General features: G+C 50.1%; 58 protein-coding genes (2 of these 58 cut by a window edge). 22 read left to right on the plus strand and 36 right to left on the minus strand.

Annotated features, from left to right (window positions below; all coding sequences use genetic code 11):
* The 5 genes from SYK_RS10380 to SYK_RS10400 form a co-directional block, all read left to right on the plus strand.
* Positions 1–1,055, plus strand: partial view of a diguanylate cyclase gene (locus SYK_RS10380; RefSeq protein ID WP_281760193.1) — the 3' portion only. It extends 253 nt beyond the left edge of the window; the window shows 1,055 of its 1,308 coding nt (coding positions 254–1,308); its start codon lies beyond the left edge, outside the window; the stop codon is at positions 1,053–1,055.
* A gap of 58 nt (positions 1,056–1,113) precedes the next feature.
* Complete coding sequence (gene panB / locus SYK_RS10385) at positions 1,114–2,007, plus strand: 3-methyl-2-oxobutanoate hydroxymethyltransferase (protein WP_281760194.1); 894 nt, start codon at positions 1,114–1,116, stop codon at positions 2,005–2,007.
* Positions 2,008–2,979: a hypothetical protein gene (locus tag SYK_RS10390; RefSeq protein ID WP_281760195.1), complete on the plus strand. Its 972-nt coding sequence runs from the start codon at positions 2,008–2,010 to the stop codon at positions 2,977–2,979.
* A gap of 239 nt (positions 2,980–3,218) precedes the next feature.
* Positions 3,219–3,410, plus strand: a complete 192-nt coding sequence (locus SYK_RS10395; protein ID WP_281760196.1) for a hypothetical protein — start codon at positions 3,219–3,221, stop codon at positions 3,408–3,410.
* A 212-nt stretch (positions 3,411–3,622) separates the two neighbouring features.
* Complete coding sequence (locus SYK_RS10400) at positions 3,623–5,023, plus strand: sensor histidine kinase (RefSeq protein ID WP_281760197.1); 1,401 nt, start codon at positions 3,623–3,625, stop codon at positions 5,021–5,023.
* Positions 5,024–5,198: 175 nt separating this feature from the next.
* Here the strand turns inward: SYK_RS10400 and SYK_RS10405 are convergent, their stop codons facing one another.
* The 5 genes from SYK_RS10405 to SYK_RS10425 all read right to left on the minus strand — a co-directional run bounded on the left by SYK_RS10405 (position 5,199) and on the right by SYK_RS10425 (position 8,587).
* Positions 5,199–6,296, minus strand: a complete 1,098-nt coding sequence (locus SYK_RS10405) for an AI-2E family transporter (protein WP_281760198.1) — start codon at positions 6,294–6,296, stop codon at positions 5,199–5,201.
* Between the two features lie 87 nt (positions 6,297–6,383).
* Positions 6,384–7,598, minus strand: a complete 1,215-nt coding sequence (gene serB, locus SYK_RS10410) for a phosphoserine phosphatase SerB (protein WP_281763266.1) — start codon at positions 7,596–7,598, stop codon at positions 6,384–6,386.
* Positions 7,599–7,802: 204 nt separating this feature from the next.
* Positions 7,803–7,958 (minus strand): hypothetical protein, encoded by a 156-nt coding sequence (locus tag SYK_RS10415; RefSeq protein ID WP_281760199.1) that lies wholly within the window; start codon positions 7,956–7,958, stop codon positions 7,803–7,805.
* A 12-nt stretch (positions 7,959–7,970) separates the two neighbouring features.
* Positions 7,971–8,444 carry a bactofilin family protein gene (locus tag SYK_RS10420; RefSeq protein WP_281760200.1) on the minus strand — a complete coding sequence of 158 codons (474 nt, stop codon included), beginning with the start codon at positions 8,442–8,444 and terminating at the stop codon, positions 7,971–7,973.
* A gap of 2 nt (positions 8,445–8,446) precedes the next feature.
* The gene (locus SYK_RS10425) at positions 8,447–8,587 is read right to left on the minus strand and encodes a hypothetical protein (RefSeq protein WP_281760201.1); all 141 of its coding nucleotides are present in this window, start codon (positions 8,585–8,587) and stop codon (positions 8,447–8,449) included.
* A gap of 52 nt (positions 8,588–8,639) precedes the next feature.
* On the opposite strand from SYK_RS10425, the gene SYK_RS10430 reads away from it, so the two are divergent.
* A complete protein-coding gene (locus tag SYK_RS10430; protein WP_281760202.1) occupies positions 8,640–9,311 on the plus strand; it encodes a D-lyxose/D-mannose family sugar isomerase in 672 nt (223 codons plus the stop codon).
* Between the two features lie 49 nt (positions 9,312–9,360).
* On the opposite strand, the gene SYK_RS10435 is transcribed toward SYK_RS10430, so the two are convergent.
* The 15 genes from SYK_RS10435 to SYK_RS10505 all read right to left on the minus strand — a co-directional run bounded on the left by SYK_RS10435 (position 9,361) and on the right by SYK_RS10505 (position 26,890).
* Positions 9,361–10,023, minus strand: coding sequence for an ABC transporter ATP-binding protein (locus tag SYK_RS10435; RefSeq protein ID WP_281760203.1), 663 nt, complete (start codon positions 10,021–10,023; stop codon positions 9,361–9,363).
* A 12-nt stretch (positions 10,024–10,035) separates the two neighbouring features.
* Entirely contained in the window at positions 10,036–11,199 is a 1,164-nt protein-coding gene (locus tag SYK_RS10440; protein WP_281760204.1) for an ABC transporter permease, read from the minus strand.
* Complete coding sequence (locus SYK_RS10445) at positions 11,200–11,649, minus strand: DUF2318 domain-containing protein (RefSeq protein WP_281760205.1); 450 nt, start codon at positions 11,647–11,649, stop codon at positions 11,200–11,202.
* 330 nt (positions 11,650–11,979) lie between these two features.
* Positions 11,980–13,605: an FmdE family protein gene (locus tag SYK_RS10450; RefSeq protein ID WP_281760206.1), complete on the minus strand. Its 1,626-nt coding sequence runs from the start codon at positions 13,603–13,605 to the stop codon at positions 11,980–11,982.
* Between the two features lie 271 nt (positions 13,606–13,876).
* Positions 13,877–14,134: a hypothetical protein gene (locus SYK_RS10455; RefSeq protein WP_281760207.1), complete on the minus strand. Its 258-nt coding sequence runs from the start codon at positions 14,132–14,134 to the stop codon at positions 13,877–13,879.
* Between the two features lies 1 nt (position 14,135).
* Positions 14,136–15,008 (minus strand): VOC family protein, encoded by an 873-nt coding sequence (locus SYK_RS10460; protein WP_281760208.1) that lies wholly within the window; start codon positions 15,006–15,008, stop codon positions 14,136–14,138.
* Between the two features lie 188 nt (positions 15,009–15,196).
* Positions 15,197–16,435, minus strand: a complete 1,239-nt coding sequence (gene dsrP, locus SYK_RS10465; RefSeq protein ID WP_281760209.1) for a sulfate reduction electron transfer complex DsrMKJOP subunit DsrP — start codon at positions 16,433–16,435, stop codon at positions 15,197–15,199.
* 9 nt (positions 16,436–16,444) lie between these two features.
* Entirely contained in the window at positions 16,445–17,215 is a 771-nt protein-coding gene (dsrO, locus tag SYK_RS10470) for a sulfate reduction electron transfer complex DsrMKJOP subunit DsrO (RefSeq protein ID WP_281760210.1), read from the minus strand.
* Entirely contained in the window at positions 17,215–17,598 is a 384-nt protein-coding gene (gene dsrJ, locus SYK_RS10475) for a sulfate reduction electron transfer complex DsrMKJOP subunit DsrJ (protein WP_431194133.1), read from the minus strand. The genes dsrO and dsrJ overlap by 1 nt, the downstream gene beginning before the upstream one ends.
* Positions 17,599–17,604: 6 nt before the next feature.
* Positions 17,605–19,275 carry a sulfate reduction electron transfer complex DsrMKJOP subunit DsrK gene (gene dsrK / locus SYK_RS10480; RefSeq protein ID WP_281760212.1) on the minus strand — a complete coding sequence of 557 codons (1,671 nt, stop codon included), beginning with the start codon at positions 19,273–19,275 and terminating at the stop codon, positions 17,605–17,607.
* A gap of 51 nt (positions 19,276–19,326) precedes the next feature.
* Entirely contained in the window at positions 19,327–20,367 is a 1,041-nt protein-coding gene (gene dsrM, locus SYK_RS10485; RefSeq protein WP_281760213.1) for a sulfate reduction electron transfer complex DsrMKJOP subunit DsrM, read from the minus strand.
* 196 nt (positions 20,368–20,563) lie between these two features.
* Entirely contained in the window at positions 20,564–21,091 is a 528-nt protein-coding gene (locus SYK_RS10490; protein ID WP_281760214.1) for an RsbRD N-terminal domain-containing protein, read from the minus strand.
* 224 nt (positions 21,092–21,315) lie between these two features.
* Positions 21,316–23,871, minus strand: coding sequence for a sensor domain-containing diguanylate cyclase (locus SYK_RS10495; RefSeq protein ID WP_281760215.1), 2,556 nt, complete (start codon positions 23,869–23,871; stop codon positions 21,316–21,318).
* 240 nt (positions 23,872–24,111) lie between these two features.
* The gene (locus SYK_RS10500) at positions 24,112–24,963 is read right to left on the minus strand and encodes a tRNA (adenine-N1)-methyltransferase (RefSeq protein ID WP_281760216.1); all 852 of its coding nucleotides are present in this window, start codon (positions 24,961–24,963) and stop codon (positions 24,112–24,114) included.
* A gap of 73 nt (positions 24,964–25,036) precedes the next feature.
* Positions 25,037–26,890, minus strand: coding sequence for a PAS domain-containing sensor histidine kinase (locus SYK_RS10505; protein WP_281760217.1), 1,854 nt, complete (start codon positions 26,888–26,890; stop codon positions 25,037–25,039).
* Between the two features lie 208 nt (positions 26,891–27,098).
* Between SYK_RS10505 and SYK_RS10510 the strand changes: the two genes are divergently transcribed.
* Positions 27,099–28,064: a radical SAM protein gene (locus tag SYK_RS10510; RefSeq protein WP_281760218.1), complete on the plus strand. Its 966-nt coding sequence runs from the start codon at positions 27,099–27,101 to the stop codon at positions 28,062–28,064.
* Positions 28,065–28,097: 33 nt separating this feature from the next.
* A complete protein-coding gene (locus SYK_RS10515) occupies positions 28,098–29,567 on the plus strand; it encodes an Rne/Rng family ribonuclease (protein ID WP_281760219.1) in 1,470 nt (489 codons plus the stop codon).
* A gap of 139 nt (positions 29,568–29,706) precedes the next feature.
* On the opposite strand, the gene SYK_RS10520 is transcribed toward SYK_RS10515, so the two are convergent.
* Complete coding sequence (locus tag SYK_RS10520; RefSeq protein WP_281760220.1) at positions 29,707–31,632, minus strand: sensor histidine kinase; 1,926 nt, start codon at positions 31,630–31,632, stop codon at positions 29,707–29,709.
* Positions 31,633–31,980: 348 nt separating this feature from the next.
* Here SYK_RS10520 and SYK_RS10525 point away from each other — a divergent pair, with 348 nt between their 5' ends.
* The 4 genes from SYK_RS10525 to SYK_RS10540 all read left to right on the plus strand — a co-directional run bounded on the left by SYK_RS10525 (position 31,981) and on the right by SYK_RS10540 (position 35,675).
* On the plus strand, positions 31,981–33,420 hold the full coding sequence (locus SYK_RS10525; protein ID WP_281760221.1) for a HoxN/HupN/NixA family nickel/cobalt transporter: 1,440 nt from the start codon (positions 31,981–31,983) through the stop codon (positions 33,418–33,420).
* 147 nt (positions 33,421–33,567) lie between these two features.
* A complete protein-coding gene (locus SYK_RS10530; protein ID WP_281760222.1) occupies positions 33,568–34,050 on the plus strand; it encodes an Lrp/AsnC family transcriptional regulator in 483 nt (160 codons plus the stop codon).
* A gap of 52 nt (positions 34,051–34,102) precedes the next feature.
* Positions 34,103–35,212 carry an alanine dehydrogenase gene (gene ald, locus SYK_RS10535; protein WP_281760223.1) on the plus strand — a complete coding sequence of 370 codons (1,110 nt, stop codon included), beginning with the start codon at positions 34,103–34,105 and terminating at the stop codon, positions 35,210–35,212.
* 196 nt (positions 35,213–35,408) lie between these two features.
* Complete coding sequence (locus tag SYK_RS10540) at positions 35,409–35,675, plus strand: DUF3088 family protein (RefSeq protein WP_285892316.1); 267 nt, start codon at positions 35,409–35,411, stop codon at positions 35,673–35,675.
* Positions 35,676–35,721: 46 nt separating this feature from the next.
* On the opposite strand, the gene SYK_RS10545 is transcribed toward SYK_RS10540, so the two are convergent.
* From SYK_RS10545 to SYK_RS10560, 4 genes are all read right to left on the minus strand, one after another.
* A complete protein-coding gene (locus tag SYK_RS10545) occupies positions 35,722–36,834 on the minus strand; it encodes a lytic transglycosylase domain-containing protein (protein WP_281760224.1) in 1,113 nt (370 codons plus the stop codon).
* A 54-nt stretch (positions 36,835–36,888) separates the two neighbouring features.
* Positions 36,889–38,079, minus strand: coding sequence for a PhoH family protein (locus tag SYK_RS10550; protein WP_281760225.1), 1,191 nt, complete (start codon positions 38,077–38,079; stop codon positions 36,889–36,891).
* Positions 38,080–38,329: 250 nt separating this feature from the next.
* Complete coding sequence (locus SYK_RS10555; RefSeq protein ID WP_281760226.1) at positions 38,330–40,009, minus strand: glycosyltransferase family protein; 1,680 nt, start codon at positions 40,007–40,009, stop codon at positions 38,330–38,332.
* A 144-nt stretch (positions 40,010–40,153) separates the two neighbouring features.
* The gene (locus SYK_RS10560; RefSeq protein WP_281760227.1) at positions 40,154–40,324 is read right to left on the minus strand and encodes a hypothetical protein; all 171 of its coding nucleotides are present in this window, start codon (positions 40,322–40,324) and stop codon (positions 40,154–40,156) included.
* 35 nt (positions 40,325–40,359) lie between these two features.
* Here SYK_RS10560 and SYK_RS10565 point away from each other — a divergent pair, with 35 nt between their 5' ends.
* On the plus strand, positions 40,360–40,587 hold the full coding sequence (locus SYK_RS10565; protein WP_281760228.1) for a flagellar biosynthesis anti-sigma factor FlgM: 228 nt from the start codon (positions 40,360–40,362) through the stop codon (positions 40,585–40,587).
* A gap of 158 nt (positions 40,588–40,745) precedes the next feature.
* Here SYK_RS10565 and htpG read toward each other — a convergent pair whose 3' ends face one another.
* Together htpG and SYK_RS10575 are read right to left on the minus strand one after the other, a co-directional pair.
* Complete coding sequence (gene htpG / locus SYK_RS10570) at positions 40,746–42,635, minus strand: molecular chaperone HtpG (RefSeq protein WP_281760229.1); 1,890 nt, start codon at positions 42,633–42,635, stop codon at positions 40,746–40,748.
* A gap of 113 nt (positions 42,636–42,748) precedes the next feature.
* Positions 42,749–43,357 (minus strand): MerR family transcriptional regulator, encoded by a 609-nt coding sequence (locus SYK_RS10575; RefSeq protein ID WP_281760230.1) that lies wholly within the window; start codon positions 43,355–43,357, stop codon positions 42,749–42,751.
* Positions 43,358–43,655: 298 nt separating this feature from the next.
* Between SYK_RS10575 and SYK_RS10580 the strand changes: the two genes are divergently transcribed.
* Positions 43,656–44,132, plus strand: a complete 477-nt coding sequence (locus SYK_RS10580) for a DoxX family protein (protein ID WP_281760231.1) — start codon at positions 43,656–43,658, stop codon at positions 44,130–44,132.
* A 36-nt stretch (positions 44,133–44,168) separates the two neighbouring features.
* Here SYK_RS10580 and SYK_RS10585 read toward each other — a convergent pair whose 3' ends face one another.
* Entirely contained in the window at positions 44,169–44,621 is a 453-nt protein-coding gene (locus tag SYK_RS10585) for a YMGG-like glycine zipper-containing protein (protein WP_281760232.1), read from the minus strand.
* Positions 44,622–45,371: 750 nt separating this feature from the next.
* On the opposite strand from SYK_RS10585, the gene SYK_RS10590 reads away from it, so the two are divergent.
* On the plus strand, positions 45,372–45,695 hold the full coding sequence (locus SYK_RS10590) for a hypothetical protein (protein WP_281760233.1): 324 nt from the start codon (positions 45,372–45,374) through the stop codon (positions 45,693–45,695).
* Here SYK_RS10590 and SYK_RS10595 read toward each other — a convergent pair.
* The 3 genes from SYK_RS10595 to SYK_RS10605 all read right to left on the minus strand — a co-directional run bounded on the left by SYK_RS10595 (position 45,683) and on the right by SYK_RS10605 (position 49,683).
* Positions 45,683–46,558, minus strand: coding sequence for a carbohydrate kinase family protein (locus tag SYK_RS10595; RefSeq protein WP_281760234.1), 876 nt, complete (start codon positions 46,556–46,558; stop codon positions 45,683–45,685). The two genes, SYK_RS10590 and SYK_RS10595, sit on opposite strands and share 13 nt — an antisense overlap.
* A 2-nt stretch (positions 46,559–46,560) precedes the next feature.
* A complete protein-coding gene (locus tag SYK_RS10600; RefSeq protein ID WP_281760235.1) occupies positions 46,561–47,913 on the minus strand; it encodes a tetratricopeptide repeat protein in 1,353 nt (450 codons plus the stop codon).
* Between the two features lie 153 nt (positions 47,914–48,066).
* Positions 48,067–49,683 (minus strand): flagellar hook protein FlgE, encoded by a 1,617-nt coding sequence (locus SYK_RS10605; RefSeq protein WP_281760236.1) that lies wholly within the window; start codon positions 49,681–49,683, stop codon positions 48,067–48,069.
* 315 nt (positions 49,684–49,998) lie between these two features.
* Here SYK_RS10605 and SYK_RS10610 point away from each other — a divergent pair, with 315 nt between their 5' ends.
* A complete protein-coding gene (locus tag SYK_RS10610; RefSeq protein ID WP_281760237.1) occupies positions 49,999–50,553 on the plus strand; it encodes an OmpH family outer membrane protein in 555 nt (184 codons plus the stop codon).
* Positions 50,554–50,627: 74 nt separating this feature from the next.
* Here SYK_RS10610 and SYK_RS10615 read toward each other — a convergent pair whose 3' ends face one another.
* Positions 50,628–50,975 (minus strand): Hpt domain-containing protein, encoded by a 348-nt coding sequence (locus SYK_RS10615; RefSeq protein ID WP_281760238.1) that lies wholly within the window; start codon positions 50,973–50,975, stop codon positions 50,628–50,630.
* A 120-nt stretch (positions 50,976–51,095) separates the two neighbouring features.
* On the minus strand, positions 51,096–52,277 hold the full coding sequence (locus tag SYK_RS10620; RefSeq protein ID WP_281760239.1) for a hypothetical protein: 1,182 nt from the start codon (positions 52,275–52,277) through the stop codon (positions 51,096–51,098).
* Between the two features lie 379 nt (positions 52,278–52,656).
* Between SYK_RS10620 and SYK_RS10625 the strand changes: the two genes are divergently transcribed.
* The 3 genes from SYK_RS10625 (at position 52,657) to SYK_RS10635 (ending at position 54,047) form a co-directional block, all read left to right on the plus strand.
* Positions 52,657–53,151: a 3D domain-containing protein gene (locus SYK_RS10625; RefSeq protein ID WP_281760240.1), complete on the plus strand. Its 495-nt coding sequence runs from the start codon at positions 52,657–52,659 to the stop codon at positions 53,149–53,151.
* 184 nt (positions 53,152–53,335) lie between these two features.
* Positions 53,336–53,680 carry a hypothetical protein gene (locus tag SYK_RS10630; RefSeq protein ID WP_281760241.1) on the plus strand — a complete coding sequence of 115 codons (345 nt, stop codon included), beginning with the start codon at positions 53,336–53,338 and terminating at the stop codon, positions 53,678–53,680.
* 25 nt (positions 53,681–53,705) lie between these two features.
* Complete coding sequence (locus SYK_RS10635; RefSeq protein WP_281760242.1) at positions 53,706–54,047, plus strand: DsrE family protein; 342 nt, start codon at positions 53,706–53,708, stop codon at positions 54,045–54,047.
* A 58-nt stretch (positions 54,048–54,105) separates the two neighbouring features.
* Here the strand turns inward: SYK_RS10635 and SYK_RS10640 are convergent, their stop codons facing one another.
* From SYK_RS10640 to SYK_RS10650, 3 genes are read right to left on the minus strand one after another with little or no spacing between them, the layout of a single operon-like run.
* On the minus strand, positions 54,106–54,909 hold the full coding sequence (locus SYK_RS10640; protein WP_281760243.1) for a nitroreductase family protein: 804 nt from the start codon (positions 54,907–54,909) through the stop codon (positions 54,106–54,108).
* A 30-nt stretch (positions 54,910–54,939) separates the two neighbouring features.
* Positions 54,940–55,506 (minus strand): hypothetical protein, encoded by a 567-nt coding sequence (locus SYK_RS10645; protein WP_281760244.1) that lies wholly within the window; start codon positions 55,504–55,506, stop codon positions 54,940–54,942.
* 13 nt (positions 55,507–55,519) lie between these two features.
* The gene (locus tag SYK_RS10650) at positions 55,520–55,942 is read right to left on the minus strand and encodes a hypothetical protein (RefSeq protein ID WP_281760245.1); all 423 of its coding nucleotides are present in this window, start codon (positions 55,940–55,942) and stop codon (positions 55,520–55,522) included.
* A 180-nt stretch (positions 55,943–56,122) separates the two neighbouring features.
* On the opposite strand from SYK_RS10650, the gene SYK_RS10655 reads away from it, so the two are divergent.
* The 3 genes from SYK_RS10655 to SYK_RS10665 all read left to right on the plus strand — a co-directional run.
* The gene (locus tag SYK_RS10655) at positions 56,123–56,581 is read left to right on the plus strand and encodes a hypothetical protein (protein ID WP_281760246.1); all 459 of its coding nucleotides are present in this window, start codon (positions 56,123–56,125) and stop codon (positions 56,579–56,581) included.
* A gap of 21 nt (positions 56,582–56,602) precedes the next feature.
* Positions 56,603–57,394 carry a GGDEF domain-containing protein gene (locus SYK_RS10660; RefSeq protein ID WP_281760247.1) on the plus strand — a complete coding sequence of 264 codons (792 nt, stop codon included), beginning with the start codon at positions 56,603–56,605 and terminating at the stop codon, positions 57,392–57,394.
* Positions 57,395–57,530: 136 nt separating this feature from the next.
* Positions 57,531–57,671, plus strand: the 5' end (the start) of a protein-coding gene (locus tag SYK_RS10665; protein ID WP_281760248.1) for an EAL domain-containing protein. The gene runs 2,349 nt beyond the window's last position; the window shows 141 of its 2,490 coding nt (coding positions 1–141); it begins with the start codon at positions 57,531–57,533; the stop codon falls past the right edge of the window.

A 57,671-nucleotide genomic window follows, 5' to 3' on the forward strand; every position in this document is an offset into this window, starting at 1 on the left:
AACGGGGCATCCCCGGCATTATCTTCACAGCCGGAATCGACAGTGACTTTCGTTCCAACATGCTCACATGGAGTGTCGTGGACTATATCCTCAAGGATTCCGAATCCTGCGTGGACAATCTGATCGACGTCATCCGACGTATCCACAAGAACAGCGACATCAAAGTAATGGTCGTGGATGACTCCTTGCCCATGCGCAACGCTATAATCCGGTTACTCGAAACACAACGTTTTCAGGTGGTCGCTGCGGCCAATGGCGTCGAAGCATTGGAAGTTCTGGCCGAAAATCCGGATATAAAACTCATTGTCACCGATTATGACATGCCAGAAATGGATGGCTTTGAACTCATCGCCAAAGTGCGAAAAGTTCATTCAAAAAACAATCTGGCCATCATCGGCATGTCCGCCAGCGGAGACCCGTTGCTCTCGGCAAAGCTTATCAAAAGCGGTGCGAACGACTTTGTTCCCAAGCCTTTTCAAGTGGAAGAATTTCATTGCCGCGTCGGGCACTCCATTGAAATGCTCGAAAACATAGCCCTTATCCGGGACCTTTCCTACAAGGATTCGCTTACCCGACTGCACAATCGTCGCTATTTCTTTGAAAATGCGGATACATTTGTTGAAAGCGCACAAACCCGAGGCCAGACAGTGTCCGTAGCCATGCTCGACATCGACTTCTTCAAAAAAGTCAACGACACATACGGCCATGACGGCGGCGATGTGGTACTGCGAAAAATATCGGCATTAATCCGTACAACCTTCTCGGAAGACGCCATTACCTGCCGTTTTGGCGGCGAAGAATTCTGTGTTCTGCTTGCTCATGAAGCTGGAACGGATGCCCTTGCCCGGTTCGATGAACTCAGGCAGTCCATTGAGGACACCGTTATTCAAGTTGATACCCAGACCACCCAGGTCACTATCTCCACCGGTATTTGTTCCGAACCCGATACCGTGGAAGCCATGCTCAAACTCGCGGACAGTCGTCTGTACACAGCCAAGGAAACCGGACGCAATCGAGTCGTCGGAAAACCACCGACTTCAAACGTGCGCGATTAACGATTCTTTAACAGACATCCACTTGACTCATCGGTTCGGCGACCATACTGTCCAGACCATGAGTTATACCAAAAAGAAAACCACCACGAATAAGGCCGCTCCCATATCCGCCCCTGTCATTCAGGCCATGAAGGGAGACAGCAAAATATGCTGTATGACCGCTTACGACTATTCGTCCGGCATAATTGCGGACGCCGCTGGCATGGACCTTGTGCTCGTCGGTGACTCTTTGGCCATGGTCGTCCTCGGACATGAAGACACTCTGTCGGTAACCGTGGATGAAATGATCCATCATATCCGGGCCACCAGCCGTGGCGTAAAGCACGCTCTGGTTGTTGGAGACATGCCGTTCATGTCTTACTGCACCGTGGAACGCGCCCTTGAAACCGGCGGACGATTCATTGGTGAAGGACATGCCAAGGCCGTAAAGCTGGAAGGTGGAGCAAGCGTGTGCCCACAGATCAAGGCACTGACTGAGGCTGGCATTCCGGTTATGGCCCACGTGGGACTGACCCCGCAACACGTTGCCAAATTCGGTGGATTCAAAGCACAAGGCAAATCAGCAGAGGCCACCAAAACACTCATCGAAGATGCTCAAGCAGTGGAAGCGGCCGGAGCCTTCTGTGTGGTGTTGGAAGCCATCCCCGTAGAAGCCGCAGAACTCATCACTGCAGCCGTTGACATCCCGACCATCGGTATCGGCGCAGGCAACGTCACTGACGGCCAGATTCTGGTATACCACGACACTCTAGGCCTCTTTGATCGCTTCACTCCCAAATTCGTTCGCCGTTTCGCAGAATTGGGTGAAGAATCACGCACCGCCCTTGCTCGCTACTGCGATGATGTCCGCCGAGGCACTTTCCCCGGTGACAAGAACACATTCTACATGCCTGAAGACCAACTGTCTCAGGTTCGCAAAATCAAAATCAAAAGCAAGCACAAGAAGAAATAAATGGAATTCGATCTCTCTTGGCCCGTTCTCTGGAACGGGCTTTTCTGGCCGCTCATCCGACTGACCTTCTTCATCTCTGTAGGGTTACTCGTGGGCAATCTCATTGAGTCCCTCCAATGGACAAGATATGCAGCCAAACTCGCGGATCCACTCGCTCGACGGGCAAGACTGGGAGACATCTCCGCAGCCAGTTTTACCATGGCCTTTTTCTCCGGCATCACAGCCAACACCATGCTTTCAGAAGCCCACGAGAAAGGTGAAATATCTGATCGAGAACTCATTCTATCCAACCTTTTTAACTCGTTGCCTACCTACTTTTTGCACCTTCCAACCATCTTTTTTATTGCCGCCCCGTTTATTGGCTCAGCTGCCGCTGTATATGTAGGATTAACTGCGTTTGCAGCCATTATTCGCACCATGGCAATCGTCTTTTCCGGCAAATTTCTGCTCCCCCCCATTAAAGAAGGGTGCTTGCCATGCAGGCTGGATGAAATGGAAAAGAAAAGGGATACAAAATCCGCTCTGCAAAAGACCTGGGCAAGATTCAAAAAAAGACTACCTAAAGTCCTATACCTAACCTGCCCCATTTATACGTTATTTTTTGTCTTCAAACAAATCGGCATGTTCGCATGGCTTCAGGGCTTCATGTCGGGAAGCGCCTCATTCTTCACATTCCTACCGCCAGAAGCCCTCGGCATAGTGGTCTTTCACATGGCCGCCGAATTCACCGCCGGACTGGCTGCGGCCGGTGCCATGATCTCTGATACCAGTCTGACGCAGACACAAGTCATACTCGCCCTCATGCTTGGCAACGTGCTTTCATCGCCCATGAGAGCCTTCCGCCACCAATTCCCATACTATGCGGGCATCTTCAGACCACGCATGGCATTCAAGCTCATCCTCTACAATCAGGTGACCCGAGGCCTAACCATCGCCCTCGTCGGCACGGCTTACGCCCTGTTGATGACGTAGAAATCTTTTCCCCTTACACTCTTCACGGCCCGACAGCATGACGCTGCCGGGCCGTTTCTTTCACCTTACGCTCACAAGCGCGGAAAGACCAAATGCACTGTGTGCACAATGTGCAAATATGTACACTCGACTTGTGCAATTCGCATCACTTTGCACAAGTGTTGAGCATGCAACTTTTTCCAACATACTGATTTTACAGGTATTCTAAGTTTGGCACGGCACATGCTTTAAGAAATTCCATGATTGATGCAATCACTGTCACTCTCATCATCCTGACTGTCGCGTTGTTGCGGCGGTCCCTCCTCACCGACCCGGACGCCGACGAAGGCGTCTGGGAAGAGGAAGGAGACAAATACGGCATAAAGGCTCTTGTCCCGGTTCCCGTCAAAGCGAATAGCCCCCATCTCGCCAAACGGATACGGACCAGATAACAGGCCATTAAGCATATACCATACCTCCTTGAAACTTTGTTTCAAACCTCAGACCCCTCCTCAAAAAAAGACCTCTAACCCCCCGGAAAGGGCCGCGAAAGCGGCCCTTTCTCGTTACGCAATATCGTGTTTTTGACTCCACCTTGTCATGAAGGCATCAGGTAGGTATGGTGAAACCAGTATTCACTTTCCTCTCGCTGTAAGGAGTGAGCATGACCGATCCTGACTGGACACAGCCAGACATGGAGCCCAACTTCCGCGATCAGGACGATACTGAACGCATCGAATATATGGTGAAACGTATTGAAGCAAAACTTCGTGATTACGAGGTCTACGATTTTCCCATGCACCAGGTACGCGCCCTGAACATCTTTTTCGACCTCTCGCAAGAGGTTCGACGGAGAGAGATGTTCTACGCGATCTGTATGGCCCTCCCCCGCATTCTGCTCGGGTTGGAATCAAACATATATATCCTTGAAGACGAAGACACCTTTGTTTTGGCGGGGTGTTCCACTGGACGCTGTGGCCGAACCACCACCAGAACGTGGGATCACGAATTTTCTCATAGCTCAGTACTTTCAGGCGAGCACTTATTTATCCCTATCCAGAGCAACCCCGAATACAATGACATGCTCCCCTTTATACCGCCGCACAACATCCTTGGAGTATTCGAAATACACCCTTGTGGTTCACTCCCGAAGCACAAGCGTCTTTTTCTGGAAAAATTTATCAACAGAATCGGATTCCAACTTCACCACCGGATCATTCGCGCGCGAAACCGTGAGCATATCAGCTTCATTAAATCACTTGTTCAGGACATCGGACACAATGTCATCGTGCCCAACATGTACTTCAAGCTCTATTTCAACAGGCTTAAACGCCAGATTGAACAGCTCCATCTCACGACATCTGACATACTCACCCTCATGGCAGAATGTGGCACGCAGGAATGCGCGGCAGACGGCAATCGACTCGCCCGGATCACCGCGGGTATTGAAGCTCAATATCAGGAAATTTACAGCCACTACGAAACAACATCAATGTTCCTTGAAACGCTGCTTCGACGTCGGCATTTTGAAGAAGGTCGTTATGTGTTGGACAAACGGGAAGTAAACCTCTCCCAAACCGTCATGACTCCGCTGATTGAACGATTCCGGCAACGATTCGAAGAACGTGGCATTGAAATCAACTATTCCCTCGGAGGAGCACCCGATCAGGTCATCAGATTGATCATGGACCGGGGACTTATCTCACAGGTCTTTGACAACCTCTTTTCCAATGCGCTTAAATACACTGAAAATGCTACGCTCCCGGATGGACGAAGAGGCAAATTCATTTCCTACGGATGGCAGATTCTCAAGGATTACTTTGCACCGGATATGCCCGGAATTCGTATGTGGGTGTCTTCTACCGGCAATCCATTGGAACTCAAAAATTCCATGGAAGTGTTCAAACCCGGGTTCCGTGCCGACAACGTGGCTCACAAAAGCGGCACTGGTCGAGGGCTGTACTTCGTGCGTCAGGTTGTGGAGCTTCACGGTGGTCAAGTCGGCTACTCACATACCGACAGCAGTAACGAATTCTATTTCATCCTGCCTTTTGAGCAGGCATAGGGAGCCCCCAGCCCCCCATCCTATCTTTTCCCTAAATTTTTTGGCGCCGCTTCGCGGAAATGATAAACGAAAACAAGTCCCTGATATATAAGTTAAACATATCAAGAGCGTGATTTAAGACCCCTAAAAAATTTGGGAGAGTCCAGGACAACATCCTGGTCCCGCTGAAAGTATCTTACTCTCGTTGAGCGAGCATTCGACGATAATAGGACAGACACAGGCAGGTCATGGGGAGAGCGATAAGCAGACCGAGGAACCCGAGGAGCTTGCCCCAAATGGAAAGAGACAACAGGATAAGCCAAGGAGACAGACCGAGGCTCTCGCCCTGAATCTTCGGAACAAGAAAGCCGTCCTGAATAACCTGAACAACCGCCATGACAAGTACAACAAGACCTATACCCATCCAAACAGACTCTCCGGCTTCAAGGGAATTGAGAGCCGCCAGAAGGATCGCAGGGACCGCACCGGCGGCACCTAAATATGGGGCAATATTCAGCAGACCGATGAGCATGCCAAGCACGAGACCAAGAGGCAGACCGATAAGCGTAAAACCGATTGACATGAGAACGCCCACGATAAGACAAACCGTAATCTGACCACGAAAATACAATCCCATAGTCTTTTCAAATTCACCAAGAAAACCGGTGATTCCCTCACGATATTTTTTTGGCAAATAATTCTGCCAAGATTCCTTGATCTTGCCGAAATCCGCTAAAAGGAAAATCAAATAAAGCAGGATCACAAACAGCCCGATGAGTCCGGCCACGGCATTAAGTGCTCCCACGGCCACACCTTTGATACCGGGAACCACGGTCTGTAGCGCACCCTTGGCAACCTTTGAGGCCCCTGCTGACGAAAACAGATCTTTTACTTCGGGCGACTGAACGGTATCACGCACCCAGTTCCAGATGTCCGGCGGCAAATAGCTCGCCACCTTGTCTGAAAACTCGGCATCAGAGACCAATTGCGACAGCACAGTCCCCATGTGTGAAAATTCATCAACCATCATGGGGACAACCAACACAAAAATCCCCACGGTTACGCCGATCAGAGTAAGCATGGTCAACAGAACGGCAACACCGCGATTCTTTACGTATTTTTCAAAAGAACAGGCAAGGGGATTTAACAGATAGGCCATGAGGAGGGCAGCCACGAATGGCACGAGAGCACTGGAAAGAAACCCGAGCAACCAGATCAGGCCGATAAAAAAACCGACGCCGAGAACCATGCGGACAACACTGTCCAAAGTATAGGGCTTATCCGAATCGAACATGCGGGTGCCTCCTGAAAACGTTGGAAGAATTACCGTTCATTACCAGTCACACACGCTTTATTCAACGCCCACGGCGCAAAAAAGAAGTTATCCCTTGAGAACTTCGCGATCCCGGACACCAATGAGATACAGAATAGTGTCCAGTCCAAGGGTCGAAATAGACTGGCGTGCCCCTTTTTTAACCTTTGGTTTGGCGTGGAAAGCGATGCCCAAACCGGCCAGATTGAGCATGGGCAAATCGTTGGCACCGTCACCCACGGCAATAACCTGTTGCAGGGAAATACCCTCGAGGTCTGCAATAGATTGCAACAATTTTGCTTTCTTGTCCGCATCCACGATTTCGCCAACAGCCTTGCCAGTCAGTTTGCCATTCTTGATTTCAAGTTCATTGGCGTACACATAATCAATACCAAAGCGTTGCTGAAGAATGTCCCCAAAATAGGTAAATCCACCGGAAAGAATGGCAATTTTATAGCCAACGTTCTTCAGGTTGGTGATAAGCTTTTCCGCGCCCTCGGTCATAGGCAAACGAGCCGCAACTTTCTGAAGCACGGACTCGTCAAGACCTTCGAGCAACGACAACCGTTTTCTGAGGCTCTGCTTAAAATCAAGCTCGCCACGCATGGCGGATTCCGTGATGGCCGCGACTTCTTCGCCCACACCGGCCTCTTTGGCCAACTCATCGATGACCTCGGCCTGAATGAGCGTGGAGTCCATGTCGAAACACACCAGTCGACGATTGCGACGGAAGATGTTGTCTTCCTGAAAAGCGATGTCCACCATAAGCTCTGAAGAAATTTCAAGGAAACGAGAACGAATGGCCCCGATGTCGTGTGGCGTACCACGCACAGTAAATTCAACGCACCCGCGAGAACATTCATAATCGTTACAGTCGAGCGGCACACGCCCGGAAAGTCGATGGATGGTGTCGATATTCAGACCGGATTCGTGAACAACCTGAGTAATAGCCACAATCTGTTCCGCAGACACGGAACGGGCCAGCAAGGTAATAATGTGCCGCGCCTTGTCAGCTTCACTCACCCAGCCGGAATAATCGCCTTCGGATTGAGGGTGTAACTTCATGGTCACGCCCAATTCATGGGCCTTAAACAACAAATCCTTGAGCACAGGCTGAGAATTGGCTGGAAGCCGAATCAGAATACCAAGCGTCAGGAAATTATGAATGACGACCTGACCAATGTCTAGGACGTCAACATCATAGCCTGCCAGAACTTCAGACAACTCAGAAGTCAAGCCGGGCCGGTCACTACCAGTCACATGAATCAAAATGATCTTTTCCATCATAAACCTCGCACCGCGGACCTTGTCACAAAACGCTTTTGCAGTAAATAACTCGAACAACAGGAACACACGGCCGTCCCTGATTTCTTCCAGCATAAACGCATAAAAAAAGACAAAACGACGAACCATGCATCAAAGCATGGATCGCCGTTAGAATCACATAACTAAAGTGCCAAATACATTCAGCACAAGCATCGAACGATGCTATTTTTTTGCTTCTTCCTTGACTTCGCGCACGATAGCCAAACCAGAAGCCAAAGAACGGATATGACGCTGAGCAACCACTTCCACTTCTCTTTTCTTTTCTGCGGAAAAGGCCACGGTTTCTTCACCGTTGTAGTCTATTACCAATTCATACATTTGTTTGCTCCGTTATGCTTTGGAATCATCCGAGCCGGTCTTGTCGACAGCAGGTTCAGACTCGGACTCTGCATCTCTGGAAGAGTTGCCACCGAAATCCCCGGCCACGACCTTGGGCTTGGAAGTTGTTACAGAATCCGTACTCATGACGATGGAACCTTCGAGAACGGCACCCTTTTCCACGACCAATACAGGGGTAGACAAACTGCCGTTAAGCACTGACGTCTTTTCCAGCACGGTACGCTCTCGCACGATCACATCGCCTGTAATCTGTCCGCAGGATGTCAATTGGCCAACCCGCACGACACCAGTCACAGAGGCCTTCCGGCCAAGAACCAGATCACCGTCTGTAGAAATTTCACCGTCAAAACGACCGTCGATGCGGACCGTTCCCACGAAATCGAGTTTGCCTCTGTATTCGGTTCCTACGCCAAGAAAGGCGTTCAATTCGGAATGGCTTTTCTTATCACTTGAAAAAAGACCCATAATTAAAACTCCGTATACGAAAGCTGACGACATGCGCCGCCTTCGGTAGCCTTGAAAACAGCTGAGCAGACACTCCCTATACCCTTGGCTTTCACCAAATGCCACTTTTTTTTCACAGTCGAAACTTCTCTCAGTAAAAGCACGCCAAAGCTCTCCTCTCTTGACGCGTTAGCCACCCTCCCCTAAAACAGGGATATGAAACGTAGCGAAATAAATGCACTGATTACTGATGCCAAGGCATTTTTCGAATCCTTCCAATTCATGTTGCCGCCATGGGCCTTCTGGAGTCCTGCCGATTGGAAAGGTAAAGGTCTTAGCGATGTTGTCAAAAACCAACTCGGCTGGGACCTGACGGATTACGGAGCAGATGATTTCGAGAAACGTGGGCTGATTCTGTTCACCATCCGCAATGGCAATCTTGAGACCGGACATTCCAAGAAATACGCGGAAAAAATCATGATAGTTCGCGAGAATCAGATCTGCCCCATGCATTTTCACTGGTCCAAGACCGAGGATATCATCAACCGGGGCGGCGGTAATCTTGTCATTGAACTGTATGGTTCCACTCCAGAAGAAGAACTGGCCTCAGAACCTCTGACCGTTTCTGTTGACGGTTTTGATAAACTAGTGGAACCGGGGGGCGCTGTCGTCCTCGCTCCGGGTGAATCCATCTTTCTTGAACAAGGTATGTACCACCGTTTCTACGGAGAAGCAGGCAAAGGCAACGTCCTTGTTGGTGAAGTTTCATCCGTCAACGATGACAACACAGACAATCGCTTCCACCAACCCCAGGCTCGTTTCCCTGAGATTGAAGAAGATGCCCCCCCCGTGCACCTCCTGTGCACAGACTACCCCGACTATATCTAAAGAAAGGCCACCTGAATCTTCAGGTGGTCTTTCTTTATGGAACAGAAAACTAAACGACCTTACCATCCGCCATGGACACCAACCGATCCGCCATGGCTGCATATTCGTTGTCATGTGTCACCATAACGATGGACAGCCCTTCATTTTTTAAATCGGCCAAAAGATTCATAATCGATTCACCCGTTCCTTTATCCAGATTACCTGTGGGTTCATCCGCAAAAAGCACAGATGATTCCTTCACCAAAGCACGAGCAATGGCCACTCGTTGCTGTTCACCGCCGGAAAGATGTCCTGGCAATTTTGCTCCCTTGTCAGCCAGCCCCACACGTTCGAGGCATTGTTCAGCGCGCAGGCGGGCCTCTTTGGAAACCGGCGCGACCCCTTTCATATAAGGAAGCAGAACATTCTCCAGCGCAGAAAGATATGGGAGCAAATAATGGAACTGAAAAACAACAGCAAAATCCTTCTGTCGCAATTCATTCAGACGCGACGCGGTCATGGAGGTCACGTCCTCGCCTTTGTAGAGAATTTCGCCAGAATCCGGGAGCAGGAGCGTTGACAGAACATTGAGAAAAGTCGTCTTGCCAGAACCTGACCGGCCTACAATGGACACAAACTCGCCAGATTCCACCGCCAGATCAACACCAGTCAACGCATATGTATCAAGACCCTCGCTATGGAATGTCTTGGTAATATTCTTTGCTTCAAGCATATTTTCAACCTCCTACAAGGCGATAAGCGCTTCAGACGGCTCGACTGCCGAAGCTTTCCATGCCGGAAAAAAAGCAGACAGGACAGATACGATCACAATCAGCAGACCGGTCAGAGCCATGTGCCCGACATTAAAGACGGGTGATGCCCCCTGCGCCATATCGAGCATACTCAAAATCTTGAGACTCAACGCATACCCACCGATATATCCCATGATACCCGCAGCAAAACCGATAAGCATGGCTTCAAAACAGAATATGGAAAAAAGGGATGCACGCCCGAATCCCAATGACCGCATGAGGCCGATTTCCTTGATCCGCTCGTTGACAGAAGAAAGCATAGTCACGCCAACCATACAGCAGGCAATAAACAGAATAATCAGACTGACGGTCAAAATCAGTTGCTTGACGAAATTGACCGAATACATGCGCTGTTTGACGATGGATTGTAATGCCTGAATGTCCGTGCCGGGAAGTGCGGCCTGAATCTGTGCCACAATGTCTTCAATAGGACATCCCGCGCATAGGGCGGCAACTTCCACAAAATTCACACGATCCATCTTTCCGAAATGAGATTGCGCAAAGCTCATGGACGCGAACACCACGGAATCGTCGTCGCTGCCCGTAGGCATAAGAACGCCGGAAACCGTGACCGGAATTTCATTCAATGTCAGACTCGACCCCGGCGACACGCCAAGGGAAGAAGCGGCTTTCGCTCCGACAACGACACCGCTCTCCGTCGCAGGAAACTCGCCATTCACAGCCCAGTAGCCCTTGAGTACCTGTTCCTTGTCCCAACGCACGCCCACGACTCCCACAACGGTATCGCCAACCGAGGCCATGGAAACGAGCTTTGGCGCAACCACAGCAATCCGCTCCTTGAGCTCGATGCCCCCGACCATATTCACCACTTTGGATTCGCTCAGGTCATTGGCACCCAGGACCATGTCACCCATGGAAAAGCCGCCGTAACTGACGGTCAGCTTCTCACTTTTAGGCATAATCAAAATATTGGCCCCATACGCGGTAAGCTTCTTTTCCAAGGACTCGCCCACAACGCTGGATACGGAATTCAACGACACTATGGATGTCACCCCAAGGGTGAACACGACCAGCAGAAGCAGTGTTTTGACCCACTTCCGCCGAGTATTTCTGAACGGTATTGTCAGAATGTTCATCTAGAAGTACCCGCTTCCAGCCGCAATATCACTCGCCTGAATGGTAACATTGTCTGCATCATAGGTACGAGTCAAAGGCGAAGGGTTGCACCCACCCTGAACTTCGTTGATACGCGAGGAATGAAAACGCATACCGCAATTGTTGCAAACCATGAACTCGCCATCCTGCGAATACCCTTTCTTTTCAAGATAACAGACATCACAAGCATCAAAAGCCGCACGGATCACCCCATCTGAACTCTTAAGCAAAAAAAACTTTACTTCTTTTCCTTGATCAAACGAAAAATAATGAGCCTCTCCATCGGAAACATCCGCGACTGGAATGGTGACAACACCATTCTCCGCAGCCACACTCTTATATTTACCAAATCCAAAAAACGCCTTGCTTTCCACAGCCCAAGCCATGACAAACAGCATTACCAATACAGCTATATATTTTACTATTTTCAAAGGATTCTCCTATGCTACACACTATTTCGGACTTTATTGGTATAGAATTAATAGACACCTTTCTGCTCACACCAACAAAACAAGAATATTGCATCAATTATACCAAAAAATAATATAAGTATTCCCTACCAGTTGTCCAATTTGTCGATTCCAAAACCGTGCAAAAAGTGACCATAACTGCACAAAACGTGTGCAATATGACGCACATTTCACCCGACAACCCACTCTTATTTTCATAAAAAAAGAGCCGCCATAAGGCGGCTCTTCACTCTTTTCCAAATCAAAACAATTGGAAGTTACCCCGAGGAACAACTCCTAAAAAACGATGATCTATTTACCAAACGGACACTTGGGGAATGAACAGGTCTTGCATCCCATGCAGAAACCACCTTCACCAAGTCGGGCAAGATCTTTTCTTGTAATCGCCTGTCCTGAAAGGACTCGCGGCAACAGGATATCAAAAGCCGTGGTCTGATAAAACAGCGCACAAGCCGGGACACCCATAATGGAAGCGTTCCGCAACTTGCCAACCAGCGACATGGTGCCGGGCAGGACTGGAACACCGTAGAGGTCATTTTTCAAGCCCGCATCAACAAGACCGGCGCGGGTAACATCATCCGGGTCTACAGACATGCCTGCGGTGGTTATGATAAGATTACACCCGGCATCCAGCATCCCCGTTGCAGCCGCAGTAATGGCCTCTCGCTCATCAGGCGCGATGGCTGTTTTAACCACTTCGCAACCAAGCTTGATGACCTTGGAAGAAATGATCGGAATAAACTTATCTTCAATCAATCCCTGAAAAACCTCGGTGCCAGTCACCAAAATGCCAACCTTGGCGGCCTTGAGAGGGTGAACCTCAAGCACAGGACCTTCACCCAAAGCAGTCAGGGCACGGCTAAACCTATCACGGGCAATGTACAACGGGATGGCACGAGTGCCGCCCACGCCCTTGCCCTTGGGCATGACCGACCCGTCGTGGCGAGTAGCAAGCATGACGTCTGGCGAAAGGTTAAAGCGAGAAAGCGCGTCTAAATCGATGGACAGCATGCCGGGCTCTTCGGCAAAGAAATTAATCTTCCCTTCTTCCGGGTTTGCATCATACGTAATGCCCTTTCCGGCCATACGTTTGGCAAAAGCCTTGACCGCGTCGTTCTCATGAACCCATTCGTCTCCGGGCAGGTTCTCTTCGAGATAAACGTTGTACTTGCCAATGCGTTGGAGACGACAGACATCACCTATATCCAGAGTCTCTCCGGCTTTGGTGATCGGTCCCTTGGACTCACCCGGCACAATTCCGGTCATATCGTGAGCGGCTTTCTTACCCACAGCTTCTTCCACAGGGACAGCATGCAGATCAGGCGCTTCGTCGATACAGGTGGCGTCTCCCATAGTCTCGTACGGGGCTTCGCCCTGGCAACCACGACAGATGGAACCATCAGAACCGGGGTAGGCTTCGCCACAGACCGGACAGACGTCAATGGTCGACATGTGACCATGCCCAATATATTTCTTAGCGATAGTAATAGGCTGAATGGAACAGATAGTGTCGCCTGCCTGCTCAATTTCGGAAAAAAGCTTGTCTGTATCCTGTTCGGCCTTGGGCTTTTCTTTCATGAACCAGCCACGAATCTCCGGCCATTTGTCGAGCTTTTTCTGATCAACGGCGACGCGCACACCCTCACCGGTAAACTTGTCATACAGAGACACAGCATACCGACCAAGCAACGTAATCTTCATCCAATTGTTTCCGGTACTGCATGGAGTCTGCATCTGCACAGCGTCAGGGAGACATTTGCCGGTTTCAACCATGGCTTCATACAATGTTCCCTCAGGGATACGCGCTTTGGCAGCCTCGACCATGTACCCACCAATAAGCAGTCCCGGAGCCGGGTAACCGTGAAATTGTTTGGCTTTTTTCTTGAAATCTTCAAAGGTGTATTCACCGATATTCATATATTCCTCGATTGTCTTTTCAGCCCCCGTGAAGGGAAAATTGAACACGCCATGCCCTCTACGCCTGTTTCCGGGCGAAAGGACTATGCCATTATGATGAGATGGAAGCAATCCTCAGGGTGAAACTGTTCGCAAAGCGTCTTCATCCATTATGAGCAATGGACCTTACAAGCGTTCCATTTCCACCATCTTCTCATGAAGATCGCCACCGGGTTCTCCTACATGTTACACATCACAAAAAAACCCGCTTATTTGAATAGCGGGCTTCTTTTTAACGACGTCTTGTAGGGCGGGTTGCAGGTCTATCAGGACGCGATGGCAATGGCTTTGGCTTTGGCTTCACTGCTGGCGGTCGCTCCGGCTTATAATTCGGCGGAGGTCTGTGATGATGGTATCTGTAGTCATCATCATAATGTCTCCAACTGGTCCCGTAGGAGTAGTTCATGCCATACCCCACGGTGCAGGCTGATAAAGCCGCCATGGAAAGACACAATGCCACGGCTATCAAAAAAAATTTAAGCATATGCATATCAATCCTCCTCCGGCTCCATTTCCTGAATACCGAGAACGGCACCTGTCGGGTCAGCAAAGAGGGCCACCCGCCCGGACCTCACATCCATCTGCGGTTCAATTAGAATACGCCCACCATTAGCCCGAATCAATTCCACAGTGGCCTTGATATTTTCGACCGCCACATAGGGGACCCACTGGGGATCAACATCTTTCCACGGAATTGAAACCACGCCAGCCCGAGGCCGATCGTCCGTCAACAACAGTTTATATTGTACCTTGTCATGGACCGCGACATCTTCAGAGGTATATCCACCAAGTCGAGTATAAAACGCGACAGCTTCATCCACCTCATTCGTCCACAGCTCTGCCCCAATCCAGCCGTTAGCACGAGGTTTTGCATCCGGCGGATCACCAACAGGAGAATGTAGCAAAGCAACAGGAGCTTTCTGAGGGTCAATAACCACCGCTATGCGGCCTCTGTTCGGCATCTCCTTGGGCGGTGTATAGCCGGTCGCTCCCGCACTCAAAGCAGCATCAAAGGCATGATCTGTATCCGCCACAGACATATAAGAAAGCCATTGAGAATCACCAGACGTTGAATTACGCCCTATCATATTCCCGACAAACTGCCCTTGATGCATGATGTTCTTCACTTGCGCGTTGCCTTCATTGGCCCGTTCAAAATCCCAATCAAAGACGCGATCATAAAAATTCTGCGCGGTAGTCATATCTGTGGTGAACAAATCAAACCACACGAACTTTCCGTTCAGTTGCAACTTTGCGGCATCCATGGTGACTGGCGGAACAATCACCTTGGTTGAACACGCGGTCAGTCCGGTTAACAATAGCAGTGTCAAAGTGAGTGATGCGCAACGCATAAAGTTGTTCATGCGGCTATCCTATGTGTAAAAGATTTTTGCTTACAGCCTGTTGCGGCGTGCGCAAGTGTAACACACCCTGCGAATAAAAGTGAACTGCAATAAAAAAGGGCCGCTCCAACCTTGGAGCGGCCCTTGTTCGAGCCTTTGAACCTAACGAGGTGACGTTACGTGGCTAGGCTTTCTAGCGATTACCAATTTTACGCCTCAGCAGGGGTTTCTTCCTCGGCCGAAGTGCAATTGCACGCGTCCTCGGTAGAACAACCGCAAGGCAAGGCTTGGGAATGTCCCATTTCTTGTTTCACTTCAGTGGCAACCTTAAAGAGGATCGTCACGATGAGAGCACCAATGGCATAAATCATCATGGAGACCAGTAACTCTTTACCGGTAGGCCAGTAGGGAGTGATGGTATCAAACGGAGTCGGATTGAAACCACCGATCAGCAGACCAAGCCCCTTGTCAAGCCAAGTAGCGATCACGAGGATGACGAGAGTCCAAGGCAGAAGCTTCATGTTATTACGGAACTTCGGCGTCACCAACAGGGTGATTGAGATGGCTGCGAAGCCAATGAAGGTCCACATGAGGCCGACCAGTTCATGATGGCCGTGGGCACCTGCAAACAGGTAAACCAGCGGATGCATGTGGCCGGGCATATTGGAATAGAAGGCGGTGAAGACTTCAAGGGCAAAGAAGAACATGTTCACGCACATGGCGTAAGCAATGATCTTGACCAAAGTCTTCAAAGCGTTCTTGGGCATCTTGAAAGTGGTTACCCTCTCGGTGACCAACATTACGAGCGTCAAAATCGCAGGACCGGCGCAGAACGCAGAAGCAAGGAAGCGGGCAGCCAGAATGGCGGTAAGCCAATAGTGGCGGCCGGGCAGCCCCTGATACAGGAACGCGGTCACGGTATGGATCGAGAAAGCCCATATAATGGATATGTAGATGAACGGCTTGAGCCACTTCGGGTGCGACAGATTCGCACGGTCGGCAGTCAGGCAAGTCCAACCCACGAACAGGTTCAGGAACAGATAGCCATTAATGACCATCGCATCCCAGAACAGTACAGAGTTCGGAGAGGGGTGGAGGAACATGTTCATCATACGGCTCGGCTGACCGATGTCGACAACGACGAACAGAAGGCACATTATACAGGCCGCGATCGCCATGAACTCACCGAAGATGACCATGTGCTTATTGGCCTTGTAGCCATGGAAGTAGTTTGGCAGCACGATCATGACACCGGAAGCGGCCAAACCAACGAGATAGGTGAGCTGGGAGATGTAAAATCCCCAGGACACATCACGACTCATGCCGGTAGTTTTCAGACCGACCATCAGCTGATTGAGATATGCCAAGGCACCGATTCCAATCAGCACCAGGAGGAACGCAACCCAGGCATAGTATCTTTTGGAGCCTTTGAGAGCTAATTCGAGCATGTAGTCCCCCTATATGATGTAGTAAACACTGGGCTCGGTGCCGACAGTGGGTTTACGACGAATGGTGAACCGCTCGCGAAGGACCTTGCGAACATCGGAATCGGGATCATTGAGATCACCGAAAATGATGGCGCCCTCGGAGGCTTCCACGCAGGCGGGCTGCTTGCCCACGGCCAGACGTTCGACACAGAAGTTGCACTTCTCGACGACGCCGCGCATGCGGGTGGGGAACTCAGGGTTCAACTTTGCCAAATCGAGGTTTTCACGGGGTTCGCCCCAGTTGAATGAACGGGAGCCGAAGGGGCATGCAGCCATACAATACCGACAGCCGATACAGCGGTGGTAATCCATGGCGACAATGCCGTCAGGACGCCTAAAGGTTGCCTTCGTCGGGCAGACGCGCACACAAGACGGCTCTTCACAATGGTTGCACAACAACGGAAACGCGCGGTGGTGAATCTCTTCAGCCAGATGCGGATTTTCCTGTTCCGGGAAAGTGTGAGCATATGTATCAGACCACAGCCATTTCACTTCCTGTTTGTTCGCAATGCTTGGAACGTTGTGGATGGAGTGGCAGATTTCCGCCAGCTTGGCGATATCTTCCTCAGTGTGCAGCTTGGTGGTGTCGATGACCATGCCCCAATGTTTGGCATGGACAGCATCGGCATTTGCCTTGACCGGAGAATGTCCACCGCTGGATGCCATGGCTTTGGGAGCCAAGGCCAGACCAGCCGCAGCAAGACCGGCAAGCTTAACGAAGGTTCTTCTGTTTTTATTCATTATTTCAAACCCTCCGGCTGAATGTGGCAATCCCAGCAGTAGGGAGAAACACCGGCATCGGTATGACACTTGTCGCAGAACTCGGCCTTGTTCGTATGGCACTTCATGCAAGTGTTCTGCAAAGAGATGGTAAACTCTTTGCCCTTGTGGTTCGTATAGATCCGCTTGCCGTCACGCAGGGCCCAGTCGCGCCAGTCGTTGAGAAGCTGCATGTGCTTTTCGCGCATGAACTCCTTGGACTCGATGCATTCCTTTTCGCCTGCGGGGAGTTTGAGCTCAGGCTGCTTGTATTCCTTGGTCACGACTTTGCCGATCGCAAACGGAGCGCAAAGCAAACCAAAGAAGATGAGCAGGCCGACGATGATGGGGAAACCATTCTGCATTTTCATTTATGCATCCTCCATGTTCGGGGGAGTCCAATCGTCCTCTTCGTCCTCAAATCCGGGCAGATACTCCTGACGGAGATCCATCTTGCGTTCGGACTCGCCTTCCATGACCAATGCGTTGGCGACCAGTTCGTGAACACCAGCGATAGTCACACCGGGTGCCCAGTAGTCGGCCAGCGGGATCAGGGTAGCGCGGTCAATGGCGCAAATGCAGGCCATGGTGTTGACACCATGTTTTTCCTGCACATATCTGAGAGCGTTACCGCGAGGCAGACCACCGCGCAGGCGGATTTCCATAATCTCATCGGTATTCAGACCGGAACCGCCAGCGCAGCAGAAAGTCTGCTCGCGAGTGGTACCGACAGGCATCTCGAAGTAATTATTGACCACGTGCTTGATAACGTAGCGAGGTTCTTCCAAAAGACCCATTCCCCGTGCAGGGTTGCAGGAATCATGGAAGGTGACACGCAAGTGATCGTTACGGCTGGGATCAAGTTTCAGCTTATTGTGCTTCATCAAGTCAGCCGTGAATTCAGTGATATGCAACATTTTGGTGGCTGCAGAAGTCTCAAACACCGTGCCGGTGATCGGGGACTTCGGAGTGGTCATGCCAGCATGCTGAGTATCACCGGTCATGGTATCCATGTACTGATGAACAACACGCCACATATGGCCACATTCGCCGCCAAGAATCCACTTACAACCAAGGCGTTCGGCTTCGGCGTACATCTTGGCGTTGAGCTTCTTCATGGTTTCGTTATTGGTAAACGAACCGAAGTTACCGCCCTCAGATGCGTAGGTGGACATGGTGTAATCGAGACCGATTTCATCAAACAGCATCAAATATCCCATGAAGGTATAGATACCGGGGTCCGCGAACACGTCGCCGGACGGGGTGATGAACAGAATCTCGTGGCCCTTTTCGTTCAGCGGGGCCTTGACGCGCTTACCGGTGACTTCTTCGATATCGTCAACCATGAAGTCCACGATATCCTTGAAGGCGTGGGGCTGAATACCAAGATGGTTACCGGTGATATTACAATTTGAGACTGGCTCCATAATCCAGTTGATATTCAAACCAACCAGATGCATCAATTCGCGGGCCATCATGGTCATTTCCGCGGTATCAATGCCATAGGGACAGTAGAGGGAGCAACGACGGCACTGGGTGCACTGATAGAAATAGATAAACCATTCTTTCAGGACATCCTCTTCCATGACGCGGGATCCGGTGAGCTTGCTCAGGATCTTGCCTGCCACGGTGAATTCACCACGGTAGACGGAGCGCATCAACTCGGCACGAAGAACAGGCATATTCTTGGGATCGCCGGAGCCAATAAAGAAGTGACATTTGTCAGCGCAAGCACCGCAACGCACGCAGATATCCATGAACACCTGCAAGCTACGGAACTTTTTCAGTCTTTCACGGAAGCCGTTGACCACAATTTCCTTCCAGTTGGAAGGTAGTTTCCAATCAGCTTCACCCGGATTCCATTGGCGGGCAGGACCCCAGAGACCGGGAAGCTTGGATTCCATATACTCCATCTTCTCGGGCTTGGCGGGGTAACACCAGTGACCCGGTGAGAAATCCACCGGGGTTTCCATCCAGCCAGTGGCCGGTGGATTGTAATCTATGCTCTTGAAGAGCTCATCTGCTTTTGGGATGTCGGACATATCTTTTATCTCCTCAGATAAAGAAGTATCACCTAACGGTGAACCCTGGGCCTAAGCCTCTTCCTCGGGGGCCTTGCCATTCTCGGGATTGTCGAGCGGCAGACCAACCTCGGCCATGGGGACACCGAATTGCTTCTCGTAGTCCGCGTAGGCATGGGCCTTGATGTTAGGATCATTCCAGGGGTTCACATGATGCTTGGCACGCGAATCGTTCGGCAGGTTCCGTGTCGGAGACAGGAAGACACCGGGAAAGTGCATAAGCTTGCTGAACGGGAAGTACGCCATGAGGCAACTGACCAGGAAGACGTGAATGAAGAAGGAAACACCGATCACATCGGAGACAACGTAGTTAAACGTCATCAGCCCCATGGTCAGTTCCTTGATCGCGATAACGTCGACCTTAGCGTAGTAGCGCATGTAGATGCCCGACAGGGCGATAGCCAGGATCAGGAACAACGGAAAAAAGTCCGATGCATACGAGATGTAGTTGATCCTGGAATTAATCAGTCTGCGACCCAAGAGCAAAAGCACACCAGCCAGCAGACCGAGGTCGGTCAAATACATGGTCGGAGCACCTATCTGCAAGAGACCGTCCACGAAATCGAGACCATTCACGAAGAACGGAACCGGCTCAAGGAACAGGCGAAGGTGTCGCAGGGCTATAATGAAAAAAGAATAATGGAAAGTGATGGCAAAGAGCCACAGCCACTTACTGGATTTGTAAGCAACAATGGGATGATCCTTTCCTTGGTGCAGGGACACTGCGGTGTTCCTGAACAAAGACCGGAACGCGAAGACTTCAAGCACCATACGGAAAAAAGTCTGAGCGCCGGTCTGGGGACAGTCCAGCTTGTTCTGCGGGAACAGCTTGGGGTCAAAAGACTTGAACTGACCACCGGTTGTGGGGATGCGAAACGGCACGGCCGAACGACCCCAGATTATGACTTTATAAATAAAGCCGACGACAAAGATGATGAAAGCCGTTGTCGGGATACAGACACCGAAGAAAGTCCTCAGATGTGCCGCATCAACCCCAAACAACGGGATCAACACCAGGAGAAAGACGAACAGAAGTGAGTAAAGAGCATTCATCTACCGTCACCTCGCTTGAAGGTTGGACCTGCCGATTTTACCGGAGGCCTGCCACTTTCGGTACACGCTCTCAAGGAATCGTCGATGCCTGAACGGCGACGCATGCGAAAAACAAATTCGTAGAATACCACGAATCCACCCCCTTGCACACCTCGTCCCGGTTCTCACACCGAGGCAAAACCCCTCGAACGGATCCTTAATCGACCGATGTTTCGGTCGTAACGTCCACAATCATTCCGGCCTTCCTGAGCAAGCTGCTCTGGGCGCGTTTCACCTCGTCAACGCGGAACCGGAATACCTCATCGCGACTTTTGGCATAGATGTCAAAAGACATCATAGCCAAATTGTCTATTTTAGCCTCAAACCTCAACAGGTTATCAAGTGTCCCATCTTTTTTCATTGCCTTGAAAAACTCGTCACGAAGAAGTTTTTTCAGCAAAAAAACAAAACTGAGAGCCTGCGAGGGGGTGAAATCCTGTACCGCTCTGATACGTATGAGCTTATCCAGGCTTTTAGCAATTACCTCTGCATCTTGCCATTCAATCAATTGATCGAACAGTTCCCCGGTTGCCTCGATGATGGCAGCCCCCACGGGGTTTTGAAATCGATCTTTTTGTTTAGTCCAAACTTTCTGTGTTTCGGTCGGATATGTCTTAAGGACTAGTTCCGCCCACTTTGTCGCCAGTTCGGCCTTACGTTCGGCCAGTACGGATTCAAATGTCATTATATGCTCGCAATAACTCATGAAACATCAAATCCTGACTGCCCGATCAAAGCGGGGAAGTCTCAGTTTCACAAGCGTGCATTGAAAAATTGTGAAAAACATCACGTAAAACTCAGAAACATATTCCAAACCCCTTGGAAAACGTCAAGGCTTTTTCCAGGAAAAACTGACTAATGAGAAGGGGTATCAGGACGCGATAACGCCTGAATTCACACGAAAGAATCTCAACCTCGCTCCACCCTGTTTCGTCCCATACGCTTGGCCTTGTACAAGGCTTCATCCGCACGGTTGAGAACTTCTTCAATGGTCCTGTCAGATGTCCGAACCACAGTCGTCCCGATAGAGACTGTGAATGTGACAACGGATTCTTCAACCCGAGCCTCCAAACCTGCATAGACTTCACGGAGCCTTTCGGCTGCTTCAAGTCCTTCTTGCAAGCCTGTTTCAGGAAGAATCACCGCGAACTCCTCACCGCCAAGGCGGCCGAAAATATCAGTCTCCCGCAGTGTTGTCGTGGACGCGGCAGCCAGCATTCTGAGGACCAGATCCCCGGTCTGATGGCCGTGGGTATCATTGATGGACTTAAAATAGTCGATATCAAGCATAAGCACGGCCAATGGATTCTTGTACCGTTTGGCGCGGACCAATTCCCTGGAACCAAGAACAAAAAAATTATGCCGGTTATTCACGCCGGTCAAACCATCGGTGGTAGCCAGCCGCTTCATTTTCTGCTCAAGACGAATTCGCTGTGTCACATCATGAATAACAGAGTAAAGGCGCTGCTTTCCCTGCACCATGATCGGACCGGAATACACCTCCACATCACGAATGTCACCATTAACTAAAATATGTTTCATGATGAAGTAGGAACGCCCCTCCTGCCTGGAAAGCTGCATTTCCCTAAAGATTTCATCTTGCGTCAACGCATTGATACTTCCCATCGTCATGTCACGCATGTCGTCAACGGAATAACCATAAAAATCACTGGCAGCCGGATTGGCATCGATAATTCGCTCGGTTCTCGGGTCCACCAAAAGCATGATGGCATGGTTATTCTCAAAAAAAGCACGATACTGCTTCTCTCGCTCTTTAAGAATCCCTTCCGCTTCAATACGATCGGTAATGTCGCGAAATGTCCCTTCCATGGCCACAGCGTTGCCCGACTCGTTTCTGATCAAATGTGTATTCGCTTCGACAACGATGGAAGACCCATCCTTACGCCGCGCCTGTACCTGAACGCCTCGAATGGCTCCCTTCTCAACCAGTTGCCTTCGCAAATGCATCCGCTCATCCTTGATTGAATACAAGGAGTCGATACTTTTCCCGAGAAGGTCACTTTCTTCGTAACCGAGCAGGCGACACGTCGCAGGGTTGACCATTTGAACGTCACCAGCCAAATCAGTGACCATGTACCCTTCTTCAATGGATTCGAAAATACGACGAAACTTTTCCTCACTCTCCTGCAACACCTGCTCCGCTTTTTTCCGGGCGGAGATATCTCGAATGACATTGACAATGCCCAAGGCAAGGCCGTCATCGCCAAGTATAAGGGACACAGAATGATCAGCAGGAAAAAGAGTACCGTCACTTCGCCTCAAGGCCATTTCAAATTGGGCTTTTTCTCCCTTGTCGAAAGCCGCCTGAGATTTGACAAGAAACTCTGCGTAATGAGGCCTATCCACATGCAGTTCCAACAAGGACAGTTCGCTCAACTCTTCGTTGGTCATCCCAAACAGAATTTCAGCGGCCGGATTGGCATCAAGCACATTCCAATCCGGTGTCAGGATAAGTACGGTCTCGCCTAGGGCGACAAATGTGTTGCGAAGCCACAATTCCTTTTCGGAAAGGGCCTCTTCCATGGCCCGTTTCTCCGTAACATCCATCCCTGAACTCAGAACACCGATGACATTACCGCCCTCGTTGGTCAGCACCCTGTTTTGCCAATGCACCAAACGATGGCGACCATCTTTAGCAACAACATAGTTGGTATACTCGTCATCTATTTCCGTCTGACCGGAAAAAATCATATAAAAATAATCGCGCACCTCGTCCCGCTGCTCAACAGGCACCATCAAATCAATCCAATTCTGTCCGAGCAATTCATTTTCCGCGTATCCGAGATGCTCACTTCCGGTCCGGTTAACCATGGTAATCGCCCCGGAAGCATCCTGCGCCAAGATGATCGATCCGACCACATCAAGATAATGAGCGACCCGGTTTCGTTCTCGACTCAACTGTTTTTCAGTCTCCACTCGAAAAGAAATATCTTCCAAAGTCAGAATGTAACCAGAAAATCCGGCAACCACTTCCGAAAACTTCGAAACCGACACACTGAAATATTTTTCGCCATAAATCATTGGAGCAGCCACATCCATCCGACAGACACTCCCGACGTCTCGTTCACCGGGAAAAAACTCCTGTACGCAATCGGCAAGCCACGGGACAAGATCTGCTACGGCCATTGAAGCACTGGTTGCCAAAAAATCGTCACCAAGACTCAACGTATTTATCGCAGCCTTGTTAGCGGCACTGATTTCAAATGAATCACTGAGAATAAGGGCAGGGGTATCAAGGCTCTGAAAAAGCCGCAGCACATCTTCTTTTCTCTGTTCCTGATCAGAATGAACAGGAGAAGGCATCGTTCCAACTATCCCTGAAAAAAAGTCGGGCCACTCTTCAGCAATGGCATCCGGAGTGCTCCCATGTTTCTTAACATAGGCGAGAATGCACTCTTTGAGCCATTCTTCATTCTCTGCAATATATGTTTTCAAACGATCCATTCTGATCCTGGATGAAATTTGAAGGCCACGGGGTTATGGGAAAGCATAACAAAAACGAACACGCGCGGGTAGACAAATCCTTTTTTTCTCATCGCCCCCTCCCTCACGACAAGCAAACGCATATACCTCTCATCTGGGCATATGTCGATTCCAAGGATCATATAACCAGCACGGCACAGAGCCAAAAGAACAAAAAAATGCTACGATAGCTATAAAAAAGCCCGCTTATGCGGGCCTTGTTTATTTCTCTTCAACACTGCTTTCAGCTTCGTCAGACGGTGCTGTCGGAGCCTCTTCAGCTTCAAGCTCTGGTCGGGGAGCAGCCTTGGGCGGTTCCATGTATCGAGCAAACACCAAAAAACCGGTGTGTGCCACCATACGATCATCAGGCCTGAGCCTGTCAGGCACAGGCTTCCAATGCCGAATAAGAATTTCCAAAACTTCCTGATCGGCAAAAGGACCGTCTTCCAGTCCCCGAAGCAACTCGGACACCTGGTTGACGGTAGGCAGCAAGAAACCGCACATAGCGCCCGGAATCACAGCCTCTGGGATGGAAGAAAGATATTCCCACGGCGTCCGTACATCCAAAAACAACGCATCTGCGCCCGAATGTTTGAAGCCATCCTCAATATTCTGATTAACCTGCTCAACACGATCAGCCAGACCAACACGCTCCAGATTCTTCCCGGCCAACTTGAAAAAGTCAGCGCGACGTTCATATGTGATAACCTTACCAGTATCACCTACAAACCAGGCCAAAGCGGTCGTCAGGCCACCCGAACCAGTACCGGATTCGATAACAGTAGAACCGGGACCAATCCCCAGTTTCATCATCAGGTACCCAATTTCCTTGGGGTACATAATCTGAGTCTGACGTTTCACGCCCTTAATAAGATCATGCAGAGTCGGCTTAAGCACCAGGTAGGGCCTGCCGAGATGTGTCTTGACGTATTGGCCGAAACCGGCCTCGGCCACTTCGTCCATAAGCAACTTGCCATCATGGGTATGTACTTCTCCACCAGCTTCAAGCTTGCGAAGGTACCGTTTGCCCTTGTGGCTGATGAGCAAAATGAGTTGTCCGGGTTCGATCATTGATTCGGCCTCCTAAAAAATATTGGCTTTGAGGTACGGTTAGGTTGAAGGGAAGTCAAGGGAAACGGCGTAATCAACCACAAGGCAATGTCACAAAAACGGACGTTCGACCTTCTTCATCCGATGTTTCCATATGAATCTCGCCACCGACGGTTTTGACCACAAGACTAGCCGAATACGTCCCAAGTCCGGTGCCGGAACTCTTCCCCGATGTAGCGTATTTCTCAAAGAAAGTCTCACGAATATCCACCGGCACCACTCCGGAATTACTGATAGCCATTCGCATGACATCGGTGTCACACTTGCCCATTTCAAGAACAACCGTTCCTCCCGAAGGAGATGCTTCGATAGCATTTTTCAACAAATTGGCAACCATGGATTCATATAAGATATCCTGCCCCAGAACCACCAAACTTGGAGACACAAGATCCGTACTGTCGCTAAAACGCACGTCCACGGTCACACTCAGCCCCCCAGCAAGATCGTCCAATTCAGTCAGTACATTATTGACCACATCAACGAAATTCACTTGAGACGGAATATACACATAAGACCCCGCCTCCATCTTGTAGACTGTCATGCTCATGCCAATCATACGCAAAACCTTTCGCCCCTGTTGTTCGATGGTTTCCAAAATATCCCGAATTTCCCCCTGAACATCATCCTCGTCCATGAGCAGGACCTTGCACGCACTGATTACACCAATAATCGGCGCCTTGAGATCGTGAGCAATAATGCGGTCCACATCTTCCTTGAGATGCTCCAACCTTTTTTGTTCGGAAATATCCACAAAGGCTTCCAACAGACAGGCCATATTGTCCAGTGTCACGCGAGACACCGATTTAAGAACAGGCAGACTGTCCCCATTTTCCATTCGTATGATCCGCTCATCACTGGCAACAGCCTCCCCTTCATCAAGGGCAGGACACAAGGCTTTGTCTCGCTGACAAAGGAACTCACAACACTGATGACCAACAAGGCTCTCTCGGGAATATCCCGTCATCGACAGCATGGCGGCATTGACATCAACGACTTCCCGAGTCTTTTCATCCAAAAGAGTCAACCCAATAGGCATCGTGTCCATAATTGCTTTCATCCGCCGTTCGCTGCTGGCGAGAAGTTCTTCAGCTGCCCTGCGCTCGGTGATATCCTCGGCAAAACAATAAAAATAATAATTTACGCCATCTCGATCTTCAACCGTTGTGAAATCCATCCGTACCAGAATAATGGTTCCGTCCTTGCGCTGTAGGCGGGCTTCATAATTCAGGACAACTTTTTCAGCACGAAGCGCGGCAAGCATCTCTTCTGCTTCTGTACGGTAAGGCCACATAAAAAACGGATCACCAAATCCACTGACCACACCAGACAATTCTTCGAAAGATTCATACCCAAGCATCTCGGCAAAAGTGGTATTCCATTCGACAAGATTTCCCCCGATAATCCCATGAACGATAGGGACAGGAGCTTTTTCATACAGCATCATTCTCCGCTCTTCCGCTATAAGCAAACTCGCTTCAACCGCACGACGTTTGCGATTTTCGCGCTCAAGAGCACGGGTCAATTCATCGTATTCTCGCCCGAGAACATGCTTATCTTTTTCCAAACAATCTTGTATATTCTCCATCGTTTGAAGGGTTGGAAGCCACATCAACAGGCCGATGGCTATCAAAACAAATCCAGCGAGATACCCGACGATTTTTTCAAGGAAGGCCTGAACCGGCGTGTCGCCGCCAATCACAGTCCAGTTCAAACTTTCAAAGTTGTCAGTTATATCCATAAAAGAACCGAACAGGACGAGCAAAAAACCAATCTTGATAAAAAGATACCCGCGACGACCATGCTCAACATCCTTGTCCGCACGGATGAAAAACACCAAAATACCGGCAAGGACAATGGTTCGCAAAGATTCAAGAACGACATCAAACATAATGAAGACCTCCTGAGAATCACAGCCAACTCTACACATAAGATCGCGTATAATCCAATTATTTACTCAACGTTCACCCATCTTCTCCTTGCATAAACAGTACATGAACGGTAGCACCACATAGACCATCCCCCTTGACAGTCGCCTCCCAGTTCTTAATAAACTCCCATAGATTTTGATTTCTACACTTCAAGGGATATGATACGTCATGGGATATAAATACGTCTTTGGACCGGTTATGAGTGGACGACTGGGCCGCTCTCTCGGACTCGATTTGCTTGGAGACAGAATATGCTCCATGGACTGCGTCTACTGTGAAGTAGGAGCCACCAGGAACTTAACCATCAAACGGAAGCCATATGTCCCCGCTGCCGCCATTCTGGAAGAACTGGCCGCATGGAAAGACGAAGAATTGGCCAAACCGGACATGGTGACGCTGGGAGGATTGGGAGAACCAATCCTGAACTCCGAGATGGCTGACGTCATCACTGGAGCTCGAAAGATTTTCCCGGACACGGACATTGCAGTGCTGACAAACGCCAGCCTCATAGGTGACCCGGAAGTGCGTAGAGAACTAGCTCTGGCCGACGTTGTCCTACCCAGCCTGGACTCTCTGATTGAAGACGAATTCACCCGCGTGAACCGTCCCTGTAAAGGATTTTCGCCTTCCGGCATTGCCGACGGGCTGCTTGAATTCAAAAAAGGATTCAAGGGAAAAATATTTTTGGAAATTTTGCTTGCCGAAGGAATTAATGACACAGACGAGAACCTCGGCAGGTTAAAGGATTTTTGCAAACGACTTGCTCCCGACCGGGTAGATGTGGTCACGCTGACCCGTCCTGGAACGGTCAAGGGAGTCCGCCCCGTGGACGGGGAGGTCCTAAGTCGTTGGCGCATGGCGCTTGAGAGCGGAAAAGCCAGCGTACACACGCAGCAAGTGACCGACAGGAAAGCGATGAGCACGGAGCATGTAACAGACTTCGTCAGCGCATCCCTGACCCGCAGGCCACAAACCCTCTCACAACTGGCACAGGCCCTTAACGCAGACCCAAAACAGGTCAGTGCGGCCGTGGAAGCCCTTTTGGAAAAGGGCGAAATCACCCCTCGGGATGACCGGGGCGAGATATATTACCACGGCATGGGGCATGTTCTTGAAGACACAAAGGCACCATGAGACAAACCACACATTTCTCGTCATGAGGTTATCATGCCCAACAAGAAGAAACGGCAGAAGATGTTCATCTCTGTCCTCCCAGGAGAACAGGTTGAAGTCGTCATTGCCGAAGAAGGCAAAGTCAACGAATACTACGTCGAGATGGTGCACCAGGCTAAAACCAAGGGCAACATCTACAAAGGCTACATTCACAATATAGACAACGGACTTCAAGCCGCGTTCATCAACTACGGTGCCGAACGCAATGGTTTTCTCCAGATCGACGAAGTCCACCCCGAATACTACACGGGCAATTTCACTCAAAAGAAAGGCGCGCGCTATCCGCTCATGCAGAAAGTGCTTAAGGCCGGTCAGGAAGTGCTTGTTCAGGTGGTCAAAGAACCCACTGGCAAAAAAGGCGCATTCCTCACCTCTTATCTTTCCCTACCCGGACGCAGTTTCGTCTACACCGTGGGCCGCTCCCAAATGGGTGTTTCCCGCAAAATTGAAAATGAAAAGGAACGGACGCGCCTGAAAAAGGCCCTCGAATCCTTTGAAACTACTGAAGGTGTGGGACTCATCGCCAGAACTGCAGCCGTGGGACAATCCAAGACTGCACTTGAGCGCGATTTCAAATACCTAAACCGACTCTGGACAGATATCCGGTCCAATGCCCAAAAGGAAAAAGCTCCAGTCATCGTTTACAAAGAGCTGGGACTTGCTGCACGCGCCGTGCGCGACTACCTGACTTCTGATGTCACTGAAGTCTGGGTTGACGACAAAGAAACCTACGACCAGATCAGCAAATTTGTTAAGCTCGCCTTCCCGCGTAAAAACAATCTGGTTCGTCTGCATGACGAAAACGATCTTTCCCTGCTGGAACGCTTCAACCTCGTAAAACAGGTGGAAGAAATTTATACGCGCGAAGCATCCATGCCGTCCGGTGGTCGTCTGGTCTTCGACGCCACAGAAGCCCTGACTGCCGTAGACATCAACTCCGGCAAGATCGGGGGAGAACGGAACTTCCAAAAAATGGCCCTCAAGACGAATGTCGAGGCCGCCAAGGAAATCGCCCGCCAGCTCAGACTGCGCGACATCGGCGGTCAGGTGGTTATTGACTTCATCGAGATGAAGAATCCCAAAGACTGCCGTGAAGTAGAAAAGGTCATGCGCGCCGAACTAAAAAACGACCGGGCCCGCACAGACGTCAGCCGCATCTCATCTTTCGGACTTATGGAGCTGGTTCGTCAGCGCCTTGGGTCCTCGGCCATAGCCATCTCCACCGAAGCATGTCCCTGCTGTAAGGGCACAGGCATTCGCCGTAACATGGAATGGCAAGCTCTTCAGGCTCTCAAGGAAATCCATAGGGACATTCGTAAACCCGGCATGGATCGGGTCGAGCACGATTGCGAAGAAGAACTCGCAATTTACCTGCTCAACACAAAACGAGGCATCCTGACCGACCTGGAAAACAGGTATGGTAAAGAAATCCATATTGATCTTGAATACGAATACGACGATTAAGATCCCTTTCACCGAGAATAAAAAAACGGCCCGAAGCGAATGCTCCGGGCCGTTTCTTTATTCTTCATTAACAAAGGAATTATACAATTACCCAGTGCCTGAAAAAGGGACAAACAATCCGATCATCGTGTGCTGCGGGTTACTGTACTGCGGGGAGGGTAAAAATAAAGGATGACCCTGCTCCGACCTCGGATTCGACCCAGATACGGCCACCATAATGTTCAACGATCTCTCGACAGATGGTTAAGCCAAGTCCCGTTCCTTGCGGCTTGTTGACCATGGTGTCAGAACGTGTCTGATGAAACTTCTCAAAGATCTGAGCCTGATCATCAGCATGGATACCTGTACCGGTATCAACCACTTCCACGCGAATCTGACCAAAACGCGGAAAAGCCCGCAATGTAACTGTTCCCTGCTCGGTAAATTTCGCCGCATTGTTCAGAAGATTGATAAGTATCTGTTGAATACGATCCGGGTCCGCGACGACCGCTGGCAAATCAGGTTCAATCTCAGTAACGAGACTCAGAGTCGTCTGGGTGAACATCCCACTGACAGAATTGGCGGCCACATCGATAACCTCATTCATATCCAGCCGCTCATCACGCCAACCCATGGAACCAGACTCAATCTTGTTGAGATCGAGCACATCATTGATAAGCCGCGTCAAACGCTCACCTTCATGGCTGATAATATTGAGGTTACTCTGAATACGTTCACCCTTTCTGACCAGTCTGCCCTCTTCGACAAGCGGCATGAAATTCTTTGAGAATTCCTTATTCAACAGTTTGGCAAACCCAAGGATAGACGTCAAAGGAGTACGCAATTCATGCGAAACCGACGACAGGAAGGAGGACTTCATTTCATCAAGTTCCCGCAACCGTTGGTTGGCTTCTTCCAATTCGCGGGCCTTGGTCACCAAATCTTCGGTACGATCACGGACCAATTGTTCCAAATGCCGGTTAAGGTCGGCCAAATCCTGCTCAGCCTGTTTACGATCGGAAATATCTTCAAGAATACCATCGATAAAAACAAGCGTGCCGAATTCGTCATAAATGGCGCGGGCGTTGAGTGAGCCCCACATGGTTTTGCCATCACGACGATAGTATTCCGCCTCAAACCGCTTAACTTCGCCCTCGGTCCGCACCTTTTCGAAAAAGTCCTGCATGTGCTCCGGGTTCACCATGATGCGAGAACTCAGACTCCGTACGTTGGAAAGAAATTCGTCGAGGGAGTCATAACCAAAAAGACGGGCCATGGCAGGGTTTGCCCTGCGCAAAATGCCATCAGGTGTTGCCTGAAAAATACCTTCCACAGCATTCTCGAAGATACCGCGATACTTTTCTTCGGCCTCCTGCAACGTCTTATTCATAGCTTGCAGTTTGTTTTCACGCCCTTCAATCTCAATGGACATACGCCGAAAACGCTTGGCTATCTCCAAAAGCTCTGCATGGTAAACTTCTCCGAAATCATACGAAAAATCACCCTTGGCAACACGAGCGATACCGGATTGAAGGACCATGAGAGGCTTGTTCAAAAAGACGCGCAAAAGCAAACCGGTGATGGCAAGAATGACGGAGATGGACACCACAATAATAATAATGGAAACAAGCATCTGTTCATCCAGACGTTTCTTGTCCCGTGCCAACGTGAAGTCGATTTCGGCCCGGCCAATGGTCCTTCCCTCAAAAACGATGGACCGGACCTTACTAAAATCCGCTTGCGAATCAGAAAATTTTTCATGCGCAAATACGACCTCATTCCGAGATCCATAAATACGAATGCCCTGCACCATATCATCATGCGTATACACCGACCCAATGAGTCGGGCGTTGTCATAATCAAGATTCCAAATGGGGACGGCCAATATCTCGGCCACACTGGTGATGGTATCTTCACCTTTCTCTTTGGCAGTGGTCCACATCTCCTGCGACTGTTGCCAATAGATATAACTGCCCATAGCCGTAGCTATGATCATGACGATGACCACAAGACTGAAAGTCAGATCCCGAGAGATCGACCGACTCGTCATAAGGGGCTTGGTTCTTTTGGATTTGTATGCGTTCATGAGTATTATTGAGGAAGAGCATATTCACGGAGATCCCCTAGGGACTCTTCCATCAACAACCACTCTTACATAACTCGGGGCTGGCTGTCATCCGTGTTATAATAAAGACTTGGCCCGTATGTGCGAATCATGCCGTTCTCTATAAATCGCTGAATGATTATTCAAATTTTCTCAACAAAATCAGAAGAAGTCCGCCAAGGCACGTGAAATGTAACGGAAATTCAAAACAACCAATAACAATCGATTCCTCACAAGACAGGAAACCGATAAGAAAAACCTTCTATTCTGTAGAAATACAAATCGGTCTTGCCATCTCTCACCCCCTCCTTTATTTACGGGCCATTCGATATGCTTAAAAAATTATACACCATATGTCTGTTGGTCATGCTCACGCCCCTTTTGACACCGAGCCAAGGCCGTTGCCATCCTCACGTATTCGTGGATGCGTCGTTGACCTTTTTCGTGGATGACTCGGGCCTGACAGGTGTCCGTGAATATTGGCTTTTCGACGAAATTTTCACCCAGGCCATTCTGAGTGATCTGGGCCTTGATGCAAACAGTCTGCCGACGACTCTCGGCCAGGAAAAAATCCGGGATGGAGCCTTTGCCTACCTCGTGAACTTCGGATACTTCACGCTCATTGAATCCGAAGGAAAACGCATACCCGTTTCCAAAACAGAAGGGTTCCGCGCTTCGTTGGAAAACGGTCGCCTAGTCTACGACTTTCTCGTTCCGCTGAACCTGCCCTTTGAACACATCAAGAATTTTCGTATGGCCGTGTTCGACGAAGAATATTATTCGGACGTCGTGCTGGTCAAAGATAACATCTCTTTCGAGATAGACGGCATGGCTCAGGTCAGCCACACCGTCAGACCGGCAAAAGATTATACATACTGGAAATTCATCGTTCCAGAAGCCGTCCACCTGTCGATCTCCAACTCCCCTTCCACTGCACCAGCGCCAGAAGCCGCTCAGTTTGAAGAAATCGAAGGGCCCGGTCCCATCGAACAACTGATGACACTGGTTCGCTCCACGCAAAAACAACTGACGCAAAGACTCAACGGATTCGGCATGCAGCTCAAGGGCAACCCCTTCGGGCCTGCCCTGTGGATGTTCCTCGGCCTTTCATTCCTGTACGGCATTGTCCACGCCATAGGTCCCGGCCATGGCAAAGCAGTTGTCTGCTCATATTTTCTGAGCAACCCGGGGTCCCTGATGAACGGTGCGCTGATGGGAAATGCCATTACGTTTGTCCATATGGGTTCCGCAGCCGTGGCCGTCGGTGCGGCCTATCTAATCTTTTCCTCTGGTATGGGAGGCTTCGCTGCCGCCAGTCGCGCCCTGCAACCAGCCAGCTATGCACTCCTTGCACTCATGGGGCTTTTCCTGCTGATCAAGGCAATTCGTGACATCCTCAAGGGCGGCATGCTCGCGGACCCATCATGTGGTCACAGTCACAACGAACCAAAAGGCGGCGATCTCAAATCCATTCTGTCCGTCTCCTTTATCACAGGCCTCGTGCCATGCCCGGGCGCAGCCGTAATTCTTGCCTTTGCCATCGGGTTGAATATTTTCTGGATCGGCATGCTCGCCTTGATCTGCATGGCGGCTGGCATGGGATTAACCACCACTTTATTCGCTTGGGTCGCTGTAACAGCCCGGTCCGCCACTCTCAAACTCTCCGGCAAAAACAGAAAAGTTTTCAACCTGCTCTACGCGGGTTTATCCATCTGCGGAGCCGGTACGATCGCCCTATTCGGCTCGGCCCTATTCTTCGGCAGTCTGTAACGACGATATCTCCCACGCTTCTCTACTCCCGCAACAGCGATTTTTTTGTGACCTTCCTTCCAAAAAAAAATATTGACAACATTTTTCACTTTTAGATAAAAAAGCTTCACCAAGTTTTCGAAAAAGAAAATATCCGACAAAATTGATATGAAAAGTACTCTCGACATACAAGACAAGAAACTGGTGGCTGCGCTGACCCACGATGGCCAGCTGTCACCGGGAAAAATTGGTCAGGGCATGGGCGTAACAGCGCCGACAGTGCGATCTCGCATGAAAAATCTTATAACGGCTGGAGCACTCAAGGTTGCCGGCCTGATAAACCCCATGGAAGCCAAAGGGCTGACCGTGGCCATGGTGGGCATCACACTGCACAGCCATGAACAACTCGGTGAAAAACTGGAGCAAATCGGCTCCCTACCACGCGTCAACTGGTGCGCAGTAGTCACCGGCCGTTACGACATCATTGTCGAAATTATCTGCACGGATGAAATGAGCGACCTGTACGACTTTCTTGATCAGGACCTATCCAAAGTCGGCGGTGTCAATTCCAGCGAATCCTTTGTCGTCATGAAATCCAAGCGCAAGTGGCTGTTACTGCCCGACGCTGTTGTCGACAGATTCAATAAATAACCCCTTCTGCCGGGTACGGCAGGACCGTTTTTTCAAAGGAGAGAGAGAAAAAATGATTATCGGTATCCCCAAGGAAATCAAAACACTTGAGAATCGCGTTTCCATGACCCCCGGGGCCGTGGAATCTCTGGTACGTCACGGCAACAAGGTGCTCGTCGAAGCTGGAGCCGGTCTTGGCAGTGGCCTGACCGATGCTGAATACGAGACCGCAGGTGCCGCCATGGTCTCCGCCGAGGAAGCATGGGGCGCGGAAATGGTCATCAAGGTCAAAGAACCGCTGGATTCTGAATTCAAGTATCTCCGCAAAGGTCTTATCCTGTTCACCTACCTGCATCTGGCTGCTGCCGAGTCCCTGACTCACGCTCTGCTGGAATCCGGCACCACCGGCATCGCCTACGAAACAGTTGAATCCCCGGACCACACCCTGCCACTGCTTACCCCCATGTCCGAAGTGGCTGGCCGTATGGCAACACAGGTCGGCGCACACCACCTTGAAAAGACTCAGGGCGGCGAAGGAATTCTCCTCGGCGGCGTTCCCGGCGTATATCCGGCAGAAGTCATGGTTATCGGTGGCGGCGTGGTCGGCACTAACGCGGCTCGCATTGCCATGGGCATGGGCGCTCGCGTAACCATCCTCGATCTTTCCCACCAGCGTCTCCAGTATCTGGACGAAGTATTCCAGGGCCGCATCACCACCATGATGTCCACCGAGCCGAATATCCGTCAGATGATCACCAAGGCTGACCTTGTTGTCGGCGCGGTGCTCATTCCCGGCGCAAAGGCTCCGAACCTCATCACCCGCGACATGCTTTCGCTCATGAAAAAAGGTTCCGTCATCGTTGACGTCGCCGTTGATCAGGGTGGCTGCGTAGAGACCATCAAAGCCACCACGCACGACGATCCCACATACATCGTTGACGGCGTGGTTCACTACGGCGTAGCGAATATGCCCGGCGCAGTTCCCCGCACCTCCACCTTCGCATTGGTCAACCAGACCACGCCGTACGCCCTGCGTCTGGCCGCCAAGGGCGTTGATGCCCTCAAGGACGATCCGGGCCTGGCTCTCGGCCTGAACACTTACAAGGGCAAATTGACCTGTCCCGCTGTCGGCGAAGCCTTTGGCATGGAGTCCCAGACTCCCGAAGAAGCTCTCGGCATATAGCATGGCTCCAAACTCGACATCATTCAAGAAAAGCAAAGGCCCCGATCAATTGATCGGGGCCTTTTTTTGCGCTTTGCAACAGGCTCGGATATGGTGCGCCGACAAGGAGTTCCCAATGAAAAAAGACATCCTCTTCACTCTGCCCGCCAGCTTCATGAATGGTATGGACGGCCCGTTGTTCTGACCGGAATGTGCAATCCTGGAAGGATTGCTTGGCTACTTTCCTCAATTGCGGGAAGAACTTGATGTCAAAACCATCGAATTCGTACGTCCCAGAGCCTCAATCATCACATTTCTCGGTGAAAAAAATCAGGAATGCCCCTGCCTGATTCTGGCAGATCCGACCAAAGCAAAAGGGCTGCCGATCCAACAATATGGACCGCACACCTTCATCACCGACGACAAAATCATCATCGAATATCTGGCCCGCAACAACGGCATCAGCCGCCCGGCGCACGACTAACACAGCTTATCGCCAATGAGGTGACATCAAAATCACTTCAAACGGCTTATTTGCTCACGGAAAGCTTTTGCCCCGGCCTGATCGTGGACTTGGTTGAGAGCTTGTTCAGCTTGCAAAGCTGCCAAAGACTCATTCGGTGTTTCCGGGCTATCGCCGTCAAGGAATCCCCCCGTTTGACCACATAGGTCTTGGGCTTGAGGGTTTTCCGGTACTTGGCGATAAGAGGATGATACCGCTTGGCAAAATCTCCTGCCGCTCCTTGCGGCAAATAGAGAATATGATCGCCTCTTGGGATGGTATCGGACAGCAATTGCGGGTTCAAATCTCGAATATTTTTATAATATGTCTTAGCGGCCTTGGCTACGAGAGTAACCGGAGTCGCATATTTGGCCTTGAGCTTGATACGATCAAACTGCTTTGGCGAATAATAATCACCAGGTCGCAAATCAAATCCATAGCGGGCTGGATCGGACAAAATGAGCTTGGCAGCAATGGCGCGAGGAATATACCGTTGCGTTTCACGGGGCAGATGAAGCCGGTAGTAATCCTTGACCTCCTGCTTCTCGATCCGCTTTTTCAACCCTTGCTCACCCATATTGTACCCGGCACACCCGAGTGTCCATGAGCCAAACATGTCATGTAACTCATTCATATACCGAACGGCAGCCTTGGTGGCCGAATAAAAATTCCGCCGCTCATCTATAGAATAATTCACGACAAGTCCGTAGTTCCGCGCTGTAGACGGGATAAACTGCCAAATACCACGCGCCCCTTTGTTTGAACCGGCATGGGGCTTGAGAGCACTCTCGATGACCGCGATATACTTGAGATCATCGGGCATATTTGATCCCTTGAGCACGACTTCAATATGCGGGAAATACCGTCCTGTCCGCTTGAGCCAAAGAATGACCTGCGCACGATCCCAGAGCATGAGCAACAGTTCTTTTTCCAGTCGCTCTCGCACCTCAGGCAAATGAACAGGAACGTATTCACCACAAAATTCAAGCGGCCCACGGATACGAATGGCCGATTCCAATGAGGGGAAAGCGGCGACTTTCATGGGTTCGGTAAGGGCTGGCGACTGAGCAAACCCTGACGCCGTCAAAAAGAACAGCAAAAAAACCGCCAAAAGCGGAATATGACCACGCCTTATGGGCACAATTAAACTCCATGAGACCCACGCCGAGTTCTACACCCGGCGCGGGAAGATATATTACAGTTTTGATTTCAGCACGATGTCCGTAATGGGACCACGAGAGCGGTCACCCTTGAGGACCATATGAGCATAATTCTTATACCCTTTGAGCTTGCGTACTGTCCAGTTGAGTCCGTTATTCGATTCATTGAGATATGGATTGTCCACCTGTCTTGTATCGCCAAGACAGATGCATTTAACCCCATCACCCATACGAGTAAGCAAGGCACGGGTTTCGCCACGAGACAGATTCTGCATCTCATCCACGATAACCACTGCATTTTCGATGTTCATGCCACGCAGGAAAGCAACGGGCTGGACCTCGAATTTCTTGGGGTTGAACTTCAACGAATCCACAGCAGGATCCTGAAAGATACGGTTGGCAGGCCTGATATCATGAAGCTTAATGAGCAAATCCTGCACATACTTCACATATGGCAACATCTTCTCTTCAATGTCTCCCGGCAAATAGCCCATCTTGGCACCAATTTCCACGACCGGCTTGACCAAATAAATCTTTCGGTAAGGATTATCCTTGCGCTCCAACATGAGATACAAGGCAGCCGCCAGCGACAGAAAAGTCTTACCGTATCCCGCTTCGGACTGAATGGACACAAGATCAATCCCCTCCTGAAGCATCAGCTCCAGAGCAAGATTCTGATAAATCGAACGAGGTTTCACTCCCCATATTTCATGGGAATATCCAATCTCCTTGGGGCCGTCCGGGCCATAAAAAACCGGAGTACCGTTTTCCCATTTGAAACAATTGCGAACAGGCTCCTCTTCTTCACTCACAAAACCCGTGTACTTTTGTGATTCGGACCGGAACGGATCGGAATCACGATATTCCTCACTGGGAATACCATAGCACTTGGCCTTGATTTGAAGAATACGGTCATTGGTGATGAGCGTGGCATCTTGCGGCCCCACATGCAGAATCTCCTTGAGGATACGATCATCCATCACAGGATCAGTGAGCGTGTCTGCAAAATCGGGGGGGAAGATATTGACGTCATCGTCGTGGAGGATCGCGCGCACGGCTTGGGACACGATATGCCCTATGCGCGGGTCTTTCTTGAGTCCGTCCAGCTCGGCAAGGACGGTGTATGGAATGTATATCTGGTTTTCCACCCCGTTTCTCAGGGCGGTGATGCATTTGGGGTTTTCAATAAGGACGTTGGTATCGAGGACAAACTGCTTTTGGGCCATAATCCCCCGTCCGTGGGTTTGAAAGTTGATTCTAGGGCTTCACCACGCCTTGTACCCGAGGCCGGGAATCAGCGAATCAATTTCATCTGCACCTCCATTCTTTTCCTATTTCGATACTGAATCATGACGAGTTTTTAAGAAAAAGTCTAGACGCAAATTGCCTTATGCCAGAAGGGAAAGCATGACGGAAACGTGACGATCCGATGATATCAAGATCATTCAACAAGCACGCAAAAAAAACGCGAAAGTATCAATGATTCAACAATGGAATGATCAACCCGGAAGAATCCCGATTTTTCAGGACACGCATGAAGGCAGCCTCCTGCCCCTGCTGCGTGGCAAGACTCAGACCCAGACGTAATTCTTCGAGGCCGGAATCCAAACGATAGGAAGCAAGATTCGCCAACCCGATCTCAAGGGCAAGACGCCAATCATCGCGCTTAAACAAAGTCAGAATGGAAAGGAATCCCACACGCGATTGCTCCAGTCCGGGTAATGGTCGAAGCATAGAATCCAAAAGTCGAAGAGTGGGCAAATCATTCGGCTCATCCTCCAAAATGGTCAGCAGACATTCTGCCGCTGATCCCGGCAAATGTCGGGCCATATCAAAAGAGAATCCCTGTCGGGCCACACACCCACGCCGGGCTAAGTCCTTTGCCCACAAGGTCAATAATTCTTTGGGTGATTCAGGAGGAGCCAACTCAATACCCTTGGCCTCCAGATGCCGGTACCAAAATGCCTTGGCCGCATCAAAATTCTTCAACCGCAAAGCCACCATCGATGCTGTCTGATTCAATTTCGAGGCATCTCCGGGGACAGGACTCGTCAACAAGGCCATCACATTTTGCTCAAGGACGGAATCAACACCCGCCATGGCCTGAACTCGGAGAGCCATGCTCACCACATCCGCATCCTGTGACACGGAAGCAAGACGGGACAGCAAGTCTGCATGTGCTATGTCCACCAATCCGGCCTCGGCCAATGCACACGCTGCAAGTGCGGTCCACTTGTCGGCCTCACGCCCTGTAACCCGATTTCGTCCTGCGTCCGCAGCGAATTCGAGAATACGCACCGCCCGATGATCAGGAAGATGTTCTGCCTTGATCCGCGCATGAGCGGCACGCCCCATGGCCCCGGCAAGACGAGGGTTGGCCTGATACTTGGACAGTTTTTCGCCCAGTTCAATAACATGCGAATAGGTATCGATCTCCCGTCCCGGCTCAAATAGCTCTACCTGCTCCCCTATATCCTGACCAAGAACCAAGCATCCGCAGGACGCACCTTCAAACAAACGAAAATTAACTTCGCCAAAAATGGATTCGTTAGGGATAATACGACTGGCACGGTACAATGCCATCATCTCAGAAAAAGCTAATCCCTCTCGAAGAGTCAGGGGACTTCCAGCGGTTTTGTCCCGCAAAAATTCAACCATCCACTTCCGGGTCGGACGCTGATCAGTCACTCGTCCGACAAAAGTCAGGCTATGTTCTCGTTCCTTCCAGTCGACAAACGGCTCCTGATGGCCGTACCACGGCAACCAGCGAACATCCGGCGCACCGCATTGGCTGAGCTTGTCAATCCACGCCTTTTGCGTCGAGCACACCACATCGAACAACCGAGCGTATACGCTGTGCCAATGTGCATTGAGATGAGGATCAATACACCAGAACATGACAGGAGCATCTACCTGATCCAAACCGGTGAGAATGGTCCGTGAGGCCATACGCTCTACCTGTAATATCAGATCGGGAGATTTTCCGGCACGTTCCAAGGCTGTGGGAAGATCAAAAAAAGGATTTTGAGGCGTATGAATGGCAAAAACATCCAAACCGGCCCGAATAAAGGCCTTCTCAAGTTCAAGCTGCCCATCGATAAGGCACAGGGTACGAATGTCAGCGGCCATGACCGACGTATATACTGTTTTATGCACATTTGTCATGGGCATCCTTTATCAAGCACATCGTCCGAGAACCATTGCCGGCCGGGATTTTCCACGATTTTAGCCTTTACTCACAAAAACACAATATGCTGATTTTACAGAAAATAATTAATCGTGAAAAAGCATGGATTCCCCCTAAGCATTCTCAGCGTCCTGACCGATAAGAGGTTCAACTGCGAATGAAAATCTGATTGCCAGATACGCATAGCAGTCATTCCACAGGTTACGAGAGAATATGGCCGCAGGGACGTGGCCAGAGGCTGTCGCAACGGGATGAAGGGAGAACTTGGGGAGGACGTGAGACATCCTCCCACTGACTTCAATAACCCAGGGAGGGGTTAATGAAGGGTTATAATGAAAGCCGCGCCTGCCGCGTGGCCAATATAGAGACCGAGCAGGTCTTCGACGACTTTGACGCAATCGAATCTGACCGTCCCCACCGGGATAGCCCTGATGAACGCGCCCTAAAGATCGCCCGCCTCAAAGCCAAGGTTAACGCCGGGGAATACGAGCCGGATGTCATGGATATCGCCAAGCTGCTCACGTCGGCCATGGACCCGACACTGTAGTCCACTCCAACACAAACGGCCCGGAATGTTTTCATTCCGGGCCGTTTGTGTTGAGAGCCCCCCCCTTTGTTGCACACAAAAAAGACCCGAATCGCATACAGCGACTCGGGTCAAATGATATACAGACTCCGACCATTTCGGCCGGACACGACTTTCGTCTATTTATTGGAATCCACGTACCATCCGCTGGACTTGGTCAACAGGTCCTGCACGCGACCCACAAGGGCGTGAGGATCAGTGAGATAGCCTTCAAGCAATAAAGCGGACTCGAAGAGCTGGTTGGCAGCCTGATCGATGAACGAATCGTTCTCGTCCTTCTTGAAGATGGTCAGCATATTGCGAACAAGCGCGTGATCAGGGTTAATCTCCAGCACCTTTTGGGGAATGGAGGAATCCTTGCTCATGACGCGCATAATCTTATCCATGGACGAGGTCACATTACCGTCAGGATTGGCCAGGCAAACCGGAGAATCCGACAGGCGAGTAGAGGCCTTGACCTCGGTCACACCATCGCCCAGCACGTCCTTAATGCGAACAAGCAACTTGTCGAGCGTGGACTGCTGATCGTCGGACAATGCTTCGGGCTTGTCTTCCTTTTCCAGAGATTCGAACTGGTCGAGCTTAGATACATCGGCGTGCTCAGCGGAAACGAGTGTGTACCCATCAAAGTCACGCAGAGAGTCCATTACGAACTCGTCGATTGGTTCATAGAGGTACAGGACCTCAATTCCTTTCTTACGGAAAACTTCAAGGTGTGGCGACAGCCCCAAAGCTTCACGACTGGGACCATATGCGTAGTAAATTTCCTTCTGTTCTTCCTTGGCGCGGGTGATGTACTCGGCGAACGAGGACAGTCCCTTGTCATCTTCGGAAGCGGAAGAATTGAAACGGACGAGATTGCCGAACTTGTCCTTGTTCAGGAAATCCATGTAACCGGCCTTGAACAGCTCTCCATGGGCATTCCAGAACTCAGCATAACGGTCAGCATTGTCCTTGGCCATCTTGTCGAGATGATTCAATACCTGCTTGACCAGCGTGGAGCTGATCTTGCGCATGAGAATGTTGTCCTGCAATGTTTCACGAGAAATATTCAACGGCAGGTCTTCAGTGTCTACCACTCCCTTGACGAAGGCGAGGTATTCCGGGAGCAAATCTTTGTTCTGCTTTTCGATAAGCACACGACGCACATACAGGTCGAGTCCACGATTCTCACGGCCCATGCCGAACGGGTCGCCGCCTTCATTGGGAATGAACATCAAAGCATTGAACTGAACCGGCGCATCAACCGTCGTATGCAAAGTGTCAAACGGGTCCTCGGAATCAAAGGTGAGGAACTTGTAGAACTCGGCATACTGCTCCGGCTTGATCTGAAACTTCGGTTCGCGCCAAAGAGCCTGAATGGTGTTAACACGATCCTCGCCCACAAAAATAGGGAAGTTGATGAAGTTGGAATGCGTATTAACGACATGTTTGAGATGCGCTTCGTTGGTAAACTGCGAGGCCATGTCTTCCTTGAGGAAGACGGTGATCTCTGTGCCGTGCGGACGATCTTCGTCCAATTCCTGCAACTTGTAGTCGGTCCGACCATCAGAGGTCCAAGCAATGGCTTTGGCATCCGGCTCGATAGAACGAGTGGTGACGGTCACTTCGTCAGCAACCATATACACGGAATAGAACCCAACACCGAAACGACCAATCAGGGAATCAAGAGACTCCTTGCCTTCCTCGGCCAGACGGGCCAACTCGGCAGTGCCGGAATGGGCGATAGTACCAATATTGCGCATCAACTCATCACGCGTCATACCGATACCGGTATCCGTGATGGTCAGTGTCTTGGCATCTTCATCGGCGGTGATACGAATTTCCGGAGCAATCTCAGGTTCGCCACTGTCGGACTGCGCCTTGAAACGGACTTTTTCCAATGCGTCAGATGCGTTGGAAATCAATTCGCGCAGGAAAATTTCTTTATTGGTATAAAGGGAATGAACCAGAATTTCGAGAAGTTGGCTGACCTCAGCCTTGAATTTGTGCGTAGTTTTTCGACCCATGAGTGTTCCTCCAATCAAATGATATGAACGCCCGCCGAGTGAGCAACAGGACTCACCCGGCGGGACTTGCTGTAAAATGTGTGTGTTCGGGAAATAACGCCCCTGAACAGGGACTAGGTAGATACTGATTTTATCTTGTCAAGAAGGTACTTTTCCATTTCACGGCGGTCCTTTCTAAGCCGGACCATTTCCGCCTCCATAACAGCGAGTTTTTCCTTGAGTTCCTGGTTCTCACTTTTGAGGGCTTCGGTCTCTTCCATAGTATTTGTAATGCGCCCGGCCGCTTCTTCCAGTCCACTGCGGATATCGGACACATCCGGCGGTTCTCCGCCGCCCTGATCAAGGACAGAACGGATACCCTCTCCCACGGATTTAGCAATTTCAAGACCAATGGCGGCGGCCATTTTCATGGCAGGTTCCATGGCGTTGACTGACACCACCGCCGGAGTTTCACCACCGCTCGGCACAGGCATGGCATCGGCCTGAAGTGGATAATTATGAGATAACTGATCCATGACATCGCGGGCTGTATGCCCTTCTTTGAGCAAACGAGAGATAGTCCCGAAAATCTCTATGGCTTCGGGCTTGAACCGCTTCTGGCGCCCACGCCCTACAGAAGGCAAATGCTGAGCGAACCGATTCTTCCAATAATGCACCGTGGACTCGGGCAGCTCCAACTCGCGGGCGATCTCGGCCACGGAAAGCACTTTCTTGCCAGTCATGTCACACTCCCTTAAAGACCTTGTTGTTCTTCATTGGAGTACATAATAATAAAGCTTACCACAAGTGAAAAACATTTCCATCCACTTCATATTAAAGAATTTTTACAGCAGAACACAATCTCACCCAATGGTTGTGGTTGATATTCTTGATTTTTTCTAGACTTTTAATAGATTCCTCGACATAGAAAAAAGCATGCCGCCAGGAATGTATGCATGGTGCGGTTTGCGCTCAATGGAATATCTCTTTATGGTCGTGCGGTCGTCTCACGTTTTGCCTCACCAAAGGAACGCACTAAACATGAAATCGTTTTTCACATCTCAAGCTGCTTACCTGTCGCTCAGGTTGATCATTGGTGGATTATTTCTCTACGCTGGAGTCCTCAAGCTCTCGAATCCTTATGATTTTGCCATGACCATCAACCTCTACGGGCTGGTCACGTGGCGTATGTCCACGGCATTGTCATATATTATCCCGTGCATCGAGATTATCAGTGGATTGGGGCTGATCCTGAACATCAGAGGAGCGTTGATTTTGGTTGTGGCACAGTTGTTGGGGTTCATGGTCGTACTTCTGTATGCCCTGCATCTCGGACTGGACGCGGACTGCGGGTGTTTCGGCACGCCGCGCGCCACGGACAACGACCCGGTTGGACCGCTTGAAGCTTTCATTCGTGATGGCGCCATGCTTTCAGCCTGTGCAATCATGTATTGGCAACGTACAGTCGAAACCAATATCCCTCGTCTACTGTTACGATCTTTTTCCAAAAGCGCATAAAAAAGGCCGCTTGATAACGGCCTTTTCAACTCCAACTTACTGCACCAACTGCCATGTGCCATCAGGCTGTCTGTACGCCTTGGCATAAACGGTTTCCATCTTGCCATCTGGCATACGCGCTCTCAGTGTCACATCCCGCTCAATGCGTCCGTCATTATACCGGCGGGGCGGCTGAGGAATGGCTTGGTGGTGCATACGTGTATCCGGGTTGGTCCACTGCGAAGTCTGACCAGAAGGCATGGTTTCCAAAGTATTTGTGATCTGCCGTTCATCATAGTCATCATACTTTTCCATTTCATTACCAACTATATAACCAACCAACAGCCCTGTTCCAGCACCAATGGCCGCACCGGAAACCTTGTTATTAAATGTTAACGCGCCCAATGTGGCTCCAGCGAGTGTGCCGAGTGTCGCGGCATTTTGCGCGGTGGTTGTCTTACAGCCTGTCAACAACGCTATCATCAGGGTCAGGACTATTAAAATTCTCATGGGTATCTCCTCATTTTTTGCCACCGAGGGCAGAGTGTAGGCCTTGCAGGCGGCTTTCTCTCATACTGTTTTGTTGGATATGAGCAAGGAGTGTACCGTTTTAAATACTTTGAAATCATTGAATATTTAGAATTTTTGAAAAATCCTGTGAGCGCAAATTGTGGACAGGGACGCAAAAATTGTTCTCTTTGAGAAAGAGGGGCATCTTTTTTGGTGGGCGTTGTGTGCTTCGCAATGAGGATGCAAACGACATTGTTTCAAAGGTTTCGCCTTTACGGCGACCTGCTTTTTTTGAGGCGAAAAAAAGGAGGCAAAAAACGCCTTCTTCGTTGTGCCCCTGATAACGGACCCAAGAGCCTGTACACGGCTCCACTGCCCGACAGGATTGTCTGTGACACAGAACAGGACAGGCTCTAATGTTCGCTATCAATTGCTCGTCGTTGTAAGGGATTTCTCGTTGTAGGTGTTCATTTTTGATTCTAGGTTCTTCGATAGCCATCAATAATTTTGAGATGTTAACTTTTCAATGCTGTTTTTCTTTCAAAGGTACTTTCTTTTTACCAACCAAACGAAAATCTAATCCGCTCTTCGCTCACCATAAAGGGCCTTGGGGTGTTCCAACACCCCAACACCGCTCTTTCTCCAAAGACAATTTCTTCCCTTCCCAACCAGACGAAGACGGGACCCAGCCCTTGATCGGCGGCTTAGAAGCTGACCAATCGAAGGCGACGGCTCTCGTAAGGGGATTAGATGATTTGTCTTAAACTGAAGGATAAAGGGAGAGGAAGGACTTATGCTTTTGACAGGGTGGAGCCGACTCGATTGGATCAGATTCTTACCGCCGATCATGGGGGCGGCCAAGCTCGTGAGCCGAGTTTTTTGGTTCTTTTTGGGGCGGCTCAGCCAAAAAGATCCGCCGCCCGCGCAGGGCATGGAAAGCGTTGGGTGCTTCAGCACCCAAAAATGACTCTCGCCGAAGGCGCATTTTCAAAAGAAAGGCCGCATGAAAGCGGCCATCCTTACTTCTTATTTCCCGTCGGGGTTTACCCCCGACTGCTTCATCACAACTTATAGGAGTCAGGTATCTCAGGCATAGCCCCTGAACATCCACAAACGTACGCCGCCACCTTGGTGGCATACTCATTAATCTCATCAAGCGACTGCCCATCAAGATACGCAAGCACCATAGCAGCAGTAAACGAATCCCCCGCTCCAATCGTATCAACGACCTCAACAGGAACCCCCGGCAAATCAGAAATTTCATCAGGCGACATGATCAAACTGCCCTTGTCTCCACGGGTCAACACCGCCAACTTGAGGGAATGTCTCAGCATGAGTGCTTCCAGAGCTTCCCGCTCGCCAACAGGCAACGACAACATCTTTCGTACCATGACAAGTTCGTCATCATTGATCTTCAACACATCGGCTACATCAAGAGACCGACCAATGACCTCAGGCGTATAAAAACTCTGTCGTAAATTAATATCATACACCCTAAGCGCTCTGGAAGCAGCACCAAGAAATTGATGAATCGCCCGTCTAGAAGTTTCAGACCTTTGAGCCAATGTACCGAAACACACTGCGCCGGCCTTGGCTGCCAACGCAATGGCAGTATCGTTCAACGACAAAAAATCCCACGCTACATCATCGGGAAAAGCATAGGTTGCCACACCATGCCTATCAATTTTCGCATTTACTGTACCGGTAGGATGTACAGGATCAATACTTACACCATCAATGTTCACCCCACGAGCAGCCAAAAGCGACAATGCCTCACGGCCTAGTTTATCATCCCCCACGCAGGAAACAGGAACCCCTGCCCCACCGAGACCATTCATATGATAGGCAAAGTTGGCAGGCGCACCGCCAAGCATCCGTTTATAGGGCAACACATCCCAAAGGATCTCACCCAAACCGACAGCGAAAACAGGCTCCATGGTTATCCTGCCCTCTCCACGATCTTCTGTAACCGGGCCTCGGCTCTGGCGCGTAATTCACCCTGACCGGAAATAACGAGCTTTTCCAAAAGGGCGATAAAATTATTCAACGCAGGTTCCATAAGCGGATGACTCGGTCCGAGTGCGTATTCATAGGCAGCCAACCCATTATCAAAATAATCGAAGGATTCTTCCACCCGACCGACAGAATCAAGCAGTAATCCCATATTGCACATGGCCTGCGCCGTTTCCGGATGATCCGGGCCGTAAACCTGCTCACGAATGGCAAGACTCGTCTTGAAATGTTCCTCGGCTTTCGCCGCGTTGCCAAGTCGATCATACAGCAAGGCTACCGTGTTATGATCTCCGGCCACTTCCGGGTGATGGTCGCCGTAGAGCCTACGGTTGATAACAAGCCCCTGCTCTGCCAATTCCAAAGCCTGTTCCGGTTGATCCATGGCCTCGTACAGCAGGGCCATATTTGAAAGACAGGACGCCGTGGCAGGATGACCTTCACCCTGCGTAGCACGTAATACGGTCAGGCACTCTTCAAACGTGGCCTTGGCTTCATCAAAACACCCACGAGCCTGACGAATCACGCCTAAGCTGTTGAGAATCGGCGCGGTCGCGACATTGCCCTCGGTAAAAATTTCTTTTTGCAACTCAAGACAGGCCATAAATGTCGCTTCGGCCCGATCAAAATCATCAGCGGCCCAATAGACTGTTGCCAGTCCTTCGAGATCGGCCACAATATCGGGATGCTGCCCGCCCTTCAGAGCCACATCCACCGCCATGGCCGCTTCCAAGAACTCGACGGCCTCTGCGTACTGTTGTTGATGATAGAGCGAAAAACCCGTCTGATGCAAAACTCTGTTGGCAGCGGCGGTATTCACACCAAGCTCGCTCACAAGATCCCGACAGGCTTGAATATGTGGCATAAGCCACTGCACCGTGGGCCAATTCTGTGGTTCTGCGTCTGGCAGGGCAAGATTAAGACCATAGATGGCTCGTCCCGCCCAATCCAACGTCTGTTCTTCATTCATGGAAGCCCGAAGTTCAGTCCGAACATCTTGCTTGAGCGCAAAAATCTGATTGTCCGCGTCCACATCGATCAGCTCATACGTCACAAGTGGGTCAATCAATGCCGTAGCTGCAAAAAAGGCCGCTGCCGGATTAATCAGCGCGGGATTATGAGGGGTCCCGTCCATGGACAGGGCGTAATCATAGGGGAGCGGCGAATCAGCCAACATGGCTGCCATGAACAAAGCTTCGGCCCCACCCGGGGCATCCTTCTCCACTATGCCTATAGCTTCCAAAATCGCTTCACTGCTTCGGTATTCATTCTGCTCGGTCACGGATAACTCCTTGGTTGGCTAACACACGGTTCCACTATCCCGTTTGCACAGGGAATTCAAGGCAGGCACAGAATATGACCACACACATGAAACACAAAAGACGCTGCCCGGACCAAACCGGACAGCGTCTCAAAGACCGTATGTCATACAGAATTATCGTTTAACGCTGATAAGTGTGTTTAGCATGGAATCACTGGTAGAAATAACCTTGGTATTAGCCTGAAATCCTCGCTGAGTGAGAATCATGTTGGCAAATTCCTGGGCCATATCCACATTACTTCCCTCAAGAGTATTTCCTGAGATTGTCCCACGGCCACCGTCCTTGGCAACGCCCGCCATGGCCGCCCCTGAATCCTGTGTAGCCGTAAAATTAGTTGACCCGGAACGATCCAGGCCCCACGGACTGTTAAACCGATACATGGCGACCTGATACAAGGCCTCACTCTGATTATTGCTAAAATGACCGGTCAAGAATCCCTCGTCATCAACGCTGACGTTTCGAAGATATCCCCAACTGTATCCGTTCTGAATATGATACATGGTGGAAGACGGTGAATCATAACTGGTGGAGACGCGTGCGTCACGATTCATCTCACCCATTTGGGCAAGGTTGCCCACGTCTGTTCCCACGGACGCGGGAGATCCTGCGCCGGAAAGCCATGTGGAATTGTCAGAATTAATGCCGAAATCATAAGAAATTGTCCGACTTTGCCCAACGGCTCCACCATTACTCCCAAACGTGTATGTCACCTGAGGCAATCCATCTTCACTAAACGTACTGGGTGTCCACGCCCCAAGACTCGTGCCGCCGCTCGCAACAGTTGGGTCCAAAGAATAAGCGGCCTGTCCCACCAGTATGCCCTGATCATTGAAAGTTAGGACTCCGACACCGGCTAACCCTGCGGAAGAGGTGCCATAGGCACTGGAACCGTCAGACTCGGAAGGCATCGCCACAAGATATTCCCAATAGCTGTATCCCGGCACGGCGTTCGAAAGATTGTTGGCACTGACGGGGTCAAAATAAACCGTCATTTCGTGCCCGCCACCTTCTTCATCATATACGGTGATACTTGAAGAATACTCAGGCAAATCTCCACCGAATGGAGTGGAGGCATTACTCTGAGTGGTATTGTACGCCTGAAGCATGGAAAACATCGGATTGTTGGAATCGGTAAAAAGATCGGCAGCGGAATGATTCAGGTTCGTAACCATTTCCACAGATGACGTTGCAAGCGGTTCGGAACGAACTAGACGAGCTGGTTCCCCGTCCACTATGACATCTTCATATGGAAGCTGTATGTCGGAAACACCTGCTGCCACTTCGCCTGTTTCGCGATCAATGGCATACCCTTGCAGACGGTAATCATGAGCATTCACAAGATAAGCTTCATTATTAAAACGAAATGCTCCGGCACGGGTATAATTTGAGGCCCCGGCAGTCGCACCGTTCACGTTGCGTACGCCAAAGAACCCCTGCCCGGAAATGGCAAGATCTGTGGACGTATCGGTGTTCTCCAACGCCCCAGGTTTGAAGATAGTCCTGATTTCGGACACCCCTACACCCTTGCCTATTTGGCTCATGGCATAACTGCCCGATTGGTTCTGAGAACCACTCGTTCCGAGCTGCTGACTCATGAGCGTCCCGAACTGAACGTCTGCTCGTTTATAGCCAGTGGTACTAACGTTGGCGAGGTTGTTGGCCACCACCTGCATACTGGCATTGTGGGCGACCACCCCGGTAGCCCCAACATACATACTACTAAAACTCATACTTCCTCCAATCCGGTCTCTGCCGAATATGGTGGGAACCTCCAGGAGACCCATTCCCGGAAAAAAATTCCCGATTCCTTCTCTCCAGAGGAATGAGCAAGGTGTATGCCATATGAATTCAGTTGTTATTTCAACGCGAAAGCCATGAAAAGGAGTAGGCATATCGTTCCCCTGCCCCATATTTCCCTGAATTACCTACACACAAAAGAAGAACCCGAGCCAACCATGTTTCCCCTTGCCACCCACACGCCTCCCGCGTAGTCTAGCTCGACTTTATAAAAGAGTGACATCAACCAAACAATGGAGACAAAGAATATGAAACGGATGATTACCCTGCTTCTGGCTGCAACCCTCTGCCTCGGCCTGATGGCCTGCAACCAGCAGGAAACCTCGGTCAAGATCGGCGTCGTAGACGAAGCAGCCGCCTTCAAAGACAACAAGGTCGCTCAAGGCGCCATGGCATACCTCAAGGAAGTTGGTACGCCGTTGCAGACCAAGGCTGAAACCGCTTACAAAGCCATGCAGGAAAACCAGAGCGAAGAAACCGTGGCAGCGTACAAACTGGCCATGGGCGAATTGCAGAACACCATGGGCACTGAGCAGCAACGCGTTGTCGGCTTGGTGGAAAAAGAATTCAGCAATGCATTGGAAGCTTACCGCGCCGAAAAAGGCCTGGAAGTCATCCTGAGCAAGCAGTCCGTCATCGCTTCCAGCGATACTGTCGACATCACCAGCGACATTGTTGCTGCCATGGACGGCGTGACCGTTGACTTCACCAAACCCGAAGCTCCGGCCGCACCAGAAGAAGCCAAGGCCGAAACAGTCGCCCCGGAAGAAGTTAAGGCTGAAGAGACCAAACCCGCTGAATAAGAAAACTCTCATTCAAGAATAAAGGCCTGTCCACGCTGTGGACAGGCCTTCTGTTTTTTCTTCAACAAAAGTCTTTATCTATCAGCCTTAAACTCTCTCAATAAGATATATACCTGCTTCAAAAGACTAACAAAAGTTGCAAGCATCACACGCACTGAATCCAGTTTTCCTTCACGAGCAGCCAATTCCATATCAAAGGCAAGCTCGGACAAAGCATCTGTACGAACCACGCCGCACATGCCCTTGAGCGAATGTGCCATTTTCGAAGTCGTGACAGCGTCATTCGCATCCAACGCTTCAAGAAGGGATTGCATTCTTAGCGGACAGTCTTCCAAAAAAGCACCTATCAGCTCGCATGCCAATTCTTCATCATCGGCCAAACTTGCCAAAAAAGCATCCTTGTCGAATAAACTCTGAGCCATAGATCTACTCCATACGTGAGAGAATTCCGACGTTTCAGGTATCATTTTGAATAAAGGAATAAAAGAAATATCACACCTTGAGATAAAAACAAAATAGCCGAGAAAGGAATACGACACCTGCTAGCCGCACACGCAACCGCCTCCGGCGAGCCAATCCCATCGCCCGTCCGAAAAGGACAAAAGTACTTCTTGTACTGTTCGATGCGCACAATTGTTCAGGCATATTTTGTTGGGACGTTTCTTGAAAGCATCTGAAACCTTACAGGCGTACGAATAATGAGACCGAACCCAAACATTATTCTCTGGATTGACCGACAGAATATACTTATAAGCCTGGTCCGCAGAAGCCCCTCCCTGTCTGGGAGCAGCGACCACCGTGGGTTGGTCAAGCAGCAACGAACGGTGCTTGTTCAAAAAAGAAAGTGTCGTATCTCCACAAAAAAGAGCGCCACAGGAAGCATCTCCATAGCGCAACACCAGCCCTTTGCCTTTACAAAAGGGACGATACGCCGCCGACAACAAAATTTCAGGGGTGACAATTTGCGGCACTCCCTCCCAAAATTTAACTTCCACACCATTGACCATTTTGAAAGGGTGTCGAGGGACAAGATGTTCCTCAAGCTGGCCAGTCTGCTTGAAATAACGAACATTCCCGTCGATGCTCGCCGTCAACGCCATGGTCATAACAGCCAGGGCTATACCCTTGGCTGCGGACTTCCGTCCCCTGTAGCCGTCCCCAGGCATGGCGTCGGCTTCATGGTGCAACAAACGTCCGCACAAGAGGACAACCTCTTCCACACCTCCCCAATCTCGGAAGCCTCGTCCCAGAACACGCAAAACCTGTCCAACGCCCCCAGGCGCACCGACCACCCTTCCGGCAACCTGCTCTGAGAGAACTTCCAACGACGTATTCAACACATTCTTCGCACTTCCGCCCATGGCGGTACGCCCGAAGCAGGCGGCCACTCCCAATGCGACAAGTATGGCGGCACTCTTGAGCCATTCCCCATCCGATGTCGAATGTAATGAGTACCCAACAAAATTCACATCTTCGGGAACCGACCAGCCGCACAGGTCGAACCACCCTGGCCAGTCATTATTGAAACCACGAGCAAGCAGAGGCATGGTCCCCACCCAATCCGGGAGCCAATATTCCGAGACTTTGTACCCCTCTTCCATGAGATCAAGAATACCGCCCAATCGCTCCGGGCTCGGAGATGTGCACACGGCAGCACGAATTTTGCCCACTATGCGTTCATGAAGCATCTCTGGCAAAAAACCTGAAAGAGAACCACCGTCCACGAGATAAACACCCCGAGAACTCCGAAGTAAATACGCGTCCCCACATCGGACCGGAAGCATTCTGAATTGCGTCAAACCGCCATAATCCTTGCATTCGTTAGATCAACGGCACAAATTAGGACATAATATATTAAACATGTCAATCTATATTGGCTGTACTGGATAATGACAAGAATCCGTCCTTCAAAAAGCCATGGAATTACCACAACCTGCAAAAGAATCCACAATTGATCAACGAGTCAATTTGCTTTTTATACAAATTAATTCAAATATTTATGACAAAGCTGTTCAAAATTTGCAAAAAAGAAATTATTCGTTGACAAGGGCTGGCCCGGTCATTATATGCACCAAGTTAAAAAATAACGGGAGACACCTATACATGAAAATATTACTCAACTACGTCATCACTGCGACCCTGTGTGCGGTCATTACAGTCATGGCTGTGGTTGTTGTCGTCAAACAACAACGCATCGACGATCTCAGCCACAGGCTCACTTTGGCTCAAAAGACCGCCATTGCGCGCAAACAGCTTGTTGAAGAAGCCCGTCTTCTTCAAAAAGCCATGAATATGTCGCCGGTCCGCACGGTCACAGTTACCGCTTACAATCCGACCACTGACCAGTGTGACGCCGATCCGCTCATCGCGGCATCCATGCGCAAAGTACGTTCCGGCACCATTGCCGTTTCCCGCGACCTCTTCGACCAAGGCTGGGTATTCGGCCGCAAGGTTCGTATCGAAGGTTACGGTATATTTGAAATCAACGACCTCATGAACAAACGCTTCACCCAACGCATCGACATCTTCATGTGGGATGAAGGCCAGGCCAGAAACTTTGGTAAAAAGAATATCAAGGCAGCTCTGCTGGAAATCTAGTTCAGTTGAAATAACAAAAACAAAACCCTTGGAAGCATATGCTTCCAAGGGTTTTGTTTTTGGCGAATTCTTTTGCTATGCTTAAAAAAAACTCATCTCAGCTTCGTCATTAACGAAGAGGATGAACGTACCCCATAATATCAATTCATTAATTTCAAAGAAAACGGCAATATGGAAGAATGAAATGGAACAAAGCGAAAAGACAGGATTCACCACGTTGGAATTTCAAAAGATCATGCTCCTGCTGGCTGAAAAACGGACAGCTCACACGACTCTCAGATCAGGCGTGGCTGTTTGCGCCTTTACATTGACCATAATATCATTTCTCATTGCACTTTCTGCTCATTCCAAAGATAAAATAAATGTTATTTTGCTAACATTTGTCCTTGTCGGTGCCACCCTTTTATTTCTGGGGGGAGGGTATTTGCTCATAAGAGGTTTTATGAGAATGCGCTTTCATGATAAACTTATTTTGAAAATGTTACAGGCGAACAAAGAACTGGCAACCTTATTCTATCATAAGCAATAAATATATCAGACTAAAAAGGCAAAAAATGTACTATGATATCGTTTTTCATTTTGACAAAGGAATTGATGAACTCAACATAACCATCAGCAATATAAAGAACTACTACACCGGATTGCCAAAAGAAAACTTCAAAGCTGTCTTGGTCGTAAATGGCCCCGGAATCAAGCTGATGGGTAAAGAAAGTTCGTTTTCCCCGGACCTAAAAAAACTCCACGAAAAGGGCTTGAATATACGCGTTTGCAACAATGCAATGATCCACTTCAACCTAAAATCGGAATGGCTCAACCCCGTGTGCCACATTGTTCCTGCGGGACTGCTTGAACTCGTTGATTTGCAACGCAAAGGGTTTGTCTACATCAAGCCATAAAAATCCACTATACCCCATGCTCAAAATCCCATAGAATTTTGATGCCCGTCACCCCCCCCTAGTCCAGCCAGGAAACCTCGACATCCCGACGGGCAGGAATACGTTTATAGCGATATTTGGGGTAGCCAAGCATAAGAGCGGCATAGACACCATGGCCTTCAGGAATACCGAGCATCTCACGAATGGCACAACATCCTTCTGCCACTTCCATGAGGAACCCGGCCCAACACGCCCCTATACCGTGAGCATGGGCTGCCAATTCAAGATAGGCAGCCGAAAGAGAACAATCCTCGGCAGGATTGAAACCATCTTCGGGGGCATGGGCAACAGCCACATGCGGTGCACCGTGCAATATCTTATCGAACCCCTTTTCCCAATTCTTGACCACACCGGGAAAAACAGAATGCGTCGCCATATATTCCACGGTCAACCCGGCAAGACGACGTGTAGCCAGCGGATTTCGCGTTATGATCCAACGGGCGGGCTGACCATTCTTGGCACTGGGTGCGAATCGGGACACTTTAAACAAATGATTCAACACATCCTCAGGGACAACTTTGTCCTTGTATGAACGAACAGACCTGCGGCCTTGCAAAAATTGATCAGCCTGTCCCGCCGACATTTTACGATCCTTAAGCAGGGACAGGCAGGCTTCGGGAGTCAAACCATTCGAGACCGGCATCTCTGGCAACGTGACCGCGCCCACAGGGCACACGGCAACACAGTGCCCACAATCAATACAGGTCTTTTTGGCAGCGAGACGAAGCTTGGGGAATCCATCCTTGCCATCAACAATCAGATCAAAAGGGCACTCGTCCAAACAAGCCCTACACTGTTTGCATTTGTCTTTATCAACGAACATAAATCTCTCTTTTAAAAAACATAATACTGGCTACATGGGAGAGGACGCGACGGCAGCAATGGTCGGCACAGCTTCGGTCATGATACCGCGCAAGGCTTCGGCCAATATGTCGGATTCGGAAGCGTATCCGGGAACCACTATATTTTCGACTTCGCTGGTGTATTTTTCCACATGCACAGTCTGACCGGCCTTTGAGACCATAATCTTAACTGAAACCTTTCCGGCATAGGTGGTCGTTCCGGTCTGGTTCAACTCCACGGCCAAAACCTCACCGGTCACGAGTACGGCATCACCGGGCATCACCGTGGAGGTTCTGTACTTAGGATTGCACCCGGAACTCTTGAGTTCATCAAACAACGCCCAGCCCACCCAATCGGATACGTCGGACACTGTAGAAATTGAACTATTGTCGGAGTCCTTGCCCAAACGCAAAATGGATCGTTTGTCCTCAAACTTGAAGACAACGATATCTCCCTGACAACTGGCGGAAGTCCCGGCCAAGGCGTAGGTGAGCTTAATGGCCTCATTCTTGGCGCACCCTGTGTTCAAAAAGAGCATCAAGCACAGAATAGGAAGCCATTTCATATATAATAACATTATTTTGTCTCCATCAGATTTCATCCCCTTGCGGCGGAGTCTGTGTCTTTTCATTGAACCGTTCGTCCAATTCCTGCTCCATATTATCCAGAAGCTTCCGGGTCAATTCCATCAATCGAGCCAGGTTCTCGTTGACAAAGGATTTTGCCTTTTCATCCAGTTCCTGTTCAAGGGAAGGGGAGGAGGACTCCTCGTCTTCCGAGACTGCATCCCGGCTCTTGTCAATTTCAAGCAATGCCTGAATATTTTCCAAATTCTTACGCACCAAGGCGAGTTCTTCCCTGATGGCCGTATCACGTGCTTCAGATTTAAGCTTCAAGGCTTTGAGTTCAACTTCGACAGCGGCAAGCCGTTCCGAGTCGGCAGCCGGCCCCGAACAAGCAAACAAAACGAATAAAATGCAGAGAAGTACGGCAATCGAAATGCTTTTCTTCATGACTTTCTCCTTCATAGACGATTTTTACCATAGCAGACAATCAACTGACAATCAGTGCAGTCTTCTTCACTTACCATCCGTTTTCTCAATGCTCCATCTTGATTTTACATTGAGAGTCAGTACAATGCATAATGTAAGACGCCACTCTTTCAGTGACAAAAAAACGCAAAGGCATTGGCCATGAAAACATATCACATCCTTGCATTAACGCTCATCCTGTCGTTCATGGCTACTTCGGCTCCGGCCTCCGATTACGTGACCGCGCCTCCGCCGTCCAGCTTCCGAGGGCTTGAATGGGGCACACAGCTGGCTGATGTGCCGGATATGGCTCCTGTAGCAAAAGCAGGATTCAACAACACCTTTTTCCGGCCAAACGAGAATTTGAAATTCGGTGAAGCCGAAATAATTTCAGTTGCCTATTATTTCCGCAAAGACAAACTCTACCGCGTAGGAATAGCCTTCAAGGGTCGTGTCAATCAATTTTTCCTCAAGGACATGCTCTTGCAAAAATATGGTCCAGGAAGAGGCGTGGGATTTCGCTATGGCTGGATGTGGCCGGAATTTTCCATCGACCTCTCCTTTGACAACGAGGAAAAGACCGGCGCCCTTTTCTACACCTTTGAAGGCACTCTGGACTAACGCATAGCCCGCACCTATCCCATGAGCACAGAAAAACACACGACACACAGGCCCAAAGCTCGATACAAGGCGTTCTACATTCTGAGCGTTCTGGCCCTCGCCGCCCTGTTCTGCGTCTCTTTCGGCGTCATATATACTCTCATAGTCTCTCCACCAGATAAACCGGAAACCATGATGCGCATGGTTTATCTGATCATGGTCGGAGGGTTCTTCATCCTCGCCGCCCAAGCCCTGCTTATTCTCAAACGCGTTATGTCAGTCATGGACTGCGATGCTGTTACAGCCGAAGAAATGGCAGAACGTCTCGAACAACTGGCCATTCTCGACGACCTGACCAAGGCCTACAATCGGGGCAAGTTTGAATCCGTTACCACGCGAGAACTTGCCAATGTACGCCGATACCAACACGAACTATCAGGTATAATTTTCGACGTGGACAACTTCAAAACCATCAACGAAGACCATGGCTACAGCACTGGCGACCGACTTCTGGCCAACTTGGCCCATTATGTCAATGGCAAGCTCAGAAACAACGACTATCTGTTCCGTTGGCGCGGCGGGAAATTCATCATCCTCGCTCCGCACACCGAACTAGACAAAGCCGCGTTGGTGGCAGAGAAACTCCGCCAAATAGTCTCTCATAAACTCTTTGGCGGAAAAATCAAAATGTCCATATCCCTTGGCGTAGCCCAAGCCAACGCCGAAGATACGACGGACACTTTCATGCAACGCCTTCAAGCCGCACTTGCAGGTGCAAAAAATTCTGGCAAAAACCGCGTCGCCATCAATAAGAATGACAGTTCACAGTCTTAACGATCTCCCCGCGGCTTAATCGACGCGCACACCTTTCCTCCAACAAAAATTTTAACAGGCTTCCCCTTGCCCGGTATTATGCGCTATGCTCGTATCAATCGATACCGGCCCCTCAATAACGGAATAGGATGAGACCATGCCATTCAACAAGCGCGCCTCGATCTTCAAAAACACGCCTGCTCGCGTCATCCTCCCTTCCGCTCTTATGCTTTTCCTTTTTGCTGGGTCCATTTTCTTCTATTTTCTGCCTTCTCTGGAACACGCTCTCATGCAATCC

Source organism: Pseudodesulfovibrio nedwellii, assembly GCF_027923765.1.
Lineage (GTDB): Bacteria > Desulfobacterota > Desulfovibrionia > Desulfovibrionales > Desulfovibrionaceae > Pseudodesulfovibrio > Pseudodesulfovibrio nedwellii.

Excerpts from the sequence above, each read along its gene's own strand:
- panB (WP_281760194.1), top strand. The coding sequence starts at position 1,114 with ATGAGTTATACCAAAAAGAAAACCACCACGAATAAGGCCGCTCCCATA.
- SYK_RS10390 (WP_281760195.1), top strand. The coding sequence starts at position 2,008 with ATGGAATTCGATCTCTCTTGGCCCGTTCTCTGGAACGGGCTTTTCTGG.
- SYK_RS10395 (WP_281760196.1), top strand. The coding sequence starts at position 3,219 with ATGATTGATGCAATCACTGTCACTCTCATCATCCTGACTGTCGCGTTG.
- SYK_RS10400 (WP_281760197.1), top strand. The coding sequence starts at position 3,623 with ATGACCGATCCTGACTGGACACAGCCAGACATGGAGCCCAACTTCCGC.
- SYK_RS10405 (WP_281760198.1), bottom strand. The coding sequence starts at position 6,296 with ATGTTCGATTCGGATAAGCCCTATACTTTGGACAGTGTTGTCCGCATG.
- serB (WP_281763266.1), bottom strand. The coding sequence starts at position 7,598 with ATGGAAAAGATCATTTTGATTCATGTGACTGGTAGTGACCGGCCCGGC.
- SYK_RS10415 (WP_281760199.1), bottom strand. The coding sequence starts at position 7,958 with ATGTATGAATTGGTAATAGACTACAACGGTGAAGAAACCGTGGCCTTT.
- SYK_RS10420 (WP_281760200.1), bottom strand. The coding sequence starts at position 8,444 with ATGGGTCTTTTTTCAAGTGATAAGAAAAGCCATTCCGAATTGAACGCC.
- SYK_RS10430 (WP_281760202.1), top strand. The coding sequence starts at position 8,640 with ATGAAACGTAGCGAAATAAATGCACTGATTACTGATGCCAAGGCATTT.
- SYK_RS10435 (WP_281760203.1), bottom strand. The coding sequence starts at position 10,023 with ATGCTTGAAGCAAAGAATATTACCAAGACATTCCATAGCGAGGGTCTT.
- SYK_RS10440 (WP_281760204.1), bottom strand. The coding sequence starts at position 11,199 with ATGAACATTCTGACAATACCGTTCAGAAATACTCGGCGGAAGTGGGTC.
- SYK_RS10450 (WP_281760206.1), bottom strand. The coding sequence starts at position 13,605 with ATGAATATCGGTGAATACACCTTTGAAGATTTCAAGAAAAAAGCCAAA.
- SYK_RS10455 (WP_281760207.1), bottom strand. The coding sequence starts at position 14,134 with ATGCATATGCTTAAATTTTTTTTGATAGCCGTGGCATTGTGTCTTTCC.
- SYK_RS10460 (WP_281760208.1), bottom strand. The coding sequence starts at position 15,008 with ATGAACAACTTTATGCGTTGCGCATCACTCACTTTGACACTGCTATTG.
- dsrP (WP_281760209.1), bottom strand. The coding sequence starts at position 16,435 with ATGCTCGAATTAGCTCTCAAAGGCTCCAAAAGATACTATGCCTGGGTT.
- dsrO (WP_281760210.1), bottom strand. The coding sequence starts at position 17,215 with ATGAATAAAAACAGAAGAACCTTCGTTAAGCTTGCCGGTCTTGCTGCG.
- dsrJ (WP_431194133.1), bottom strand. The coding sequence starts at position 17,598 with ATGCAGAATGGTTTCCCCATCATCGTCGGCCTGCTCATCTTCTTTGGT.
- dsrK (WP_281760212.1), bottom strand. The coding sequence starts at position 19,275 with ATGTCCGACATCCCAAAAGCAGATGAGCTCTTCAAGAGCATAGATTAC.
- dsrM (WP_281760213.1), bottom strand. The coding sequence starts at position 20,367 with ATGAATGCTCTTTACTCACTTCTGTTCGTCTTTCTCCTGGTGTTGATC.
- SYK_RS10490 (WP_281760214.1), bottom strand. The coding sequence starts at position 21,091 with ATGACATTTGAATCCGTACTGGCCGAACGTAAGGCCGAACTGGCGACA.
- SYK_RS10495 (WP_281760215.1), bottom strand. The coding sequence starts at position 23,871 with ATGGATCGTTTGAAAACATATATTGCAGAGAATGAAGAATGGCTCAAA.
- SYK_RS10500 (WP_281760216.1), bottom strand. The coding sequence starts at position 24,963 with ATGATCGAACCCGGACAACTCATTTTGCTCATCAGCCACAAGGGCAAA.
- SYK_RS10505 (WP_281760217.1), bottom strand. The coding sequence starts at position 26,890 with ATGTTTGATGTCGTTCTTGAATCTTTGCGAACCATTGTCCTTGCCGGT.
- SYK_RS10510 (WP_281760218.1), top strand. The coding sequence starts at position 27,099 with ATGGGATATAAATACGTCTTTGGACCGGTTATGAGTGGACGACTGGGC.
- SYK_RS10515 (WP_281760219.1), top strand. The coding sequence starts at position 28,098 with ATGCCCAACAAGAAGAAACGGCAGAAGATGTTCATCTCTGTCCTCCCA.
- SYK_RS10520 (WP_281760220.1), bottom strand. The coding sequence starts at position 31,632 with ATGAACGCATACAAATCCAAAAGAACCAAGCCCCTTATGACGAGTCGG.
- SYK_RS10525 (WP_281760221.1), top strand. The coding sequence starts at position 31,981 with ATGCTTAAAAAATTATACACCATATGTCTGTTGGTCATGCTCACGCCC.
- SYK_RS10530 (WP_281760222.1), top strand. The coding sequence starts at position 33,568 with ATGAAAAGTACTCTCGACATACAAGACAAGAAACTGGTGGCTGCGCTG.
- ald (WP_281760223.1), top strand. The coding sequence starts at position 34,103 with ATGATTATCGGTATCCCCAAGGAAATCAAAACACTTGAGAATCGCGTT.
- SYK_RS10550 (WP_281760225.1), bottom strand. The coding sequence starts at position 38,079 with ATGGCCCAAAAGCAGTTTGTCCTCGATACCAACGTCCTTATTGAAAAC.
- SYK_RS10560 (WP_281760227.1), bottom strand. The coding sequence starts at position 40,324 with ATGTCTCACGTCCTCCCCAAGTTCTCCCTTCATCCCGTTGCGACAGCC.
- SYK_RS10565 (WP_281760228.1), top strand. The coding sequence starts at position 40,360 with ATGAAGGGTTATAATGAAAGCCGCGCCTGCCGCGTGGCCAATATAGAG.
- htpG (WP_281760229.1), bottom strand. The coding sequence starts at position 42,635 with ATGGGTCGAAAAACTACGCACAAATTCAAGGCTGAGGTCAGCCAACTT.
- SYK_RS10575 (WP_281760230.1), bottom strand. The coding sequence starts at position 43,357 with ATGACTGGCAAGAAAGTGCTTTCCGTGGCCGAGATCGCCCGCGAGTTG.
- SYK_RS10580 (WP_281760231.1), top strand. The coding sequence starts at position 43,656 with ATGAAATCGTTTTTCACATCTCAAGCTGCTTACCTGTCGCTCAGGTTG.
- SYK_RS10585 (WP_281760232.1), bottom strand. The coding sequence starts at position 44,621 with ATGAGAATTTTAATAGTCCTGACCCTGATGATAGCGTTGTTGACAGGC.
- SYK_RS10590 (WP_281760233.1), top strand. The coding sequence starts at position 45,372 with ATGATTTGTCTTAAACTGAAGGATAAAGGGAGAGGAAGGACTTATGCT.
- SYK_RS10595 (WP_281760234.1), bottom strand. The coding sequence starts at position 46,558 with ATGGAGCCTGTTTTCGCTGTCGGTTTGGGTGAGATCCTTTGGGATGTG.
- SYK_RS10605 (WP_281760236.1), bottom strand. The coding sequence starts at position 49,683 with ATGAGTTTTAGTAGTATGTATGTTGGGGCTACCGGGGTGGTCGCCCAC.
- SYK_RS10610 (WP_281760237.1), top strand. The coding sequence starts at position 49,999 with ATGAAACGGATGATTACCCTGCTTCTGGCTGCAACCCTCTGCCTCGGC.
- SYK_RS10615 (WP_281760238.1), bottom strand. The coding sequence starts at position 50,975 with ATGGCTCAGAGTTTATTCGACAAGGATGCTTTTTTGGCAAGTTTGGCC.
- SYK_RS10625 (WP_281760240.1), top strand. The coding sequence starts at position 52,657 with ATGAAAATATTACTCAACTACGTCATCACTGCGACCCTGTGTGCGGTC.
- SYK_RS10630 (WP_281760241.1), top strand. The coding sequence starts at position 53,336 with ATGGAACAAAGCGAAAAGACAGGATTCACCACGTTGGAATTTCAAAAG.
- SYK_RS10635 (WP_281760242.1), top strand. The coding sequence starts at position 53,706 with ATGTACTATGATATCGTTTTTCATTTTGACAAAGGAATTGATGAACTC.
- SYK_RS10640 (WP_281760243.1), bottom strand. The coding sequence starts at position 54,909 with ATGTTCGTTGATAAAGACAAATGCAAACAGTGTAGGGCTTGTTTGGAC.
- SYK_RS10645 (WP_281760244.1), bottom strand. The coding sequence starts at position 55,506 with ATGTTATTATATATGAAATGGCTTCCTATTCTGTGCTTGATGCTCTTT.
- SYK_RS10650 (WP_281760245.1), bottom strand. The coding sequence starts at position 55,942 with ATGAAGAAAAGCATTTCGATTGCCGTACTTCTCTGCATTTTATTCGTT.
- SYK_RS10655 (WP_281760246.1), top strand. The coding sequence starts at position 56,123 with ATGAAAACATATCACATCCTTGCATTAACGCTCATCCTGTCGTTCATG.
- SYK_RS10660 (WP_281760247.1), top strand. The coding sequence starts at position 56,603 with ATGAGCACAGAAAAACACACGACACACAGGCCCAAAGCTCGATACAAG.